General features: G+C 47.8%; 39 protein-coding genes (2 of these 39 cut by a window edge). 13 read left to right on the plus strand and 26 right to left on the minus strand.

Going from position 1 to position 57,671, the window contains the following annotated elements; all coding sequences use genetic code 11:
• The 3 genes from GGU45_RS03590 to GGU45_RS03600 all read right to left on the minus strand — a co-directional run.
• A protein-coding gene (locus tag GGU45_RS03590) for a SusC/RagA family TonB-linked outer membrane protein (protein WP_435222098.1) crosses the window boundary here: on the minus strand, positions 1-2,830 show its 5' portion. It extends 395 nt beyond the left edge of the window; 2,830 of the gene's 3,225 nt are visible here — the first part of the coding sequence; the start codon lies at positions 2,828-2,830; its stop codon lies off the left edge, out of view.
• A 40-nt stretch (positions 2,831-2,870) separates the two neighbouring features.
• Positions 2,871-3,053, minus strand: a complete 183-nt coding sequence (locus GGU45_RS03595) for a hypothetical protein (RefSeq protein ID WP_435222100.1) — start codon at positions 3,051-3,053, stop codon at positions 2,871-2,873.
• A gap of 127 nt (positions 3,054-3,180) precedes the next feature.
• Positions 3,181-3,861, minus strand: a complete 681-nt coding sequence (locus GGU45_RS03600; RefSeq protein WP_435222102.1) for a FadR/GntR family transcriptional regulator — start codon at positions 3,859-3,861, stop codon at positions 3,181-3,183.
• Positions 3,862-4,525: 664 nt separating this feature from the next.
• Between GGU45_RS03600 and gltB the strand changes: the two genes are divergently transcribed.
• Together gltB and GGU45_RS03610 are read left to right on the plus strand one after the other, a co-directional pair.
• A complete protein-coding gene (gene gltB / locus GGU45_RS03605; RefSeq protein ID WP_435222104.1) occupies positions 4,526-9,040 on the plus strand; it encodes a glutamate synthase large subunit in 4,515 nt (1,504 codons plus the stop codon).
• 36 nt (positions 9,041-9,076) lie between these two features.
• Positions 9,077-10,582, plus strand: coding sequence for a glutamate synthase subunit beta (locus GGU45_RS03610; RefSeq protein WP_435222106.1), 1,506 nt, complete (start codon positions 9,077-9,079; stop codon positions 10,580-10,582).
• Positions 10,583-10,871: 289 nt separating this feature from the next.
• Here GGU45_RS03610 and GGU45_RS03615 read toward each other — a convergent pair whose 3' ends face one another.
• Positions 10,872-12,512 (minus strand): OmpA family protein, encoded by a 1,641-nt coding sequence (locus GGU45_RS03615; RefSeq protein WP_435222108.1) that lies wholly within the window; start codon positions 12,510-12,512, stop codon positions 10,872-10,874.
• A 200-nt stretch (positions 12,513-12,712) separates the two neighbouring features.
• On the opposite strand from GGU45_RS03615, the gene GGU45_RS03620 reads away from it, so the two are divergent.
• The 7 genes from GGU45_RS03620 to rbp all read left to right on the plus strand — a co-directional run bounded on the left by GGU45_RS03620 (position 12,713) and on the right by rbp (position 18,175).
• Entirely contained in the window at positions 12,713-13,675 is a 963-nt protein-coding gene (locus tag GGU45_RS03620) for a polyprenyl synthetase family protein (RefSeq protein WP_435222110.1), read from the plus strand.
• 57 nt (positions 13,676-13,732) lie between these two features.
• Positions 13,733-15,409 carry a single-stranded-DNA-specific exonuclease RecJ gene (gene recJ / locus GGU45_RS03625; RefSeq protein ID WP_435222112.1) on the plus strand — a complete coding sequence of 559 codons (1,677 nt, stop codon included), beginning with the start codon at positions 13,733-13,735 and terminating at the stop codon, positions 15,407-15,409.
• 84 nt (positions 15,410-15,493) lie between these two features.
• Positions 15,494-16,051, plus strand: coding sequence for an REP-associated tyrosine transposase (locus GGU45_RS03630; RefSeq protein ID WP_435222113.1), 558 nt, complete (start codon positions 15,494-15,496; stop codon positions 16,049-16,051).
• A 322-nt stretch (positions 16,052-16,373) separates the two neighbouring features.
• Positions 16,374-16,730, plus strand: a complete 357-nt coding sequence (gene rpsF / locus GGU45_RS03635; protein WP_435222115.1) for a 30S ribosomal protein S6 — start codon at positions 16,374-16,376, stop codon at positions 16,728-16,730.
• A 3-nt stretch (positions 16,731-16,733) separates the two neighbouring features.
• Positions 16,734-16,997, plus strand: coding sequence for a 30S ribosomal protein S18 (gene rpsR, locus GGU45_RS03640; protein WP_435222117.1), 264 nt, complete (start codon positions 16,734-16,736; stop codon positions 16,995-16,997).
• A gap of 180 nt (positions 16,998-17,177) precedes the next feature.
• Positions 17,178-17,624 (plus strand): 50S ribosomal protein L9, encoded by a 447-nt coding sequence (rplI, locus tag GGU45_RS03645; RefSeq protein WP_435222118.1) that lies wholly within the window; start codon positions 17,178-17,180, stop codon positions 17,622-17,624.
• A 206-nt stretch (positions 17,625-17,830) separates the two neighbouring features.
• Positions 17,831-18,175: an RNA-binding regulator gene (gene rbp / locus GGU45_RS03650; protein WP_435222120.1), complete on the plus strand. Its 345-nt coding sequence runs from the start codon at positions 17,831-17,833 to the stop codon at positions 18,173-18,175.
• Positions 18,176-18,353: 178 nt separating this feature from the next.
• Here the strand turns inward: rbp and GGU45_RS03655 are convergent, their stop codons facing one another.
• Genes GGU45_RS03655 through GGU45_RS03670 form a run of 4 tightly spaced genes read right to left on the minus strand, consistent with a single transcriptional unit; the run spans position 18,354 to position 25,264 of the window.
• Complete coding sequence (locus GGU45_RS03655) at positions 18,354-21,983, minus strand: efflux RND transporter permease subunit (RefSeq protein WP_435222122.1); 3,630 nt, start codon at positions 21,981-21,983, stop codon at positions 18,354-18,356.
• 43 nt (positions 21,984-22,026) lie between these two features.
• The gene (locus tag GGU45_RS03660) at positions 22,027-23,232 is read right to left on the minus strand and encodes an efflux RND transporter periplasmic adaptor subunit (protein ID WP_435222124.1); all 1,206 of its coding nucleotides are present in this window, start codon (positions 23,230-23,232) and stop codon (positions 22,027-22,029) included.
• A gap of 27 nt (positions 23,233-23,259) precedes the next feature.
• Positions 23,260-24,633 (minus strand): TolC family protein, encoded by a 1,374-nt coding sequence (locus GGU45_RS03665; RefSeq protein WP_435222126.1) that lies wholly within the window; start codon positions 24,631-24,633, stop codon positions 23,260-23,262.
• Complete coding sequence (locus GGU45_RS03670) at positions 24,620-25,264, minus strand: TetR/AcrR family transcriptional regulator (protein WP_435222128.1); 645 nt, start codon at positions 25,262-25,264, stop codon at positions 24,620-24,622. Before GGU45_RS03670 ends, GGU45_RS03665 begins: the two co-directional genes overlap by 14 nt.
• Before the next feature lie 204 nt (positions 25,265-25,468).
• On the opposite strand from GGU45_RS03670, the gene GGU45_RS03675 reads away from it, so the two are divergent.
• From GGU45_RS03675 to GGU45_RS03690, 4 genes are all read left to right on the plus strand, one after another.
• On the plus strand, positions 25,469-26,089 hold the full coding sequence (locus GGU45_RS03675; RefSeq protein WP_435222130.1) for a DUF502 domain-containing protein: 621 nt from the start codon (positions 25,469-25,471) through the stop codon (positions 26,087-26,089).
• Between the two features lie 21 nt (positions 26,090-26,110).
• Positions 26,111-27,331, plus strand: coding sequence for a DUF1015 domain-containing protein (locus tag GGU45_RS03680; protein WP_435222132.1), 1,221 nt, complete (start codon positions 26,111-26,113; stop codon positions 27,329-27,331).
• 846 nt (positions 27,332-28,177) lie between these two features.
• Positions 28,178-29,194, plus strand: a complete 1,017-nt coding sequence (locus GGU45_RS03685) for a tetratricopeptide repeat protein (RefSeq protein ID WP_435222134.1) — start codon at positions 28,178-28,180, stop codon at positions 29,192-29,194.
• 409 nt (positions 29,195-29,603) lie between these two features.
• Positions 29,604-31,382 (plus strand): AMP-dependent synthetase/ligase, encoded by a 1,779-nt coding sequence (locus GGU45_RS03690; protein WP_435222135.1) that lies wholly within the window; start codon positions 29,604-29,606, stop codon positions 31,380-31,382.
• 556 nt (positions 31,383-31,938) lie between these two features.
• On the opposite strand, the gene GGU45_RS03695 is transcribed toward GGU45_RS03690, so the two are convergent.
• From GGU45_RS03695 to GGU45_RS03780, 18 genes are all read right to left on the minus strand, one after another.
• Positions 31,939-33,303: an MFS transporter gene (locus GGU45_RS03695; RefSeq protein WP_435222137.1), complete on the minus strand. Its 1,365-nt coding sequence runs from the start codon at positions 33,301-33,303 to the stop codon at positions 31,939-31,941.
• 6 nt (positions 33,304-33,309) lie between these two features.
• The gene (locus GGU45_RS03700; RefSeq protein WP_435222139.1) at positions 33,310-33,972 is read right to left on the minus strand and encodes a bifunctional 4-hydroxy-2-oxoglutarate aldolase/2-dehydro-3-deoxy-phosphogluconate aldolase; all 663 of its coding nucleotides are present in this window, start codon (positions 33,970-33,972) and stop codon (positions 33,310-33,312) included.
• 2 nt (positions 33,973-33,974) lie between these two features.
• The gene (locus tag GGU45_RS03705) at positions 33,975-34,427 is read right to left on the minus strand and encodes a NanQ anomerase/TabA/YiaL family protein (RefSeq protein ID WP_435222141.1); all 453 of its coding nucleotides are present in this window, start codon (positions 34,425-34,427) and stop codon (positions 33,975-33,977) included.
• Positions 34,428-34,484: 57 nt separating this feature from the next.
• Entirely contained in the window at positions 34,485-35,510 is a 1,026-nt protein-coding gene (locus tag GGU45_RS03710) for a PfkB family carbohydrate kinase (protein ID WP_435222143.1), read from the minus strand.
• Between the two features lie 84 nt (positions 35,511-35,594).
• Positions 35,595-36,425, minus strand: coding sequence for a 5-dehydro-4-deoxy-D-glucuronate isomerase (gene kduI / locus GGU45_RS03715; RefSeq protein ID WP_435222145.1), 831 nt, complete (start codon positions 36,423-36,425; stop codon positions 35,595-35,597).
• 49 nt (positions 36,426-36,474) lie between these two features.
• Complete coding sequence (locus tag GGU45_RS03720; protein WP_435222147.1) at positions 36,475-37,227, minus strand: SDR family NAD(P)-dependent oxidoreductase; 753 nt, start codon at positions 37,225-37,227, stop codon at positions 36,475-36,477.
• Between the two features lie 290 nt (positions 37,228-37,517).
• The gene (gene uxaC / locus GGU45_RS03725) at positions 37,518-38,927 is read right to left on the minus strand and encodes a glucuronate isomerase (RefSeq protein ID WP_435222149.1); all 1,410 of its coding nucleotides are present in this window, start codon (positions 38,925-38,927) and stop codon (positions 37,518-37,520) included.
• 35 nt (positions 38,928-38,962) lie between these two features.
• Positions 38,963-40,612, minus strand: coding sequence for a UxaA family hydrolase (locus GGU45_RS03730; RefSeq protein ID WP_435222151.1), 1,650 nt, complete (start codon positions 40,610-40,612; stop codon positions 38,963-38,965).
• A gap of 3 nt (positions 40,613-40,615) precedes the next feature.
• Positions 40,616-42,130, minus strand: coding sequence for a tagaturonate reductase (locus GGU45_RS03735; RefSeq protein ID WP_435222153.1), 1,515 nt, complete (start codon positions 42,128-42,130; stop codon positions 40,616-40,618).
• Positions 42,131-42,138: 8 nt separating this feature from the next.
• Positions 42,139-44,052, minus strand: coding sequence for a glycoside hydrolase family 88 protein (locus tag GGU45_RS03740; protein ID WP_435222155.1), 1,914 nt, complete (start codon positions 44,050-44,052; stop codon positions 42,139-42,141).
• 20 nt (positions 44,053-44,072) lie between these two features.
• Positions 44,073-45,716, minus strand: a complete 1,644-nt coding sequence (locus tag GGU45_RS03745; RefSeq protein ID WP_435222157.1) for a glycoside hydrolase family 28 protein — start codon at positions 45,714-45,716, stop codon at positions 44,073-44,075.
• A gap of 110 nt (positions 45,717-45,826) precedes the next feature.
• Positions 45,827-47,452, minus strand: a complete 1,626-nt coding sequence (locus GGU45_RS03750) for a glycoside hydrolase family 43 protein (protein WP_435222158.1) — start codon at positions 47,450-47,452, stop codon at positions 45,827-45,829.
• Between the two features lie 18 nt (positions 47,453-47,470).
• Positions 47,471-48,466 carry a pectinesterase family protein gene (locus tag GGU45_RS03755; protein WP_435222160.1) on the minus strand — a complete coding sequence of 332 codons (996 nt, stop codon included), beginning with the start codon at positions 48,464-48,466 and terminating at the stop codon, positions 47,471-47,473.
• Positions 48,451-49,485, minus strand: a complete 1,035-nt coding sequence (locus GGU45_RS03760) for a pectinesterase family protein (protein WP_435222162.1) — start codon at positions 49,483-49,485, stop codon at positions 48,451-48,453. The genes GGU45_RS03755 and GGU45_RS03760 overlap by 16 nt, the downstream gene beginning before the upstream one ends.
• 53 nt (positions 49,486-49,538) lie before the next feature.
• Positions 49,539-51,305: a pectate lyase gene (locus GGU45_RS03765; RefSeq protein ID WP_435222164.1), complete on the minus strand. Its 1,767-nt coding sequence runs from the start codon at positions 51,303-51,305 to the stop codon at positions 49,539-49,541.
• Between the two features lie 56 nt (positions 51,306-51,361).
• A complete protein-coding gene (locus GGU45_RS03770; protein WP_435222165.1) occupies positions 51,362-52,987 on the minus strand; it encodes a DUF4957 domain-containing protein in 1,626 nt (541 codons plus the stop codon).
• 17 nt (positions 52,988-53,004) lie between these two features.
• The gene (locus GGU45_RS03775) at positions 53,005-54,846 is read right to left on the minus strand and encodes a RagB/SusD family nutrient uptake outer membrane protein (protein WP_435222167.1); all 1,842 of its coding nucleotides are present in this window, start codon (positions 54,844-54,846) and stop codon (positions 53,005-53,007) included.
• Between the two features lie 8 nt (positions 54,847-54,854).
• On the minus strand, positions 54,855-57,671 hold the 3' portion of the coding sequence (locus GGU45_RS03780; RefSeq protein ID WP_435222169.1) for a SusC/RagA family TonB-linked outer membrane protein. Its footprint extends 420 nt past the window's final position; only the last 2,817 of its 3,237 coding nucleotides appear in the window; its start codon lies beyond the right edge, outside the window; it ends in the stop codon at positions 54,855-54,857.

The raw sequence follows: 57,671 nt of genomic DNA on the forward strand, positions 1-57,671 counted from the left end.
AATTATTATTGCGGGCACTTCCCATAATATCTGCCTTGAATTTATTGTCTATAACATGGCCCGTAGCCCAGTCGCCCACAAGACGCAATGAAAGACTTTTGTAAGTAACCGTATTTACGAAGCCGCCCATTTTATCCGGACGTATATAACCCATAAAGATCATGTCATTATTATCAATGATCCCGTTCCCATCCAGGTCGTCCCAGATGGCATCCCCGCCCAGTTTTACACGACCGCTGGCATTCAGGTCGCGGGGAGCGTTGGCGGCATCTTCATCAGTAGCATACGCCCCCAGCAAGTGGTAGGCCCATCGTTGACCAAAACGCTCGCCCTCGGCAAATCCGCCTACTTTCCTGTAGGAACCAGAGGCCACGTCATAAACATAGTTTCCGCCGATCCTGTTTTTATCTTCTCCATTTGCAGGTTGTTTTACAACTACTCCTTTATTGTAGGAGAAGGTAGCATTCACCTTCCAGGAGAAGTCGTTGATCTGCACGGGGAGGGCCTCCAGCTCAATTTCAAATCCGCTGTTGCGAATAGATCCGTAGTTGCTTTTGATAGAAGAGAAGCCCGTTGTGGCATCCAGCGGTTTATCAAAAATCCGGTTGGATGTTATTTTATTATAGTAATCCAGGATCAGCGTTACCCGGTTATTCAGAAAACCGATATCAGCCCCGGCATCAAATGATGCCGTTTTTTCCCAAACCAGTATATCGTTCTTAAGCACCGTATTAATAATACCCGCTTGCCCGTCATAGTTGTAACCTGTTGCATACTGGCCATAAGCATCGTAGGCACCAATATCGTTATTACCTACCATACCAAAGCTGGAACGCAGTTTTAACGAACTGATCGTTTTTAGTGCCGGTTCCCAGAACTTTTCTTTATGCACGTTCCACCCTGCAGACAGGCCGGGGAAGAACGCCTGCCGCTTTTTCTCCGCAAAACGTGAGGAGCCATCCATTCTCAGGCTGGCCGACAGCATGTACCGGGATTTATAGTCATAATCGGCCCGGCCAAAATAGCTCAACATCGCCTCCGAAGATTTGGTGGAGGAGGTCCGCTGCGTTTCCGGTACGGTAGCATTCAGGGTTACCACATAATCCGTGGGAGCGCCCCGGCCGCTGCCACTTAAGCGATACGCGTAGTTATTAATATAGCTGGCACCCACCACAGTATTAAGATGATGCCCCTCCCCGATTTTTTTGTCATAAGATAAAAGTCCGTCAATTTGTGTTTGCCGGTCAAGATTATGATTGGCAGAAGCATTCCTGTTTTTGTATACGGAGCTAAATGCCTCATAGCGGTTTTCAACACCCTCTGTTGTAAAATAATAGAAGGTGGGTGTAAACTTCAGTCCCGGCAAAATATCCCAGTTGGCGCCCACTTTAGAGGTATAGCGGTACACTCTTATATCCGTGTATTTTTCTTTATAATACACCTCGTAAAGCCGTGGCAAAAAGGAGGAAATACCCTCGCCCGGCGCCGGTGTGCCGTCCTCAAAAAGGAGGCGGTAAGTGGGAGGCGTTTTAACGGAACGACTTACAACATTGTTATAATTGTTGGGTGCATTGGCATTCCGCATCTGGAAGCTGAAGCTGGTATTTACGCTCCATTTATTGCTCAGTTTCATTGTTCCGTTAAACAACCCGTTGTACCCTTTATAATAGGTGCCGTACACAATCCCGTCCTGGTTATTATGTCCCAGGCCCAGGTAATAGGTATACTTATCAGACCCGCCGCTTACGCTGGCATCCACATCAAGCCGGTTGGCGTTCTGATAGGTCACATCCTCAAAATTGGTATTCTTAAAGATCAGTTTTTTTCCGGTGGCAGGGTCTTCCATCGTTTCCCAACCCTGATTATTGATCAGGTCTGCTACATAATCTTCGCCATAATCCTTTATATAAACGTCCAGGAATTCGAGTGTATTCTTTGAATTGCGGGGATTGCCCGTAGACATTCCGTATGTACCGCCACTCAGATATAATTGCGGGTTGGAGGTATTGTATGCCGCTATATTTTTACGGGTCACATAGATATAATCCCGGGCGTTCAAAAAACTATACTTTTTTGCCTGCCGGTCCTGCCCGGTCGAAAACTTAAGACTGACCTTTGGTTTACCGGCAGCCCCTCTTTTGGTAGTAACCATGATAACGCCGTTTGCGGCTCGTGCTCCGTAAAGGGCGGTGGAGGCGGCGTCCTTTAGTATTTCCATCGATTCGATGTCATCCGGGTTCAGGTCACTGATGTTGCGCATTTGCCCAACAATACCATCCACAATGAGTAATGGCGCATCACTTTCCGGGCTAGTAGAACTTCCGCCCCTGATAAATATCTGCGGATTGGCGCCGGGCTGGCCGTCTGATAACTGGATGGATACACCTGCCACTTTCCCCTGCAGCTGCGCCAGGGGGTTTACCCCCGGGGCATTCTTAAATTCCGCGCTGCCCACTTTTGAAACGGAGGTGGTCAGGGTTGTACGGGCCTGCTTTCCATAGGCAATGACAACGACCTCGTTCAGGGGATCTGACCGTGGATCCAGCGTTATGGTAATATGCAATTCCTTACCGGGCGTTATTTCCCGGTCTTTATAACCAATAGCACTCACCACCAGTACCGCAGACTGTGGTACCTGGATGGTAAATACACCGGTGGTATCCGTTGTGGTTCCCTGGGAAGTGCCTTTCACCAAAACACTGGCCGCCGCCACAGGTTGCAGATCCTCACTTACCACGGTACCGGTTACAAGGCGGGATGTTTGGGCATGCAGCACGGCTGATCCCCAAAAACAAAAACTCAAAAAACAAAATAATGCAATCGACTTCATAGCGATAGTTTGTATGATCTTAAACTTTTTTTATTCGGGATTATTTTCCAGGATCCAGGCAAGGTTGAATTTGTGAAATTCTATGGAGGGCCATCATGGTGACCGATAACGATGCGGTTCCTCTATCCGGGGTCATACCCCCTGCGGCTTTTATACAGCCGCCGGAAAATAACGGCAGCGCCATCAGCCATAGCCAGCAGTGCGTAAATGTTACTTTTTTCATTGGCAAATCGTTTTAGTAGTTATGTTCTACATAACAAACATACAACATAACTATTTAACGGCAAAATATTCGATAAAAAAAGCTTGCGCTAAAACGGAGAAAGCTATTATTCCTTATGTAAATGCAGTTAGCGGTGTGCTTTGAGCCGGTCGTAATGGGGCTGCAGGTGCGCCAGCATTCCTTTTTTAAAGGCTTCTTTGTCGCCCTTACGCAGGAGCTTTACCAGATCTTTATGTGAAATCTTTCCGGATACCTGTTTTTCCTTTTCCAGCTTTACCACGTATCCGAAGATGGGCAGCAGCAATCGCTGAAAATTTTTGAGCGTTTCATTCCCGGTCATTTCATAGAGCTTGCCATGAAAGGCGATCTCATTATTGATGCGAAAAAAATCCCCCCTGGTCTCATTGGCAACAATGGCTTCCAGTTCGGCTATATCTGCATCGGTTTTACGGATAAACAAGAGGTCGGCAATACCTACCTCCAATGCCAGCCGCAGCTCAAACAGGTCCTGCAATGTAGCGGTATCCATGATGGTGGGGTTCAGCACTTTTTCAAAAGTGCCCACGATGTCCGGGTTCGAGATGATCATGCCCACCTTTTTCTTCGATTCTATAATACCCAGCATCTTAAACCGGCTGAGCGCTTCCCGTACCACATTCCGGCTTACGCCCAATGCGGCGGCCAGCTCCAGCTCAGTGGGGAGTGCATCCCCCGGCTTAAAAGCTTGCCTGGTAAAATACTCACGCAGGCTCAGCTCTACCTGCTCTGCCATTGATTTGGCCCCAATCGGCTTAATGCCTGTTACCATAGAACGAATTTTGTTTTGTACTACAATTGAACAAAATTACACATTTACCGAAACAAGTACCGTTTTTTTTACTTTTTGAGAACCCGTTTAAAAACAATCCTCCAAAAGTAGTGACAACCATTTCCTGGCTGGTTACATTGAGTCAGGCAGAAACAGAGGCTTTAGATTTGCGTCCCGGTAGTAAGCCTATCGTGTGGGTGCATTTCCCGAGGTTAAACGATTATCACGATCAAAGCTCCCGCTATTTCATGTTATTTCGGCGGATGTGTAAATATTTTGAAAGCATAGCACCCTTGCAGCTTTATGATGCACGCCCCCCTATTCCGGCGCCTGTTTGCATTTTTTTTAAGGAAATATGGGGTTAAAAATCAGCACAGATGTAGCTATATTATTGATACACAACAGGGACCCGGGGCAGCCTGGTTTGCCTCCATTAAATACCTGAGGAACGATTCCGCCAATACGATAATTCGATTTTAAAGATGCACTTTTTTCATTAAAAAATATCAACAAAAACAAGCATATTGTTTGATTTTTTCAATTTTTTTGTCGTTTAGTGTGGCTATTGTCTAAATAAGCAGATTTTTTATTAATTTACACAGCTCGATTGCCCACTCTGTATTGAAAAGCCAAACTTATTTATTAAAAATCGTTATTTAGAAAAATGACAGAAAAAAAAGGATTATACGACCCTTCGTTTGAACGTGATGCATGTGGGATCGGTTTTGTTGCCAATATCAAGGGCAATAAAAATCATCAGACTATTTCGGACGCCCTTACGGTTTTGGAAAACATGGATCACCGGGGTGCCTGTGGTTACGAGCCCAACACGGGTGATGGCGCAGGCATTATGATTCAGATTCCGCATGAGCTTTTTTATGACGAATGTCTGCAGATGGGTATTTCACTTCCGGCAGTCGAAGAGTATGCCGTTGGTATGATCTTCTTTCCAAAGGAAGTAAAGGCCCGGGAAGAATGTCGCGACATTTTTACCCGCGCTGCAGAAAAAATGCAGATGAAAGTGATCCGCTGGCGCAATGTGCCGGTGAATCCCGAAGGTATCGGCTCCTCCGCCCTTTCGGTAGAGCCGGATATTGAACAGGTTTTTCTTCAACGTCCCGATAGCATTAAAACAGCCGAGGAGTTTGAACGCAAACTTTTTGTATTGCGTAAATATGCCACCCACCTGACCACCAATGCGGTAAAAAAAGACGCGATCGGTTTTTATATCAGCTCGCTGTCCTGCAGAACCGTTATTTATAAAGGACAGTTTACCAGTTTCCAGGTGCGCACCTATTATAAAGATCTGACGGACAACCGGACAGTCAGCGCATTCGGGTTGGTACATTCCCGCTTTGCTACCAATACGTTCCCTTCCTGGCGGTTGGCCCAACCCTTCCGCTTTATTGCACACAACGGGGAAATCAATACGCTGCAGGGCAACCTGAACTGGCTGCGTTCCAGCGAAAACAGTTTTGAATCGCCCTTGTTTACTCAGGAGGAGATGGACATGCTGGTGCCGATCGTAAGCAATGACCAAAGCGATTCGGCCTGCCTGGATAATATGATTGAACTGCTGGCTCTTACCGGCCGCTCCCTGCCTCATGTAATGATGATGCTGATCCCCGAAGCCTGGGACGGCAACGAGGATATGGATCCTGTCAAAAAGGCCTTTTACGAATTTCATGCCTGCCTGATGGAACCCTGGGACGGGCCTGCATCGATCTCCTTTACAGATGGAAAGATCATCGGCGCCACCCTCGACCGCAACGGACTACGCCCCTCGCGCTACTGTGTAACCAGTGATGGGCGGGTGATTATGGCCTCCGAAACCGGGGCGCTGCCGGTAGATCAAAGTTTGGTCATTGAAAAAGGCCGCCTGCAACCCGGAAAAATGTTTGTAGTAGATATGGAGCAGGGCCGCATCATCAGCGATGAAGAACTGAAAAAAGATATCTGCTCACAAAAACCCTATGGCGACTGGCTCAACAAACATAAGATCCGCCTGAATGAACTGCCCGAACCAAGGGTCATGTTCACCAACCTGAGTGAAGACCAGATCTTCCGCTATCAGAAATCTTTTGGATATACTTCAGAAGATGTTGAAAATATCATCTCGCCCATGGCTATCACCGGCAAAGAGCCCATTGGTGCCATGGGTGTAGATACGCCGCTGGCCGTGCTGAGCGATCAGCCCCAGCATTTAAGCTCCTACTTTAAGCAATTGTTTGCCCAGGTTACCAACCCGCCCATCGACCCCATCCGGGAACGCATGGTTATGTCGCTGGCCACCTTTGTGGGCGATAACGGAAGCCTCCTGATTGAGGATGAAATGGATTGCCATGTGGTAGCCTTAAAGCAACCCGTACTGACCAACTTTGAACTGGAAACCCTGCGTAGCATTGATACCGGCACCTTCCAGGCCAAAACCCTGCAATGCTATTTCAGGGCGGATGGAAAACCGGGCTCCCTGGGAAAAGGGCTTGACCGCATCTGCGCCTATGCCGAAGATGCCGTAAATGACGGGTTTGAGGTACTGGTACTCCAGGATCGCGCTGTTGACAGCCAGCACGCGCCCATCCCCTCACTCCTGGCTGTATCCGCTGTACATCATCACCTGATCCGGAGAGGACTGCGCGGAAAAGTGGGCATCGTTGTAGAAGCCGGCGATGTTTGGGAAGTACATCACTTCGCCTGCCTGCTGGGTTTTGGCGCTACAGCCATCAACCCCTACCTGGCCTTTTCAACCATTCATAACCTGAAGGAAACGGGTAAAATAAAAACAGCGCTGTCGACCGAGGAACTCTATAAAAATTATATCAAAGCGGTAAGTGACGGTCTGCTGAAAGTATTCTCCAAAATGGGGATCTCTACCCTGCAATCCTACCAGGGCGCGCAGATCTTCGAGATCATCGGGCTCAACCAGGCCGTAGTGCGGAAGTACTTTACAGGAACCACGTCCCGCATTGAGGGGATGGGACTGGACGAAATTGCACGCGAAGCTGTAACCAAACATCATTTTGGTTTTAGCCAGAAGCCCAGCCCGGTAGACCAGCTGCCCACCGGCGGCTTTTACCAGTGGAAAAGAAAGGGAGAAGCGCACCTCTTCAACCCGCAAACGATCCACCTGTTGCAGTATTCAACAAAAATGAACGACTACAACATCTTCAAAAAATATACTAAACTCGTAAATGACCAAACCTCCAAGGCTATTACGTTAAGAAGCCTGCTCGACTTCAAACGCGCCCGCAAACCCATTTCTATTGATGAGGTAGAGCCGGCCGAAAAAATTTACAGGCGCTTTGCTACCGGAGCTATGAGCTTTGGTTCCATCAGCTGGGAGGCACATACCACCTTAGCCGTTGCTATGAACCGCCTGGGCGGCAAAAGCAACACAGGTGAAGGCGGTGAGGACGAGGCGCGCTATACCCGCCTGGAAAACGGCGACAGCATGCGCAGCGCCATTAAACAGGTGGCCAGCGCCCGCTTTGGTGTAACCAGCCTGTACCTCACGGAAGCCGATGAGTTGCAGATTAAAATGGCACAGGGTGCCAAGCCCGGCGAAGGCGGACAGCTTCCCGGCGATAAAGTGGACGACTGGATTGGTAAAACCCGCCATGCCACGCCGGGTGTGGGATTGATCTCTCCTCCCCCGCACCATGATATTTATTCGATTGAAGACCTGGCGCAATTGATCTTCGACCTGAAAAATGCCAACCGCCACGCCCGCATCAACGTAAAACTGGTGAGCAAGGCAGGCGTGGGCACCATTGCAGCAGGGGTTACCAAGGCCAAGGCCGATGTGGTGCTCATTGCAGGTCATGACGGCGGAACCGGGGCATCGCCCATCAGCTCGATCCGTCATGCAGGATTACCCTGGGAACTGGGTGTGGCAGAAGCACAGCAAACCCTGGTTAAAAACAAATTAAGAAGCCGGGTGGTATTGCAAACGGATGGTCAGATGCGCACAGGCCGCGATATTGTTATTGCAGCCATGCTGGGCGCCGAAGAATGGGGCGTAGCTACAGCAGCGCTGATCGTAGAAGGCTGTATCATGATGCGCAAATGTCATCTGAATACCTGCCCCGTGGGCGTAGCCACCCAGGATCCGGAATTGAGAAAACGCTTTACCGGCAACCCCGACCATGTAGTGAACTTTTTCAAATTCCTGACAGAAGATATGCGGGAGGTAATGGCCGAACTGGGCTACCGGACCGTAGAAGAAATGATTGGCCAATCGAACGACCTTAAAGTACGGGAAGGCATTACCCACTGGAAATATAAGAATCTGGATCTGTCGCCCATACTTTACCGCCAACAGGAAGAAGCGGGTATTGGTCTTTACAATTCTGAAGAGCAGGATCATGGCATTAAATCCGTACTGGACTGGAAATTTGTGGAAGCCGCAAAACCGGCGATTGAGAACGGAACGGCGGTAAAAGCAGCGTTTGATATCGTAAATACCGACCGGGCCGCCGGAACCATCCTCTCGCACGAGATTACCAAAAAATACCGCTCGGAAGGATTGCCGGAAGATACCGTACATCTGAAACTGAAAGGAACCGCAGGCCAGAGCTTTGGTGCTTTTTGTAACAAGGGTATTACGCTGGAGCTGGAAGGCGATGCCAATGACTACTTTGGTAAAGGGCTGAGTGGCGCCAAACTGATCACCTACCCGGACGCCAAAGCTGGTTTTGTAGCGGAGGAAAACAGCATCATCGGCAACGTAGCCTTTTATGGCGCCACCAGCGGTGAAGGCTTTATCCGCGGTAAAGCCGGCGAGCGTTTTGCCGTGCGCAACTCCGGTGCCACCGTTGTAGTGGAGGGCGTTGGCGACCATGGTTGTGAATATATGACCGGCGGCAAAGCCATTATCCTTGGAAATACCGGCCGAAATTTTGCCGCAGGTATGAGTGGGGGTATCGCCTTTGTATATGATGCCAGCCAGAAATTTGCCGATAACTGTAATAAAGAAATGGTGGAACTGGATCCGGTAAATGATGCAGATGCACAATTCCTGAACCAATACATCACTAAACATTACCAGTATACCAACAGCCCGGTGGCCAAATTCATTCTTGATGATTTTGAAAACCAGCTGAAGAACTTTGTAAAAGTATTCCCTTCCGAATACAAGAAGGTATTAAAGGCAAAAGAAGAACAAAAACAATTGGCATAAATCAGCAATTAGAAATCAGAAATTAGAAATTAACAAATGGGTAAACCAACAGGATTTTTAGAGTTTTCAAGAGAAACTCCCCAAAAGAAAGCAGTAACAGAACGTGTACAACACTATAAAGAATTCGTAGCATTATTTCCGGAAGATAAGCTGAATAACCAGGCCGCCAGGTGTATGGACTGTGGCGTTCCTTTTTGTCATAGTGGCTGTCCGCTGGGCAATGTGATCCCCGAGTTTAATGACGCAATCTACCGCAAAGAGTACAAAGAAGCCTACGACATTCTGACTTCTACCAACAACTTCCCCGAATTTACCGGAAGGATCTGCCCCGCCCCCTGCGAATCCGCTTGCGTACTGGGTATTAATCAGCCCCCGGTAGCCATCGAAGAGATCGAGAAACATATTATCGAAATCGCCTTCGAGCGGGGCTTTGTTTCAAAAAAAGGCCCCAATATCCGTACCGGGAAAAAAGTAGCGGTAATAGGCAGCGGCCCTTCCGGCCTGGCTGCTGCAGCCCAGCTCAACTATGCAGGACATTCCGTAGCTGTTTTTGAGCGGGATGAAAAGCCGGGAGGATTGTTGCGGTATGGAATTCCGGATTTTAAGCTGGAGAAATGGGTAGTTGATCGTCGCATTGAAGTAATGCAGGAAGAAGGTGTGGAATTCCGCTGCCATGCCAATGTAGGCCAGAACATCAGTATCCATGACCTGCTGCGGAGCTATGATGCGGTTGTACTGTGTGGAGGCAGCACCGTTCCGCGCAACCTGCCAATACCCGGACGGGAACTGAACGGCGTTCATTTTGCGATGGACTTCCTGAAACAAAACAACAAGCGGGTGGATGGGAAGGATTTCCTGGCACATAAAGACATTGAAAGCAATATCTTAACCGAAGCCGTACTGGCCACTGGCAAAAATGTGGTGGTGATCGGCGGTGGGGATACCGGAAGCGACTGTGTAGGTACCAGCAACCGGCATAAAGCCACATCTGTAACACAGTTTGAGTTACTGCCCATGCCGCCGAAAGAACGGACAGAGGCGATGCCCTGGCCTTCTTACCCCATGCTGTTAAAGACCACAACCAGCCACGAAGAGGGAGCCAACCGGCACTGGTCCATTGCTACTAAAGAATTCCGGGGCGACGGGAACGGCAACCTGAAATCATTGGTGGTGGTTGACCTGGAGTGGAAAACCCCCGAGCCAGGGAAGCCTGCCCAGTTTACGGAAGTACCTGGTTCCGAGCGGGAGATGCCCTGTGAGCTGGCATTGCTGGCGATGGGCTTTGTGCATCCGCAGCATAAAGGCCTGCTGGAAGAACTGGATGTGGAACTGGACAACCGGGGCAACATAAAAGCCTCTGAACAGGCCTACAAAACCAATATTCCAAAGGTGTTTACCGCAGGTGACATGCGCCGGGGCCAGAGCCTTGTAGTATGGGCCATCAGCGAGGGACGTGAATGTGCCCGGAAAGTGGATGAGTTCCTCATGGGCCATTCCATACTGGAAGCAAAAGAACAATCCGTACTGATGTCCTTCGAGTAAGCAGACCGGGTCAACGTTAAAGAAACAAAAATCAGTAAAGCTGTCTCATTAAATTGAGGCAGCTTTTTTATGGCCGCTGAGGCACAGAATGCTCTTGTGTTTGCGACAGGGCCGCTGAGCACAGGACGTCAGAACGTTGAATTCAGGCGGACGAGATCTTAAATCAGTGAGATCCTTTATCGGGAGGAACATAATAAAAACTTCTGTGTTTCGGTGCCTCAGTGGCAAACCCAAATACAAAAAACCCTTCCCAAATGGGAAGGGTTATATTTGTTATAGCAAAAAGTTACTATTTTTTGCGAAGATTGGGATGCGGAGGAGCAACTGTGTTCGGTCCGTCTTCACCCGGTGCAGCAGCACGGATGTCTACGGTATTGCAATCTCCACCTTCCTGACCGGAAGAGAAGATGAAACGATCACCGCTGATACCTTCTTTTTCCTGTAAGTGAGTAATCACTTTATTTACGTGATCCCAGCTTAACTGCTGCTGACGTTTTGTAGCTGCGCAATAGCCTACTACAACCACTTTACAGTTGGGGTTCGCTCTCAGTTTAGAAGCTACAGTAGCTAAAGAAGCAGCAGCATCAGAAGAAAGCGTATTAGAGTTTGCTTTGAAAGTTACGCTTGGTAAAGCACCCAGTAAAGCTGCACAATCGTCAACTTTTTGAGTTACACAACCTTCGGGGCAAGGGCATTTACCAACACCATCAGCGTCAACCGGCTGGCAATAAGTTGGAGTTACCAGTTCTTTATCTTTACAATCAGGAACGCCGTCACCATCTGTATCGCGGCTTACACCGTGTGTATCAACCGGGCAACCTGCAGGAGTTTGCTCCTGGTCAAACTGATCGGTAACACCATCACCGTCTGCATCAGGCAGTACGATTTCTGGAACACGACGCAGTTCGCCATAGGCATAGTTCAGCGGGTTCAGCCAGTACAGGGGCTCAACTCTTCTGGATTTGTTACCCAGGTTAAAGTTCAGACCAACAGTCAGGTAGTTAAAGAAATCTTTATCAGGAGTCAGCGAAGGCTGCTCAGCCCAACGATCACCGTCTAACAGGTCAGAAGCGTTCATGTTGTAAATAACACGATCTTCAATGGCCAGATTAACACGGGGAGAAAGTCTGAAAGCAACACCAGCACCTGCAGTAGCAGAAGGAGTGATATAGCCGGCAAACATTTTGCTCCATTTTACACTTGGGTCTCTTTCAGCAGGAGATTCGTAAGAATCATCCAGCATATCTTTAGCCGCCTTCATAGCGTCTTTACGATCTACATTATCCTGAGATCCGGGTGCAGGGAATGTGTATGGGCTGGAACCATTCAGGGCATTCACAGACGTACGGAAAGTGTTTACACCAAGACCCGCCAGGGCATAAATGGTAGCACCGGTTTGTGCTTTATAAAAACGGATGTTTCCGATATTAAATAAGGCCTGTAAAGACAGATCCTGAGCGGTTGTTTTGTAATTGTAGTTAACACCAGCGCCATTATAACCAGCCCAAGGAGTATTGCTACCAGCGTTTGTATAACCAGAAGAAGGTCTCCAGTTCAGCCCTTTAGCAGAACCATAAACATACTCCAGTCTCAACGACATAACGTGACCTAAAGATTTGCGGATATGACCGCCAAATCCAAAAGAATTACCAAAGCGGGAGTTTACATCACCAATAACAGTGAACGATCCACCTTTGATACCGAGTTCCCACATGTCTTTCGGTTTAGCGGGATAATCGCTTGTACCAACCATAAAATCATTATGCTGTTGCAGTTTTTTGCCAGAATAATAATTAGAGTCAGTAACAGAATAAGTACCGTACAGCGGATGAGGCGCTGTGTACGGATGCGAGGGGCTTACTTGGGCAAACCCTGTAGACGCAATCAGGCAGCCTAAACCTGCCAATAATGTGTACTTTTTGCTTGTCATAACTAAGGATTAAGATTTAAAAACGATTTCCTAAAATGAATAGCAAATTTAGAGCCATTTCTTAAATAAACAAATTTTTAACCAAAAAAAATAATAAATTTTTACCGCTTTCTTGCTTATTTTCAATTAAAAATGAGTGTTTTAAATCATGCTGATTTGAAGGATTTAGCCTTATTTTGCCCATAATTTACGTATTGACAATGAAGCTTCCCACGTCCCTAATAAAAGTTGAATTAGCCAATTTTGAACAGCGGTTTAATGAAGCGGTAAAAAGCAATACCCCGCTTTTGGACCGTATTATGCGGTATATTGTTAAACGCAAGGGTAAACAATTGCGGCCCATGTTTGTTTTCCTCTCCGCCCGGGTATTTGGCCCTACCACAGAGGCCACCTACAGGGCCGCTTCCCTGGTGGAGATACTGCATACCGGCTCCCTTGTACACGATGACGTTGTAGACGACTCCTTTGAGCGGCGGGGTTTTTTCTCCACCTACGCCCTTTGGAAAAATAAAGCCTCCGTGCTGGTGGGTGACTATCTTTTTGCCACCGGTCTCCTGCTTTCCCTCGAACATGGCGATTACCGCATGCTGAAGATTATGTCCGATGCCATACAAAAAATGGCCGAAGGCGAGCTTCTCCAGCTCGAAAAGGCGCGCTCCCTGAACCTGAAAGAAAGCATTTACTACGAAATCATCAAAAATAAAACAGCGTCTCTCCTGGCTTCTGCCTGTAGTGCCGGAGCCTGGTCTGTAACTGAAAATGAATCAATTACTGAAAAAATCCGGCTTTTTGGTGAAAAAACAGGAATCGCCTTCCAGATTAAGGACGATCTTTTTGACTATGCCAGCGAAGACGTTGGAAAGCCTACCGGCAATGATATAAAAGAAAAAAAAATGACCCTCCCCCTGATCTATACCCTTAACAATACCGATAAGGCCACCCGGCAAAAAATCATTAATATTGTAAAAAACAATAATAACGACCGGCAAAAAGTGCAATGGGTATTGAATGTGGTAAAAGAAACCGGGGGAATTAGCTACGCACAGGAAAAAATGTATGCCTACAAAACAGAAGCATTAGAAATATTGGCAACCTGCCCCGCCAATGAATACCGCCAGGGCCTGGTTGACCTTGTTAACTATGTAACCGAAAGAAAATACTAAAAGCACCCGCCGGCACTGATGGCGCACCATACTGTAATGAATAAACGTTGGAACATATTGCAGCCAAACCATGAAGACGTCAATGCACTATACAATACATTGAAAATCAATCCGGAAATTTGCAAAATCCTGGTACAGCGCGGTATCCGGACTTTTGAAAATGCAAAAGATTTTTTTCGTCCTCAAATCAACCAGCTCCATAGTCCCTGGCTCATGAAAGATATGGACAAAGCCGTGGAACGGGTGTCCAGGGCTTTCCGGAACCAGGAAAGGATATTGGTATTCGGCGACTATGATGTAGACGGTACCACATCGGTGGCCCTGATGTACCGGTTTTTAAAAACACAGTATGAAAATGTAGATTTCTATATCCCGCACCGGTACCGGGAAGGATATGGCGTTAGCAAGGCGGGAATCGATTTTGCAAAAGAAAACGGTTTTTCGCTCATTGTTGCCCTGGATTGTGGTATTAAGTCGGTAGACCTGGTTGGCTATGCCAATACGCTGGCGATCGATTTTGTTATCTGCGATCACCACCTTCCGGATGAAGTGATTCCTGATGCCATAGCAATACTGAACCCCAAACAAAAGGACTGTCCATATCCCTACAAGGAGCTTTGCGGTTGCGGAGTGGGCTATAAACTGGTTGCCGCGCTCTGCGAAAAACTCGGGCTGCCGGATACCTTTCCCCACCAGTACCTGGATCTGGTGGCCACCGCCATTGCGGCCGACATTGTACCCATTACCGGTGAAAACAGGATCCTGGCCTTTTACGGGCTGCAGCGGGTTAACGAAGCCCCCAACCCGGGTATCAGAGCCCTCGCATTCCTGAGTGGCACCCGGCTTCCGATGCATATACAAAACCTGGTGTTCATGATTGCCCCCCGGGTAAATGCCGCCGGCAGGATGGATGATGCCCGGAAGGCTGTTCAGCTTTTTGTAGCACCTTCCTATGAGGAAGCCCTTACCTATGCGGAACTGCTGCACAATGATAATAGTGAGCGCAAAGAGGCCGATGCCAGCATAACCGGGGAAGCATTGGAAATCATTGCAGCAAACGCAGCCTGGAGCACCCGCAAATCAACCGTTGTTTACCAACCGCACTGGCATAAAGGAGTAGTAGGCATTGTGGCATCCCGGCTCATTGAGCACCATTACCGCCCTACCGTAGTACTTACAGAAAACGGCAATTATGCCACTGGTAGCGCCCGCAGCGTGCCCGGGTTTAATTTGTATGAAGCCATCCATGCCTGCCGGGAGCTCCTCGTTAATTACGGAGGACATTTTGCTGCTGCTGGTCTTACTTTAAATAAGGATCACATTGAACTGTTTCGCGAAAAATTTGAGCAGGTAGTGGCTGCCAGCATTTCTGAAGCATTGCTGGTTCCGGAGATCCTGGTGGATGCGGAAATTTCCTTTGCCGACATCACTCCGGCCTTTTATAATATCCTACGCCAGATGGAGCCCTTTGGCCCGGGGAATATGACCCCGGTTTTTATAGCGCGCAATGTAACCGATACCGGCTTTAGCCGGATTGTAAAAGAGCAGCACCTCAGGTTTGCAGTACAGCAACAAGGGCTCCAATTGACGGGGATCGGGTTTAATATGGCATCCAAATTTTCTATAGTATCCGGAGGCCGGCCCTTTGACCTGGTGTTCAAAATTGATGAAAACGAATGGCAGGGCCGCAAAAGCCTGCAGATGAGGGTAGAAGATATCAGAGCCGCCAGCTAATGATGTTCTTCGAGACTTGAAGTCTCGAAGAACATATAATATTGCCTCCGGCAATAATTTAAATAACCTTTAAAAACCTACACCATGAGCTATGAATTCGCTGAAGGCTACAAGATCCGGGATCAGGGAGCCACACATTTTTTAACTTTTACGATTATGGGATGGATTGACATTTTTACCCGGCAACGCTACCGCGATATGATGCTGGAAAGTATGCAATTTTGCAGAAAAAATAAAGGGCTTCAGGTGGGCGCCTATGTAATCATGTCGAACCATCTTCATCTTATGTGGACTGCTCGCGAAAATAATCTGAGCGATATCATCAGGGATTTTAAAACACACACAAGCAAAGCCATTACCCGCTCAATTGAAGAAGAACCCGAAAGTCGCCGCAACTGGCTATTGCACATGTTTGGCTTTTATGCCAACCGGACCAATGCCAATGACTATTTTAAGGTCTGGACCGGCAACAATCACCCAGAAGAGCTCTATTCAGAACATTTTCTACGCAGCAAACTCAATTATATTCATCAAAACCCCGTAAAAGCGGGGCTGGTTCGGGAGCCGGCGCATTACCTGTATAGTAGTGCTGCCGACTATGCGGGCGGGAAGGGGATTATGGACATTGATCTATTGTTTTGATTTTTTATCGCCGGAGGCGATAGAATAACACTTCGAGACTTCAAGTCTCGAAGAACGTATCGAAGAACTGCGCCATATAAATAATTCATATTCAATGCTGAAGGGCTGCCCTGCTGAGCCGGAAATCCTTTGCCGCAGCTGGAAAACGAGCGCGGCGCAAAGATTGCAGGCGGGCAGGGAACCAGGGCCGATGGCTGTACCACAGCTTACAGCCCCAAAAAATAAGCAACCAGAAACAACAAATCGGAAATTAAGCCTATCTTTGCAGCCCCTTAGGATTACCTAAGGTCCTTTTATTTATTTTTTAAAAACAATTTGGGTAATGAACAATTATGAATTGATGGTGATTTTTACCCCGGTTTTAAGCGAAGACGAGTTTAAAGCTGCTCAGAAAAAGTTTGCCGGTCTGGTAACTGAAGCAGGTGGCTCTATCGTACACGAAAAACCCTGGGGACTGAAATCACTGGCGTACCCCATCCAGAAAAAAACCACTGGTTTGTACTGGGTGTTGGAATACACTGCGCCATCCGACTTCAATGAGAAGCTGAAAATACAGCTTCTGCGTGACGAATCTGTGCTTCGTCACCTCTGCACTAAACTCGATAAATTCGCCGTTGAGTATAATGCAAAAAAGAATAGTGGCGTTAAAACAGGAACCGAAAAAGCAGTGGAGGCTTAAGTTATGGCAAAGAATGAAATCAAATACCTGACCGCCATTAAAACCGACAAGCGTATTAAGAAGTTTTGTCGCTTTAAGAAATATGGCATCCGCTACGTTGATTATAAAGACGTAGAGTTCCTGAAAAAATTCCTGAACGAACAAGGCAAATTACTGCCCCGCCGTTTGACCGGCAACAGCCTGAAATTTCAGCGCCGGGTTTCCGATGCGGTAAAAAAAGCCCGCCAGATGGCTTTGTTGCCTTACGTAACAGATCTTTTAAAATAGATTGGATAGCAAGTAGTTAGTAGTAAATAGCAAGTAGGCCAGTCCTTCTACCTGTTTCCCCACTTCCTACTCACTAAAATTAGTAACCCTCCCTAATGGCGCTGCGGCGCCAGACAGTCACAATCACCGATTGGGCTCCGGGAACTAAAACCCGCTTGCGGTTTGCAGGCAACAAATACAATGGAAATAATTCTGATCCAGGATGTAGACAATTTAGGCGCTGCCAATGAAGTGGTAAGCGTAAAGAATGGATACGCCCGTAACTTCCTGATTCCCCGTAAATTAGCTGTCGAAAACAGCATCAGCAACAAAAAACAGCTGGAAGAGCGTTTGAAACAGGCCCGCAAGAAAGAAGCGGCCATGCTGGCTGAAATCAACAGCGTTATTGCGAAACTGAATGCAGCTCCTTTAAAACTGGGCGCTAAAACAGGAACCAGCGGCAAGATCTTTGGAAGCGTTACCAACCTGCAGCTGAGCCGGGCTATCCGCGAGCAAAAAGGTTATGAAATTGACCGCAAAAAGATCCATATCGTTGATGATATCAAAGAACTGGGAACTTATAAAGCTACCATCGATTTTGGCGGAGGTCATAGCACTGAAGTTGAATTTGAAGTGGTTGCCGAATAATACCATCTTTCCAAAATTTCTAAAAAACACACCCCTGGTGTGTTTTTTTTGTTATTTCCTCTAAAAAAAATTGGGCAGCCAAGAAATTAGCCTATATTTGATGTAGATTACAGTGTTCTTTCAGTAAAAAAGTTTCGGAATATTTTTAATGTTCATTGAATTTGGTACTGTTTTAGCACTCTTTTATTTTTTAAAATTCAAACAAAATGAACATTTACGTAGGAAACCTTAGCTGGAACCTGAAGGACCAGGATCTTCAAAACTTATTTGCTCCTTATGGGGAAGTAACATCTGCCAAGATCGTATCGGACAAATTCACAAACCGCAGCAAAGGCTTTGGTTTTGTAGAAATGGCGAATGATGACGAAGCCAAAGCGGCTATTGATGCTTTAAACGGCACAGAAGTTGACAACAGGAACATTGTTGTAAACGAAAGCCGTCCTAAAGAAGGTGGCGCCGGCGGTGGCGGTGGCTACAAAAAAAGAAGCTTTGGCCAGGGCGGCGGCGGATACAACAAAGGCGGCGGCGGCGGATACCGCGATCGTTATTAATTTTATTCCACAACGGATATAAAAAAAGCTCCTTTTGAAAGGAGCTTTTTTTATTGAGCTATGCGAGACTTTAAGTCTCGCATAGCATCCCTAAAGTCCCGCATAGCAAAAAAAATATACAACAAACGGCGACCTTTTGAGTCGCCGTTTGTACTTTATTGAAAGGTTTATGGGTTCTTTAGAACCAACTCCCGATATAGGCTTCGTTTACCGTATCCTTTTGCCCTGCCAGCCTGTTTCTCCTGCGGGCTACTTTCCTTTTTTGCCGGAACATGGTAAGCAGCATCAGGGGAATAAATAAAAATATGGCCGGTGGAATACCCAGGAAGGAAATCCATTTTCCCCCGTATTGCCGGCGCATGGGCCGCTTCAACCTTTCTGCAATCAGGTACATGCTGGGTACCATTACCAGCGTCATAAAGAATGCAAAAGCCAGTCCAAAGATAATGGTCCAGGACAGGGGTTTCCAGAACATCACATTGTCGCCGCCAAAGAAGATCTTTGGATTGAGCTCGGAAAACATCGTCACAAAGTTGATATTAAATCCAACCGCCAGCGGTATCAGCGCCATAATGGCTGCCAGTGCCGTCAGCAGTACGGGAATGATCCGTGTTTTACCGGCCTGTATCACGGCTTCGCGGGTCTTTAGTCCACGCCCCCGCAGCTCATCGGCAAACTCAATCACAAGGATACCGTTCTTAATAACAATACCCGCCAGTCCCAGGATTCCCACACCGGTCATTACTACCGAAACCGCCATGCCGGTAAACGTAAAGCCCAGCAGCACCCCAATAATACTGAATATGATCTCTGTTAAGATAATCACCGACTTACTCATGGAGTTAAACTGCGTCACCAGGATGAGCAGGATGAGCCCCAGGGCGATCATCAGCGCTCTTCCCAGGAAGGCGCCTGTTTCTGCCTGCTGTTCTCCCTCTCCTGTCTGCTTAATAGTAACATCATCGCCGGCGGCATGAAAATTATCAATGGCAGATTTGATCTGGGCATTTACCGCAGTGGGCGTATACCCTTCTGCCTCCAACACATTACTGCGCAGGGTAATCATCCGCTTCTGGTTTTTGCGCTGTACGCTTCCCAGCGTATTGGTATAATCCACATCTACCACGGAGCTAATGGGTACGCTTTTTACTTTTCCGGTGGCCATATCGCGGAATACCACGTTCATATTGAGCAGATCGGTAAGGTTCTTGCGCTGCACCTCGGTATTTCTTACGTAGATCTTATACTCATCCTTGCCATTTTTGATCTTGCTGGCTTCGTTTCCAAACAACGCGGTGCGGATCTGCATGCCGATTTGGCCCGAAGACACACCCTCGCTCAGCGCCCTTTCCCGGTTCACTTTAAGTGTTACCTCCGGACTGCTCAGGTCTACATCCATTTTCAGCTCTTCCACACCCGGGATCTGCAAGCTATCCAGGTAATTCTTTAAGCCCACTGCCGTAGGAATGAGGTTATCAAATTCCTCACTGGCCACTTCAATATTGATGGGCGGGTCTGTGGGCGGACCATTTTTTTCCTGTTCCACCGAGATCTCTGCACCCGGAATATTCTTGATGGCCTGGCGCACTTTGGTCAGGTAAGGCGCCGTGCTTACCCCATGTCGTTTTTCAAATTCCACAAAGGAAACCTGTATGCGCCCCAGGTTACTGCGGGTACTTCTGTCTCCACTGTTGGGATCTGCCGCGCCAACGGCTACGTTGGCGATCACACTCTCCACCACCGGGTTCTTTTTGCCTTTGGCCGGATCCATATCCAGCGCCTGATTTACCTTGGATTCCAGAGTGCGGGTAATAGAATCCGTGTATTTTACATCGGTACCACTGGGCAGCTTCAGGTATACGTAAATAAAGTTGGGATCGGATGACGGAAAGAAAACCACCTTGGTTCTTCCGGCTCCCGCAGAGGCGCCAAACATCATAAAGGAGACGATTAGCAAACCAAAAGCGCCCAGCAGCAGCCCAACCGGCCGCCAGCCTTTGAGTGCCCACTTCAGCAGGTCCTCATAGTGGCCCATGATCCAGGGCAACGCCTTATTTTGAAATTTATGGATCCAGTCGTCAAAAAAGTAAACATATAATACGGTAAGAAGCGCGAGGAAGAGCGACAGGTTCCCGATGAAGAAGGCAATGCTCCCCTTACCCATGGGTATGCCCACCAGGTCAAAGAGCACCCCAATTACGATCATCGTGATGAAGGACCGTGAGCGGAACACATCAGATTTCTTTTTATGTTCCGGGCTATCGGGATGATTCATAAAATCCACTGCAAATACCGGGTTCATAAGGAAGGCTACCACCAGCGAAGCAGCCAGTGTAAAGATCAACATCAGCGGCAGATAGATCATAAACTTACCAATGATCCCCGGCCAGAACAGCAGCGGAAAAAACGGCGCCAATGTGGTCAATGTTCCTGCAAGAACCGGCAACCATACTTCACCGGCGGCCAGCATAGAGGCCTGTTGCGCATTCACTTTCCCCTTTCCTTCTGTAAAAATGCGGTGCGTATTCTCAATAACCACAATGGCATCGTCCACAATAATCCCCAATCCAAACAACAGCGCAAAAAGCACCATAAAATTGAGCGTGATATTGGTGCCAATAAATGCTTCCCCAACGGGTATGAACATAAAGGCTACAAACATACTCAGCGGCACACTTAAGGCCACAAAGAAGGCATTGGTAAGCCCCATAAAGAACATCAGGATGATCAGCACCAATATAAACCCGATCACAATGGAATTGACCAGGTCATTGAACGAGGTACGGGTAGAAATGCTCTGGTCCCCGGTAACGGTCACATTCAGGTTTTGAGGAAACACCGTTTTCTTCATGTCCTCGCTGATCGTCTTTACCGCATCACTGGTTTCAATAAGGTTTTCGCCACTGCGTTTTACAATATTTAAGGTGAGCACGGTTTTGCCATCCAGCCGGGCATAGCTGTCTGTTTCCTTAATAGTATCTTTTATGGTGGCAATATTTTTCAGGTAAATGGGATTGCCGGTGTTGTTGCGCACAATCACTTCTTCAATATCCCTTGCGGTCTTAAACTGGCCTTTCAGCTGCAGATTGCGCCGCATATTGCCCACTTCCAGCAATCCGCCGGAAATATCCCTGTTTTCTGCCCTTACCGCACCGGCAATATCATCAAAAGTGATACCTGCGGCCTGCATTTTGGCATTATCCACGTTGATCTGAAACTCCCGTTCCGGCGCTCCCACCAGGTCTACCCGGGTGATCTGCGGCAGCTCTTCAATACGGTCCTTCATTTTATCGGCATACTCCTTTAACCGCACCCGGTCAATGTCGCCACTCAGGTTCACATACATGATGGGCATCTCCGACATACTTACTTCCAGCGCCGTTGGCTCCTGGGTAAGGTCGGTAGGCAGGTCCTGCCGTGCCTTATCGATCGCATCCTTTACTTTCTGCAGGGCCACTTCCACCTTTTCATCCGAACCAAATTCCACCATGATGGAGGAGTAATCCTGGAAGGAGCTGCTGGTCACCTTGGTAACCTTAACCCCCGTCATGCCCTTCAATTGCTTTTCGATGGGCTGTGTTACCAGATTTTCTATATCCTTTGGTGAATTTCCCACGTAGATGGTGGATATGTACACATTGGGGATCACCACATCCGGAAAACTTTCCTTGGGCGTGGAGATGAATTTGTATACCCCAAACAGGGAAACCATCAGTATAATCAAATAAAGTGTTGTACGGTTCTTTACCGCCCAATCCGTAGGTTTAAATCGCTTGCTCTTCTCTAAAAAATCTTCTAAAATACTCATATGTAAATTATTTGCAGTAAGATATGTTTAGTGCCTGCTCCGTTTATTTTGCACCCTGGGTGGTTACCACCTGCCCGTCGTACAAACTCTGAAATCCTTCTGTGATCAGCTGATCGCCATCTGCCAGCCCGGATTTAATCTCCAGCTGATCGCGATACAGCTCGCCTACCACTACTCTCTTTTTGCGGGCCACCAGGTTATTCCCTTCTTTCACCGCTACCAATACAAATTTTCCTTCGTCGTCCGATTGCAGGGTGTTTACCGGTACGGTAATAGCATCTCCGGAACTATAATCCTGGATCTGTACTTTTGCCAGCTGGTTGGCGCGGATGGCAGGATCCGATGGTACGGCAGCCTCTACATAAAAGGAACGGGTGGTGGGGTCTATCAGCTTGCTGACCACACTTGCTTTTGCAGCAATTTCCTTATTGCCGGCATCCGGCAGGGTAATCTTTAAAGGAGTACCCGCTTTGATCCGGTCGATATAGGTTTCCGGAACATTCACCACCAGTTTTAAATTGGATGTGTTTACGATTGAAATTTGCGGCGTTGTGCCCGCCACGCCGGAGAACAGTTCACCCACTCTTACATTTACCTGGTCAATTACCCCGCTGATATCTGCTCTTACATTGGTAAAAGCCAGCTGTTCTTTTGCGGCCTGTATCTGCGCCTCTGCGGCGCGTAGCTGAGATGTAAGGGCGTCTACATTGGTTTTTGCCTGTATTACCTGAATTTCCGCGCCAATATTATTGGCCCAAAGGTTTTTATACCGCTCGTAAGTTGTTTGGGCCAGCTTTAACTGTGCTTTAATTTGTCCTGTTTGCTGCTGGTATCCAATTAACTGCTGCTGCTGCAGGGCATCTTCCAGCTTGGCCAGAACTTGTCCCTTACTCACATGGTCCCCTTGCTTTACATAAATGGCCCTTACCACCCCCGGTTGTCCTTTGGGCGCCACATAAGCGCTGTTTTTCGCATCAATCCTGCCCTGTAGGTCGATGTAGTGATTGAAGGCATTGCTTCCAATAGCCTGGATGGTTACAAATTTCGCTTTAATGGTACCGGGCTCCAGCTTTGCCAGTTCTGTTTCTAACTGGGTCAGTTCATCATTGTTCTTCTTCTGCTCGGCTTTCAGTTTTTCAATTTTGGCTTTAAGATCGCCAGCCTTTCCCTTCTCCTTTCCGCCTCCGCAAGAGTAAAGCACCAATGCAAAAGCAGTAATCGTCAATGTGGTTTTTAAAACGCTGTGCATAAAATATAGTATTAAATAGTTTGGATGTTAAAATTTACCAATGGCCTTTAGGAAGTCCACTTTTGCCACAACGGCATTGTACAGGGCATTGTAATAGTTTGTTTGAGCCGATTGCAGCTGTACCCGGGCATTATCGATCTCGATCTGGCTGCCGGTACCCATTTCATATTTCTTTTTGGTTTGCTGATATACATTTTCCGCCAGCTTCATGTTCTGCTTTTGATAGTCCATATCGGTGATGGCCGATTTAAAGGTATTCACCGAAGACTCCCGTTCCTGGTTGATGGATAATTTAAGAGCTTCAATCTGATTCTGGGTTTGCTGTAACTTAATTTTAGCCTGGGCGATGCGGGCATTGGTAGCAAACCCGTTAAAAATAGGTATATTAATGTTCAGTGAAATGGAACTAACAGGGTACCACTCCGCCGTTCCGTTAAACATTTTGGTCATTTTATTGGTTTGCGTCATATAATCCCATGAGCCGCTCAATCCTACACTGGGAATTTTACTGTATTGATACCGCTGCAGGTCCAGCTTCCCCAGTTTTTCGCCCAACAATGCCGCCTGAAAATCTTTCCGCTGGCTATAATCAGATTCCGAAACCGCTTCGATCACACCCTCCTTCAGCTGTTCATCCGTAAGCGCATCGGTAAGCACCAGTTGGTCTTTCATGGGCATTCCCATTAACACTTTTAACCCCAGGTACCCGTTGCTAACAGAATTCAGCACCTGATTTTTTTGAGAGCCCAGGTTTGCCAGTTGTACGTCCAGCTTATCAATGTCCAGCTTTTCGGCAAAGCCGTTATCATACATAATTTTGGTATCGTTCCTGTTTTTCTGCACCAGCGCTATGTTTGAATCTATGAGCGCGATCTGCGTTTTGCTCAACACCAGCTGGTAATAAATTTTGGCAATGTTGAGCCGTATTTGCTCAAAGGTTACTTCTGATGCCTTCTTCTTGTAATCGATCAACGTTTTTCGCGCCTGAAGGCCGGTAAATACCTGCCCGTCAAAAAGAAGCTGCGACAAAGAAACGCCGGCCATGCCGCTCCAGGGTGCGGAAAAAAGGTTAGGGATATACGTATCTTCCGCTAAAGGAGGAGCATCTTTGTCACCAAAAAAATTATCCATCCCTTTTGGAAAAAACAGTTTGGGGAGCTTCAGGTTATCGGTAACCCCCGCCCTTCCATTAATCTGCGGGTAAGCCGTTCCCGTTACCTCACGGTTTACCTGCTGTTGCAAATTAATATCCAGCAATGCATTTTTTGCCTGCACATTGTGCTGTTGTCCATATTCCAGCGCCTGCTGTAAAGTAAAATAATGAGTGCTGTCCTGCGCCTTGCCGCTGCCCGCCATCATCAGCCCCACGGTGGCCATTATCATTAACCTAATCTTTTGCATCTGAACTATTTTTTGGTTTGTGTTTTTTGTACTTTTCGATTAATTTCTGCCCTTTTGGCGTTGCCATCCCGTGAAGAAAAAAATAAAATATTTCCAGCTGTGCGTGGAACAATCCTTCCTTTAGCCGGCCATAAAATTCCGGCATAAAAAGAATGTCGATACTACCTACCCGGAACTGTGCAATGATGTCGATATTAAAATCATCGCGGTACAGGCCTTCCCCAATGCCCCGCCTGATATTTTCCACAATGATTTCATAAATAAATTCATTCTTGTAGTCCACAAATTTTTTGTAAACCCTGGGATGGTATTTTTTAAGATCATTTATCAATACGGGGTTCATATTCCTGAACAGTTCAGAGGTTTGTCCGATGGCCAGGAACCCTTCATGTACCGCGTTATCAGAGATCTGGTGAAAGGTCCGGCACTGCGTGCCATTGTCGGCCAGGATCTGTTCAATGGCGTCCCCCACCAGGTGATCCTTATCCGTATAGTACTGGTAGATCGTTTTTTTACTGCTGCCAACGGCCGATGCAATATCATCCATGCTCACGCTGCGGGCCCCGTATTGCATAAAGAGCTGTAATGCCTGGTTGCGGATATGAATCTTATGTTCGTTTTCGTCTTCCATTTTGCCGGACGAAACTATGGAAACTTTTTGAACTATTAAAGTTTCCTACGTTTTTTTGAAAAAAACTTAACCGAAGTTATTATTACCCGGCGTTTGGGCACCATCATTACCGGCGAACGGGTCTTTTTTACCGGTGAACGGAGTATATCCGCTTCTTATTACAGACTTCTTTTGCAGTAAGATTTTGTTACTTTTGCCGGAATCATGGCTACCGTACCTCATAAGAAAAAAGATGGTCTGGCAAGGCAATTATTCCGCTATTTCATCCAGGGCCTCATCATCCTGGCCCCCATTACCATTACCATCTACATCCTGTACCAGCTTTTCAATTGGGTCGACAACCTGCTGCGCCCCATCCTCATCATACCCGGGCTGGGCTTTTTAACCATTATCCTGTTTGTGCTGTTTATAGGCTGGGTAAGCTCATCACTGATCATGGAAGCCGTAATCAGCTTTTTTGACCACTGGCTTGAGCGCACGCCCGGTATTAAATTACTTTATACCTCCATCAAGGATTTTTTTCGCGCCTTCACCGGCGATAAAAAAAAGTTCACCAAGCCGGTGGTGGCCAACATCTTCGACCGCGATATCTGGATCGTTGGCTTTATAACGGATGAGGAAATGACCAAATTTAACCTGGGCGCCAACATGGTGGGCGTTTATGTACCCCAGGCCTACAACTTTGCCGGACAACTTTATATTTTACCGCGCAACCGGGTGCAGCTGATTGATACCATAACGCCCGGCGATGCGATGAAGTATACCGTAACCGGCGGCGTTGTCGAAATGGAACAGCCTTCAGAAACACATCCAGAAAAACCATAAACCCAATTTTAAACAGGCCCTATGTCAATTATAAAACCTTTTGCCGCCCTGCGGCCTCAAAAAGCCATCGCCGCCCGGCTGGCCTCCCGCCCCTATGATGTACTGAACAGCGATGAAGCCCGGGAAGCTGTTAACAATAACCCTTACTCATTTTTGCATATTACAAAGGCCGAGGTGGACCTGCCGCCCGGTACCGATATCCACAGCCCGGCAGTATATGAAAAGGCAAAGGCCAACCTGCTTTCTTTCCGGGAAACCGGTGCCCTCTTCCAGGAAACAACCGCCTGCTATTATATTTACCAGCTCATCATGAACGGGCGCAGCCAAACGGGACTGGTGGCCGCATCTTCGGTGGCAGACTATGAAAACAACCTTATAAAAAAACACGAATTCACACGTCCTGAAAAAGAGCAGGACCGCATCGATCATATAAAGGCTACCGGGGCGCAAACAGGCAAAGTATTTCTTGCATATAATAATGTAGCCGAAATGGATGCGCTTATCCGCAACTGGAAAAACGACCACCAGCCGGAATATGATTTTATAGCCGGTGATGGCATCCGGCATACCGTTTGGATCGTGAACGGGGAAGCCACCATTAACCAGATCACCCGGCTGTTTGCAGAAAAAGTACCGGCCACCTATATTGCCGATGGACATCACCGCGCCGCCTCGGCAGCAAAACTGCACCAGGCCCTGCCCCATAACGATGAGGCCGCTTATTTTCTGACGGTTATCTTTCCGGCTGACGAACTTTCCATCCTGGACTATAATCGCGTAGTAACCGACCTCAACGGCCATAGCTCCGGGGAATTTATCGCGGCCCTTCACGAAGACTTCGAGGTTACCGCCTCCCGCGATCCTGTAAAACCAGCGCACCTGCACGAGTTTGGGATGTACTTAGATGGCAGCTGGTACCTGCTCCGGAGCCGGCCCGATACATATACGGAGGACCCGGTGGGTCTGCTGGATGTCTCGATCCTTTCGGAAAATGTGCTGGACAAATTATTAGGTATTAAAGACCAGCGTACCGACAAACGCATCGATTTTGTGGGCGGCATCCGGGGTATGGAAGCGCTGGAAAAGCGCGTAAACAGCGGCGAAATGAAACTGGCCTTCAGCCTTTACCCGGTTACCATTCAGCAACTGTTCGACATTGCGGACAGCGGCCAGGTAATGCCACCCAAGAGTACCTGGTTTGAACCCAAATTGCGGGATGGCCTGCTAACGCATTTGTTGTAGCCAATAGCTGTTTCAGGTTCGGTACTAAACGGATATTCATACTAATTTGAAGATTTGGAAATGTGGAAATGTGGAAATAAGAGCCGGGTATTGACGGAGTCTTCGGTTTTTTATTTGAGGTTTGACGTTTGAGGTTCGGTATTAACCGGGTTGTTTATCTTAATGTGGAAATGTGCTGATTTGAAAATTTGAAAATGGGAGTTTCTTTTGTTAACGCGGTCTTCGTATCTCAGAAGGTTCATCAGAAATCAGAAATTCCCACATTTTCAGATAAAGATCGCATCTTTTAATGGCAAACAGGCGCAGCGCGCCGTTGACCCTTATAACGATGAGCACCCAAAACCTCCCGTAGCCGCAGCGCGGCGGTAATTTCCTGTGCACTGCTTGTACAAACCGCAATGATTACCGGTGCGCTGCACCTTTATTACCTGTATTGTCGTTTACTAACAGGATCAGCGCTGCGCTGCAGCTCCCGGGGCAAAAATTAACCTGACGCGCATGCGATGGCTATAACCTGCTGATCAACCCCTATCATAAGGATTTTAAAAAAATAAAAATTATCAGCGCTGAGGCGTTCCCATTTGACAGGCGGATTTTCAGGTAGCGCAGAAAGTACACCAACAATCAATCCCAGTCTCAGTGCCAGTGCATGCACAGGGCGCTGGTGCTTTGGCCGTCTTCATATCCGCACGCAACACCAGCAATGGCCAAAAAAATTAAAATTGTGCTGCTACCACCCTTTGCGCTATTTTTACGTCTTTGTTGGAACAGTTTCGGCTTATTTTTTGATAGATAAGCCTGAAAACAGTTAACTATACTGTTAATCAGTTATTTAAAATTTAGAAAATGAAGCAAATCTTTACCGCGGGTCTTTTTTTAATGGGATCCGTTGTGGCATTCGGACAGGATCAAATTGCGCTCATGCGCGAAAATGCGCGAAAATTTATGATGTCCGGTGATATCGAAAACGCCGTTTTGGTATTGAACAAGGCCGCGCAAACCGACAAGAATAATATTGATGTTCAAAAAGACCTTGCCCTGGCTTACTATTATAAAAAGGACTATGTAAAAGGCCTGGAAATTGTAAAACCCCTGCTGGCTTCCGAAAAAGCCGATGTGGCTACTTACCAGCTTGCCGGCACCCTGTACCGGGGCACCGATAACGGAAAGGAAGCAGAAAAGATCTATAAAACCGCCATTGAAAAATTTCCGAAACAGGGCCCGCTGTACAGCGAATATGGCGAAGTGCTGGAAGTAATGAAAAACGGAGCTGCTGCCATTAATATGTGGGAAAAAGGTATGGAAGTAGCCCCTTCCTATAGCGGCAACTATTACAATGCCGCCATTTACTACTTTAAACAGCCCGAAGGAAAAATATGGGCAATCCTGTATGGAGAAATCTACGCCAATATGGAAAGCCTGAACCCTAAATCGGGCAATATTAAAAACATGGTGCTGGATGCTTACAAAGACCTATTCTCCGGCAATCTTTCACAAACGGCCGCCAATACAAAGAATGAATTTGCAAAGGCCGTACTGGAAACCTTTGCACGCCAGTCGGGCATCACAGCCCAGGGCCTTACACCGGAAACACTTGCCATGATCCGGACACGTTTTGTGCTGGACTGGATCAACAACTATAATAAAAAATTGCCTTACCGGTTATTTGAATATCACCAGCAACTGATGCGGGATGGCATGTTTGACGCCTATAATCAATGGATGTTTGGGCCGGCCAGTAACCAGGCCGCTTTTGAAAAATGGGCAGAAGCTAACAAGGCCGCTTACGACAAGTTTACGGAATTTCACAAATCAAGGGTCTTCAAAATGCCGGCAGGGCAGGTTTATTCGAACAAGAAATAAAAAATATCCCCTTTTTACCCGCCCGTACCGGATAAAAAGGGGTAGTTGTTTTAGACAGGAGTTTGTTTCTATCAGCTTCAATAAAGAGTGGTAGGCCCGCTATCGCGGACGCCCAACTTCAGCATATTTATGCTTGAGTTGCTACAATCTTCTTCTTTTTTTGGCAGATGATCATTTCGAATACGCAAAAGAAACGGTTATTGGCTCGCAATGAGGCAGTCAAAAGTCGCTTTACAGCATGATGTCGTTCTGAAGATGCCATCCCGGGCCCGAAGATGTCATCCCGGGCTTGACCCGGGATCTATTCCTGCTTCAGCATCTATTGCCGAACAATCATCTTACTTAAAACAGCGGCCCTTATTTAGCAGATTTTCATTAATTTGTAGGTTAGATCTTAAAACGACAATATATGAGTTTTCCTGCTTACAGATTGTTTGATGCCATTGCCCACCAGCTGCAGCATTTTCCAAAACCAGATATGCTCAACGCAAAAACAGATGGCGCCTGGAAGTCTTTTTCCACGGAGGAAGTGGGCCATACCGTAAACCAGTTGTCCCTTGGACTGATCGGCAGGGGCATCAGCGGCAGCGACCAGTCTGCTGAAGCGAGCGATAAGATTGCCATCATCAGCCAGAACCGGCCGGAGTGGGTGTTTACCGATCTTGCAGTACAGCAAACGGGGGCTATTCTTATCCCCATTTACCCTACCACCAATCCAAACGAACTGGAGTTTATCCTGAATGAGTCGCAGGCAAAATTCATCTTCGTAAGCAACCGGGAGCTGCTGGAAAAAGTACAATCCATAAAAACGGAATACCTGCAGGGGATCTATACCTTTGACCGGATTGAGGGTACCCCTCACTACTCCGAACTTTTTATGCCGCTCACTGAAGTTTCCGAGGTGCAGCTAAACGCTGTTAAAGCAACGATTACTCCCCGTCACACGGCTACGATCATTTATACCTCCGGCACCACCGGAACCCCCAAGGGCGTGATGCTAAGCCATGAGAACATCGTAAGCAATGTCTATTTTTCAAAGGCCAGCTTCCCGTTTGAAGATCAGCCACAGACGAAGACACTCAGTTTTTTACCGCTCAATCATATTTTTGAAAAAACGATCACTTATATCTATCTCTTCAGCGGCATTGGCATTTACTACGCCGAAAGTATGGAAACCATTGCCGATAATTTAAGAGAGATTCAACCCGATGGATTTACCACGGTGCCGCGACTACTGGAAAAGGTATATGAAAAAATCATGCTGAAGGGTAAGGAACTAAAGGGCATTAAAAAAGCCCTGTTTTACTGGAGCGTGAATCTGGGCGCCCAATATAACAACCGTATTGACCGGGGCGCCTTTTATAACTGGAAGCTCAATATGGCGCGAAAGCTGGTGTTCAGCAAATGGCGGGAGGCCCTGGGAGGCCATATTAAATTTATTATTACCGGCGGCGCCGCGGCCCCCGAAAGACTGCTGCGCATTTTTAATGCGGCGGGCATCCCTGTTTTTGAAGGGTACGGCCCCACGGAGCACAGCCCCGTGATCTGCGTAAACCGGAAGGAAGATAATTATATGGGAACCGTAGGCCCGGCATTAGAGGGCGTAGAGGTAAAGCTTGCAGAAGACGGTGAAATACTGGCCAAAAGCGTTTGCATCATGCAGGGGTATTATAAGCGCCCGGAGTTAACCGCCGATGTAATTAAGGATGGATGGCTTTGTACCGGTGATATTGGCGAATGGATTGATGGTCGCTACCTGAAAATTACCGACCGCAAAAAGGAACTGTTCAAAACCAGCGGCGGAAAATATGTGGCTCCGCAGCCGATCGAAAACAAAATGAAGGAAAGCAAGTTTATAGAGCAGATCATGGTGGTGGGCAATGATAAAAAATTTGTAAGCGCCCTCATTGTCCCCTCCTTCCATGCGGTAAAGGACTGGATGCAGGAACAGAAAATTGAAATGGGCAGCAACGAGGAAATCGTAAAAAACCCAAAAGTGCACGATCTGTTCCGTTCGGTTATCGATCATCATAATACCCAGTTCAACCACATTGAACAGATCAAAAAATTTGTACTGCTGCCGCGGGAATGGAGCGTAGACACGGGTGAAATGACGCCCAAACTGAGCCTGAAACGAAAAGTGATCCTGGAAAAGTTCAGGAAGGAAATTGATGAGATCTATAGTTAAACAGAAAACCTCCTGGTGGGGCCGTCTCAAAAGTCGCTTTACAGCATGATTTCGTTCTGAAGATGTCATCCCGGGCCTAACCCGGGATCTATTCTCGTTTCAGCATCTATTGACGAACCATCATCTTTAGATGCCGAAACAATCCCGATCGCCATCGCATGTGCGTCAGGTTAAGAACAGATCATGTTGCCATGAAATGTAGTACGAGTAAGCCTTTCGCGCCAAAAAGATCGCATCTTTTAATGGCAAACAGGCGCAGCGCGCCGTTGACCCTTATAACGATGAGCGCCCAACACCTCCCGTAGCCGCAGCGCGGCGGTAATTTCCTGTGCACGGCTTGTACAAACCGCAATGATTACCGGTGCGCTGCACCTTTATTACCCGTATTGTCGTTTACTAACAGGATCAGCGCTGCGCTGCAGCTCCCGGGGCAAAAATTAACTTGACGCGCATGCGATGGCCATCGGGACGGCATGACAAAATGGAGACTTTTGACACTGCCCCCGGCGCGGTCACTTTAATAAAAAGATACCGGCCTGTTAATACTTCTTATATCTTAAAGATCGGTAATGGGTTTGTATTTTGGAACCAGCGATTTCATAATCAACCAGGCCACCAGGTAAGCCAGGGCGCAAATGGCGAACATGATCGTATACCCCGTTTCTATATGACCCAATGCCTCATATTTATCAAACAAAAACCCTCCGAGCTTATTAATAACCACGCCGCCCAATCCGCCGGCCATACCGCCAATACCTACTACGGAACCTACCGCCTTTTTGGGAAACATATCGGACACAGTGGTAAAAATATTAGCGCTCCAGGCCTGGTGCGCTGATGCGCCAATACCAATAAGCAATACCGGTATCCAGTAACTGATATGCCCCAGGGGCTGCGCCAGCAATACTACCATGGGAAAAAGCGCTATGATAAACATGGCAATCATACGGCCATTGTAAGCCTTGTGGCCTCTTTTAATAAAATACATCGGAAACCAGCCGCCGGTAATGCTGCCAACCATGGTGAGACTGTAAATAACCATGATGGGGATACTGATATCGTTTTTCTCCATACCGTATTGCGCCTTTAAATAGGCGGGCAACCAAAACAGGAAAAACCACCAAACCCCATCTGTCATAAACTTTCCCACAGCAAAAGACCAGGTTTGTTTATAGCCCAACAACTTCCACCACGATGTTTTTTCTTTTTCTTCGGTTACAGGTTTTACATCTTCGCCTTCTTCAACCTGTTGTATATATTGTAACTCCTGTGCCGAAAGTCTTTTTTGCTTTTCGGGCTGCTCATAAAACATACGCCAGAAGATCAGCCACAGAAAGCCCAGTGCTCCCACGACAATAAAAGCGCCCTGCCAATGCCATTTGTCCACTATAAAATATACGAGCGGCGCCGCTACTACCGCGCCGATATTGGCCCCCGAATTAAAAATTCCGGTAGCCAGCGACCGTTCTTTCTTGGGGAAATACTCGGCTGTGGTTTTAATGGCAGCCGGAAAGTTTCCCGATTCGCCAAAAGCAAGTACCGCCCTCGAAATCATAAATCCGACCACGGAGGCCGAAGCAACGGTAATGCCCACCGCAGAAAAAGCAGGACCAAAAACATGCCCGATCGGAATGGCAAATGCATGTAAAATGGCGCCAAGGGACCAGACAATAATCGCCCACATAAATCCTTTTTTGGTGCCCAGTTTATCAATAATCGGTCCGGCAAACAACATTGAAATCGCATACACGAACGTAAACACCACGTTGATGTTGGCATAGTCGCTGTTTGTCCAGCCATACTCTGCTGCCAAAGTGGGTTGCAAAAGACTTAAAACCTGCCGGTCAATGTAGTTAATGGTTGTAGCAAAAAAAAGTAAAGCACAAATCGTCCATCTGTATTTTCCTATGGCTTGTTGCATATCGTTTTATTTTGTTTTTATTGACTGAATAAGAGCAAACACTTCTTTTGTTTTTGCCTCAATGGTGGCGTAGTCCCGTGCTGCCATCAGCTCCTTGCTTACCAGTTTGCTGCCCATGCCCACGGCACAAACCCCGGCTTTGAACCAGCTGGCGATACTTTCTTCAGTTGTATCTACCCCGCCGGTAGGCATAAACAACAGTTTTGGAAAAACAGCTTTAATGGTGCCCAGGTATTTTGCACCCAGCATATCGCCCGGGAACAATTTAATAAACCGCACCCCTGCATTTTCGGCTGCAATAATTTCGGTGGGCGTCATACAGCCCGGCGCATAAAAAACTGTTTTTTCAGCTGCAAACGCTGCTACTTCCGGAACAAATCCCGGGCTTACAAAAAAATCGGCCCCTGCTTCCAGGTAGTCCTTTGCATCCTGCAGGTTTTTTACGGTGCCAATACCCAGCAGCAACCCTTCCATTTCCTGGTTACGGATGGCTACCAGTTTTTTAAAGTTATTTAATGCCGCCGCTCCCCGGTTAGTATATTCAACGGCTTTAACCCCCGCTTTATACAAGGCCCGCAACACCTCTACACTTACGGTTTCATCTGCATTAAAATACAAAGGCAGCATCCCCTGCTCAATGATCGTGTCTATCGTTTGTTGTACGGCCATTCCTATAATTTTATTTTCATTACTAATTTCTTAATGACACCTTCTCCAATCATGGGCGCGTGCACATCTTCCGGAAAGAAGATCACAAACTGCCCGGCGGCTAATTTAAAAAACAGGTCCGGCGCGTCGTTGTAAAACTGCACATCTTTTTCTGCGTTATATTCCCCATTGGGCGCAACGCAGTCCTGGCGCGGCTTCCAGCCTATTTGTTCCAGGCCGCTGATTACATACTGGATATCGATAAACTGGTTATGACATTCAAATTTTTCCAGCGCTGTTTCCGCCTTTTTACCGGGCGCCTCTGAAACGATCGCCTTTACCGCATCTTCTTCAACAATATACGTACCGGCGGCCGCAGCGGCCAGATCGGTTTGCCGGATATAATCAAATGCTTTTTTAAACAGGGGATGCAGCTGCCCGTAGCGCCCTGCATTATTTATTGTATCAATTACCATCGGAAATTTAAAATAAGAAATAATAAATACACTTCGTCTTTACTCAGTACAAACCCGTTACCGCTGTACCCGGCCGCTGGCATCGCCCTTCATCAGCGTTTTTACATCGCTCAATGTAGCATGGTTGAGGTCGCCCGGGATGGTATGTTTTAACGCCGAAGCGGCCACGCCAAACTCTGCAGCATCGGCCATGCTCATACCGGTTACCAGGCCGTAGATCAGGCCGCTGGCAAAGCTGTCGCCGCTTCCCACCCGATCTACAATGCGTACATCGTATTTGCGGGTATGATAAAACTCGGTACCGTCACTTACCAATGCGCTCCAGCCATTGTCGCTGGCGCTGTAGCTTTCCCGAAGGGATGAGGCAATGTATTTAAAATTAAATTTTGCCTTCATCTGGCGGATCACATCTTTATATCCCTCGAGGTTCAGCTCTCCTTTTGTAATATCCGTATCCGCGGCTTTAAAGCCCAATGTGGTTTCGGCATCTTCTTCATTACCGATACAAACATCCACATATTTGCACAGCTCGCTCATTACTTCACGGGCTTTTTCTTTGCTCCACAGTTTTTTGCGGTAATTTAAATCGATGCTGGTGGTAATACCCCGGGCCTTTGCCGCCTTCAGCGCTGCCTCTGTTAAAGCCGCTGCTTTATCGCTTAACGCGGGCGTAATGCCGGTTGTATGAAACCAATCGGCGCCATCCAGTATTTTATCAAAATCAAATTCACCGGCATCGGCATCGGCAATAGCAGCACCGGCGCGATCATAGATCACCTGCGATGCCCGCATAGAAGCTCCTGTTTCCAGGAAATAAATTCCCAGGCGGTCGCCGCCACGCGCAACGAAGTCGGTATTAACACCATACCGGCGCAGGTGGTTAATGGCCGACTGGCCGATGGCATTATCGGGCACCTTTGAAACAAAGGAACCATTCAAACCGTAATTGGAAAGCGCCACCGCTACGTTGGCCTCGCCGCCGCCATAGGTAACATCAAAAGAATCTGCCTGAACAAAACGTTCGAAACCCGGAGTGGATAAGCGCAACATGATTTCGCCCAGTGTAACAATTTTTTTGGACATACTATTATTTCTGATTTGAGATTTCTAATTTGAGATTTGAGACCACATCATTCACTATTGCCTATTGACTACTCACTCCAATGACTACAACAACGTAGGCACGGGCGCCGGATCCATATCCGTGTACTGTTTGTTTTCACCGGCCATACCCCATATAAACCCGTAGTTGGAGGTACCGCAGCCAAAGTGCATGCTCCAGGGCGGAGAAATAACAGCATCCTGGTTTTGCATAATGATATGCCGGGTTTGCTGCGGCTCACCCATCATATGAAATAAACGCTGGCCGGCCGGCAGGTCAAAATAAAAATAGATTTCGGTGCGGCGCGTATGTGTGTGCGGGGGAACAGAGTTCCATACGCTTCCTGTTTCCAGCACCGTAAGTCCCATTACCAGCTGACAGCTTTGAATACCGTCCTCATGAATGTATTTGTATACGGTACGTTTATTGGATGTGGTTACATCGCCCAATGCTACAGGTGCTGCCTGTTCCTTGGTATATTTTGTAGTGGGATAATCATGATGCGCCGGCGCCGATAAAATATAAAATACAGCGGGATCTTTTTTTCCATTGCTGCCAAAGCTTACTTTTTTAGATCCGCGCCCGATGTAAAGGCAGTCCAGTTTATCCAATGAAAACTTTTTGCCATCAACGGTAATGGATCCTTTACCACCCACATTAATAACGCCCATTTCGCGGCGCTGGAGAAAAAACCCTGCTTTGAGTTCTTCTTCATTTTTGAGCTGTACCGCTTTTGCCACCGGCTTTACGCCACCTACGATCAGGCGATCATAGAAGCTGTAAACCAACGTCAATTTATCGGTCTTCATCAAATCTTCTACAAGAAAACTTTCGCGCAGCTGTTCTGTGGTCATTCCTTTTGTTTCCTGCGGACTGTGCTCGTACCTGATTTCCATTTCTAATTTTTTATTTGATATTTCCTGATTTGTAATTTTTATTCCTGCGCTACCGGCCCATCCAGCCACCATCTACGGTGAGGATGGTTCCGTGTACATAACTTCCGGCATCGGATGCCAAAAAAACAGCGGGCCCGGCAAAGTCTTCCGGCGTACCCCAGCGGGCTGCAGGTATCCGGTCCAGAATGGATTTACTGCGGTCGGCATCCTCCCGCAGTGCCTGGGTATTATCGGTTGCGATATAACCGGGAGCAATGCCGTTTACATTCACACCTTTTGAAGCCCATTCATTAGCCAGGGCTTTTACCAGGCTGTTGAGCGCGCCCTTGCTGGCGGCATAGCCGGGCACATTGATTCCCCCCTGGAAACTTAAGAGGGAGCAGGTGAAGATGATTTTGCCCGATCCCCTCCCAATCATATGCTTTCCAAACTCACGTGCCAGTATAAAGGGCGTATCCAGGTTGATGGTTAATACATTATCCCAGTATTCATCCGGGTGCTCCGCTGCCGGCTTTCGCATAATGGTGCCGGCGTTGTTTACAAGTATATCAATCTGTTCATTTTCTGCCAGCACCTGCTTTACAAATGCATAAACATTATCCCTATCTGCCGCATCCAGTTTGTAATGCTTAAAATTGCGGCCAAGCTGCCTTACCTCCGCCTCTACTTCAGAGCCGGCTTCAACAGAGCGTGCGGCCACAATAATGTTGGCGCCGGCCTTTGCCAGTCCGATGGCCATGCCTTTTCCGATTCCTTTATTGCCACCTGTTATTAAGGCTGTTTTGCCTGAAAGATCAAACATATACTGATTTGATATTTGATACTTGATATTTTGATACTTAATGTTATGTTTCCAACCCGCCATTCCCTGCTCGCTATTCAATGTCGTTTCCTTAGCGATTTTTATGGTTGCCGCAGAAACACTGTTCCGAACGTTCGGAACACTGATTTGTTGTGTTATGACTGTTACGGCAGCCACTGACAGCGCCTGCGGCACCGTCTCTGAGATATTTTTGACCACCGTTAAACCACCTCCAGATCTGTGCCTCAATGGCTTTAAGAAAACGGCATTGATTCACTATTGCCTATTCCCTATTCTGCTCCAAACCCAAAATATTTATTTGCATTGTTAAAACAAATATCCTGAATGACCTGACCCACCCAATTGGTGTCGGCGGGAAGTTCGCCATTTTCAATATCGTTTCCAAACAAATTGCAGAGTATTCTGCGGAAATACTCATGCCGGGGAAAGGAGAGAAAACTTCTCGAATCGGTCAGCATTCCTATAAAGCGACTGATGAGTCCCATATTGGAAAGGGTGTTCAACTGCTCAATCATTCCGTTTTTCTGATCAAGAAACCACCAGCCCGAGCCCCATTGTACTTTTCCTGCTACCGTTCCATCATTGAAATTACCGGTCATGGTAGCAAAGAGCTCATTATCGGAAGGATTCAGGTTGTAGAGGATCGTTTTTGCCAGGCGGTCGTTCTTATCCAGTCCGTTCAGAAATTTGGATAATGCCCTGCCCTGGGAGAAATCACCAATCGAATCCCAGCCTGTATCCGGCCCCAGTTTTTGCAGCAGGCGTGAATTGTTATTACGCAATGCACCGAGGTGATACTGCTGTACCCAACCTTTTTCATGATCCCATTCGGCCAGCCAAACAAGCATGGCGGAGCGGAACTGTTCCTGCTCTTCCAACGAAAGTTCCTTTCCCGCCCGGATTTTATCAAAGGAAGCGCTTACTGCGGCCTCCGTATAATCCGCTGCCTGAATGCATTCCAATCCATGATCCGATACGGAACAGCCCATTTCGGCAAAGAAATCATGCCGGCTCTTTAGTGCCTGGAGGTAGGCATCCAGATTCGTAATTTCTATATTGGATACGGCTTCCAGCCGGGCTATATATGCGCCAAAGGCTCCCGGGTTGGAAACATTCATGGCATTATCTGGCCGGAAAGCAGGATATACGGGTATTTCAAAACCGGCCGCTTTAATTTCCTGGTGAAACTCCAGCGTATCTGCCGGGTCATCGGTGGTACAAACCACTTTTACATTCATTTTGCGCAGCAGATTTTTTACGCTGTATTCGGCACTGCTGATTTTTGCAGAGGCGGCATCATAAACTTTTTTTCCGTTGCCCGCGCTCAGTATTTCCCCGATATCAAAATAGCGCTGCAGCTCCAGGTGCGTCCAGTGATACAGGGGGTTGCGCATGGTATAGGGAACGGTTTCGGCCCATTTCAGAAATTTTGCTTCATCCGAAGCATTTCCGGTAATGAAGGCTTCATTAACTCCATTGGTGCGCATGGCCCGCCATTTATAGTGATCGCCATACAACCATGCCTGTGTAATATTTTTGAACGGTACATCTTCCGCAATTTGCTGTGGAGGAAGGTGACAATGATAGTCTATGATAGGCATTTGCTTTGCGTAATCATGGTAAAGCCGTTCCGCCGTTTTTGTTTCCAGCAAAAAATTATCGTCTAAAAACTGTTTCACTTTTTGATTGGTTAATTTTTAATTGTTATTGTCATTTACAAGCTCACTCCGCGTTTCCAGGGGATAAAATCATCCTGGTTGAGCTGTACCGCCTTGGGAACTACTTCACCGCTGGCCGCTTTGATACAATACTCCAGTATTTCTGCGCCCATTTCTTCGATGGTCTTTTCTCCGTCAATAATGCCGCCGGTATTGATATCGATAATATCGCTCATCCGGTTGGCCAGCGATGTGTTGGTGGCCAGTTTAATGGTGGGGCAAACCGGGTTACCGGTTGGGGTTCCCAATCCTGTTGTAAAAAGGATGAGCGTAGCGCCGGATGCCGCTTTTCCGGTGGTTGCTTCCACATCATTGCCGGGCGTGCATACGAGGCTCAGGCCTGGCTTGGTGGCGGGTTCTGTATAGTCCAGCACGTCCACTACGGGAGATGTGCCGCCTTTTTTTGCAGCGCCCGTGCTCTTAATAGCATCGGTGATAAGGCCATCTTTTATATTACCCGGGGATGGGTTCATAAAGAAGCCCGAACCCACGCTAAGCGCCTGGTCGTTGTAGGTGGTCATGAGGTGAATAAATTTCCGGGCGGCCGCCTCATCAATGGTGCGGTCGATCAGCTGCTGTTCGGCCCCGCAGAGTTCGGGAAATTCTGCCAGCAGGATTTTTGCACCCAGTGCGGCCAGCAGATCACTGGTATAGCCTACGGCCGGATTGGCGCTGATGCCGCTGAAACCATCGCTGCCTCCACATTTTACGCCCACCGTTAGTGCCGTAAGAGGTGCGGGGGCGCGCTCGATCCTGTTGGCTTCGATCAGCCCTTCAAAGGTTTTCTTTATCGCCTCAGCTACCAATTGCTCTTCGCTTAATGACTGTTGTTGCTCAAAAACGAGGATGGGCTTATCAAAAGAAGGATTTCTTAATTTAATATCTTCCAGCAGCTGTTTGGTTTGCAGGTTCTGGCAACCCAGGCTCAGGATGGTGATGCCCGCTACGTTTGGATGATCGGCATAGGCTGCCAGCAGTTTGCTTAATGTGCCGGCATCCTGTCGGGTACCGCCACAACCTCCCTGGTGATTCAGGAACTTTATACCATCCACGTTTTTGAAAAGCCGGTCGGTGTTGCCGCTTCCGCCGGCAGGCAATGCGTTCAGACTCAGGTCTGAAATGTCTTCGTTGTTCTTAAACGCCTCCACGAGGTGGTGCGCGTACTTCTTGTATTTGTCGGTTACAGCGTAGCCCAACTCATTATGCAAGGCTTCGCGGATCACATCCAGGTTGCGGTTTTCGCAGAATACAGTGGGCATAAACAGCCAGTAGTTGGCGGTACCTACCCTGCCATCACTGCGATGATACCCATTAAACGTGCGGTCTTTGAACTTTGAAACATCCGGCGCCGTCCAGTGATACTGGTACGGGCGGTATTCAAAGGGATCTGCTGCATGCCTGGTATTACCGGTGGTCATTAAGCCGCCCCGGGGAATGAATTGCTGGGCCTTTCCCACCAATACACCATACATAATAATTTCATCACCTTGCTGAAGGTCATGTGTAAAAAATTTGTGCTTTGCTGTAATGGCATCCTGCAATATAAAATCCTCGCCCCCGTAACTCACCACCTGCCCCTTCTCCAGGTTTTTGAGGGCAACGATCACATTATCTTTCGGATGTACTTTTAAAACAATCTCGGCCATGTTTTACTCCTTTGTTATATTTTGTAAAGCAGCTTGTGCGCCGCTTCCTGTTAAAAATCGCAACTGTTGTTTTACCGCTTCTGCAAAACCAGGAACGAGGGTAAGATCTTCGTTCCACAGGGTGGTATCCGCCAGTACGGCGTCCACCAGTTTATCCGTTTCCGGATGCTCCGCCCATTTTTGAGAAAGAATGCCGGCCTTGTCATCATTGAGCGTATAGGCTTTTCCATTGGCTGTTCCTACGTATTGATCGCCCTCCTTCCTGCTTTTCATAAACAGCAGGTAGGCTGCAAAGCCAAGGGCAATAGCAGTGGGGCCTTTTCTTTCTTCCTTGTAAAAATCTTCGATCAGCGGTATATCCCGCGTCAGCATTTTTGAGGTATAGGCAAAACTGATGCTGAGCCATTTATGATCTAAAAAAGGATTTTTGAACCGCTCCAATACGGAATCTGCAAATTTGCAGGCTTCCTCATAGGTGATCTGGCTGCTTACAACTGCTGTGGCCAGTTCATCTTTGGAGAGCCGGGCAACAAATGCCTCAAAAGCGGGGTTGGCCATGGCCTCCTTTACGGTTTCGAAGCCGGCCAGGTAGGCCAGTCCGCAGGAAAGCGTATGCGTGCCATTGAGCAAGCGCAGCTTTAGTTCCCTGAAGCGTTCAATATCCGGTGCAATCACCACGCCGGAGTCTACCCGGGCAAAAGATAGTACCTGTTGTACTTTCGGATCAGCCGCCTCAATGGCCCAAAGCCGGAATACCTCGCTCATAATCATCAGGTCGTCCCGGTAACCCAGCCACTCGCGGGTTTGTTCCAGATCGTTCCCCGCCAGCTTGCCCGGCACAATCCGGTCAACCAGGGAGCTGCAAAAATGATTGGCATTATGGATCCAGCTGATAAATTCGGATTCCAGTCCGTTCTGTTCCGCCAGCCGGATAATGATCTCTTTTAACTGCCGCCCGTTGTCAATAATCAGCTCAGTAGGGATAATCACCAGGCCGCGTTCCGCCGCCCCGTTAAACGTTTTAAACCGCTCGTACAATACAGCAAGCAGCTTACCGGGAAAGGAGGCTGGAGGTGCATCGGTAACCAGATCGCTGCTCATAACAATTCCCATTTCCGTAGTATTGGAGATCACTACTTCAAGCTCCGGGCTCCGGGCCACATCCAGGATCTGCTCCCATTGCCCCCGGGCCGCAAGCACGCGGCTGATAGCGCTGTTTACAATATATTCGTTTACCTCCCTGCCCTCTTCAATTCCTCTTACACAGATGGTATAAAGACCGTCCTGGGTATCAAAGGCATCGGCGCCGCCGGTATTTGTAGATTTCACCACCACTACCCGGCCGTTGAAAATATTTTGTTTATTGGCCTTATCAATAAAATAATCGGGCAAGCCTCTCAGCAGCACGCCCGTACCAAATTGCAGTACTTTTTCAGGAAGTTCGAGCTGTGCTTCCGCAGGCACCGAAACTGCCAGATCTTTTTTAACGGATGTTAATATCGCCTTGGATAATTGCATTACTGTTCTTATTTTTTTTGATTCGTTGTTGCTGTTTTTAAAAGCCAGTTCACCCAGTCTTTGGCAGCCTGCAGGTTCTCATACTTCAGCGGTAATTTTCTGCCATCTACGTATTCATTGTAGATCCAGGGATCGCCTAAAGCGAAAATAACACCTTTCCCATACCGGGCAACGGCCATAATTGCTACATCGTTTGATTTTAACACGGGAACAGCTTTTTTGTAAAGGTTCAAAGAACTTATTTCTTTTAGATAAACATTTTTGGCATTTTTGAAAATTATATTACCCCGGGGGATATTTACCCGCCCCATCTCATAATTATTATTCTTCACCATGAGTAAATTATCCTCATTAAACCGGATGCCGAAACGATCTGCGAGGATATCGAGGTGTTTGATATCGCAGTTGCCGGCATCGTTGGCCAGCATTACCAATACCCCGCCTTTTTGTACCCAACCGGCTATCTGCGCAGCGTTGTCTTCGTTTATATAATGGGGGGCGGAGGTTTCCTTTTCGGTATCCGGATCCACAATTATATAAACGGCCGCATCTTTTAAATTGCCGGCGTTGGGAGCCTCCGGAAGCGACCGGAGGGTTGCCCCCTGCTGCTCAAACAGGCCGCCCAGGAAGGAATAACCGCCATTGGAGCGATCGTTCCAGGTATAGTGCCAGCGCTCTTGCTGCCCGCCGGCCCCTTTTCTCCATTCATTGTTAAAATAATTATCCAGCAACACGGTTTTACCGGCGCCCACCGCCAGATTGGGCAGCATTTCGATTTCATTGGCGGCGAGGATGAACGCCCCCATGCCCTTTGGATCGTTTTGTACCACTTTTTCTTTCATATAGTATTCAAAACTTCCATCACGATAGGGCTTGCCGCCCAAACCGGATACAGAAACCGTTCCCTCAAGGTTAGTATACCCGTTACTTTGCGAAAGCTTGTATTTTACCAGCCCTGCAAATGCCTTTTTTGCATTTGTCTGGTACAACCGGGCAATATACCCTTTACGGGCTCCTTTGGCCAGTGTGTAAGCCAGCATGGCTGTAGCCGATGATTCTGTATAATTGGGTTTCCTTTGCGGGAGGTTCACAATATCATACCACATGCCGGTTTTGGCATCCTGAACTTTAACCACGGCGGCAGCCAGGCGGTTCAGGATGGCAATAAGTTCTTTTTTACCCGGATGCTGATCGGGAAAATAATCCAGGGCATCTACCAACGCCATGCCATACCAGCCCAGGGCCCGTCCCCAAAAATGCGGAGAGCGCCCGGTTTGTTTATTGGCCCATTGCTGCTGCCTGGATTCATCGTACCCGTGATACAGCAAGCCGGTTTTAGCATCGCGGGCGTTTTTTTCCATCAGCACAAACTGCCGGGTCACATCGTTAAAAACCGAATCTTCGCCAAACACCTGTGCGTATTCTGCATAAAAAGGCTGCCCCATGTAAAGGCCATCGAGCCACATCTGATAGGGGTATACTTTCTTGTGCCAAAACCCACCCTCATGCGTACGGGGGTGGGTACGTAATTGTTCCCTTAATTTTAATATGGCTTTTTTATACTTTTCCTTTCCTGTTACCCGGTAGAGCGTTAATAATAGTTTACCGTTATTTACATGATCAATATTATGGCTGTCTGCATCATAATCCTTAATGCTTCCGTCATCTCTCACAAAATAGTCCATACTGTGCTGTATGTAGTTAAACCATTTGGGGTCGCCGGTTGCCAGCCATACACCTTCGATTCCTTTTAAGATAACCCCCTGGTCGTAGCTCCACCGAGCAGGCTTACCCGGCGTTACGGAAAATGAATCGGGCCAGCGATGCATGGCGGTCAATGCCATTTTTTGCGAGAGTGGCTGCGCCTGTACCGCGCCGCTCAATAAAAAAAAGAAGAGAAAAAACAGGATATATCGTTGCATGTCAAAACTGTTATTTGTCGTTATTTAAAGGAAACCGCGGCGCTGGTTGCTCCCAGGGAGGCTTCCAGTTTTTTAACCGCTTTGCTGTAGTCAGTACGTTCAAACCGGATGGAGCGGCTATTTTCACCAGCCACCCTTATCAGCAGCTTCGATAGGGGAGCATAGTCCAGCCCCTCAAACCGGATGTCCTTCCCGTTAATCACATCGATCACCGGCCCGGTTTGGGAAGCAAAAACTTTCACATTTTTAAATTGAATATTTGCAGCTTCCTGGATGTCGACACCCTTTTGCGATTGAAATACGGCATTGCTGATACGGATGTCCTTTACCGGCATTTCGGGTAAACCTCTTAAAAAAACAGCTTTTCCAGCCCCGTTTACAAACACATTGCTGATTTCGATATTCCGGAACCGGGGCGTTGTTTCATCTACCGGCCGCTGTTCTATTTTGGGAAGTTCTCTTTTTTCTCCGGTCAATGGCACCGGATCTTTGGCCATATAATACATATCAAACAGGATCGCATCCCCGGGAATATCCTTCATAAAAATATCTTTAATAAAAATATTCTCCACAATACCGCCGCGCCCCCTCGTGGTTTTAAAACGCAGTCCGATGTCGGAGCCAATAAAGGTACAATTGCTTACATATACATTGTTAACGCCACCGCTCATTTCGCTGCCTACCACAAATCCTCCATGGGAGGCGTATACGGTACAGTTCCGGATGATAACATCCTTTGTGGGCATTGCCCGCTGGCGCCCATCGGCATCCCGGCCACTCTTCATACACAGCGCATCATCGCCCACATCGAACACACTGTTTTCGATGAGCACATTGCTGCAGCTTTCCAGGTCCAGGCCATCGCCGTTCTGGGCATACCAGGGGTTTTTTACAAAAACATTCCTTACGGTAATATTCCGGCTCATGAGCGGGTGCAGGCACCAGGCGGGGGAGTTCTGGAAAGTAACCCCCTCCAGCAACACCCGGTTGCAGGAGGTCAGTACCAGTAAATTGGGCCGGAAAAAGTCTTTTACCGACTCATAAAAAGCAGCATCTTTATCGGGTGAAATACGACCCGGATCCTTTAACTGATCGCCCCGGGCATAACTTTCGGAGGGCATCCAGATGCGTCCGTCTTTATTGAGCACTCCGCCGGAGGCTACCAGCTTCTTCCATTGAGACTCCGTGAGCTTATCTTTTTTTACCGCGCGCCATGCATCGCCGTTGCCATCGATGATGCCTTTTCCTGTAACGGCAATATTAGTGGCATTTTCTGCCGAGATGGGCGATTGATTCCGCATTTGCACAAAACCCTCCCAGTTGGCTTTTACCAATGGGTACTGCGATTTGTCTTTTGTAAACAATAAGGTGGCGCCGGCCGCAAGATTCAGGTTTACATTGGACTTTAATACAATGGGCCCGGTAAGCCAAAGCCCTGCGGGCACCTGCACCGTGCCTCCTCCGTTTTGCGTACACGCATCAATAGCGGCCTGTATACTTCTGGTGTTCAAAAAATATCCGTCCGGAACGGCTCCATACCGGGATATCACATATTGGGTTTTACCAAACTGCGGTTCCTCCACGCGGGGGAGCTTCCATACTGACTGGGCGCTTAGCTGAAGGCTGATCAGCACCAGAACAAAAAATAAGTTGTTTTTTATCATCCGGCAATACTGTTTTCTATATAAATATGGCCTCGCTGAGGCGCCAAGTTAAGCCTAATTGGGGCGGTGCAAAAGCGATTCTGAGTTTTTATTTACGCAAACGTTATCAATTAGGGGCTTACCCGAAACCAATCCACATCCATAAAACCGGCATCATTGGTTTTTTGTACGCTGGTGGCAAACAACCCGGCCTTGATGCCGATCCATTTTCCCGGCACAGCGTTTACCTTACCCGCCGTTTTAAAATGGCGGCCATCCAGGCTGTAGCTGAATACGCAAACTTTATCCGCCTTTATTTGCATACGAAACCAGATGTCCTGTTGCTGTATCTTTTCCAGTTCCTGTTCGGTTTCTGACGTTCCTTTATCCGCATTTTCACAGCTGGTAAATACCACATAAACACCGTCTTTTTTTGTCGTCAAAGCAAGGTTGCCATAACTCATGGCCATCGTGGTAAGCCCGGCTTTTTCACCGGTTATTTTCGGGTTGGGGCCAAACCGCAGCTTAGTGGTTATGGTGAACATATCAGCAGGGAATTTTTGCAGCAATACATTGGGCACTTCCCATAAATTACGGGCATCCGGAGCCAGCGGCCGGGTAAACAAACGGAGCACTCCTTTTCCCGGGTACATAAAACCCCAGTTGGCTTCGGGGTTGGCCTGCCACTGCCATTGCAGCCCTGGTTCCGGGCCGTTAAACTCGTCCGTTTCCTGTGGGTTATGCACCGGAACACCGCCTCCTGTAACCGGCTTTTTATAGGTTAGTACCGGCGTTCCTATGCCATCCCGGTCTTCATCCGTACCAATAACCGGCCAGTCTTGCTCCCATTTCATGGGTTGCAGGTGTACCACCCGGCCAATAGCTCCTTTGTCCTGGAAATGCAGGAACCAGCTGGCCCCGGCCTTCGTATCGACCCAGGCCCCCTGGTGCGGACCATTAACCGGCGATTTGCCCTGATCCATCACTACTTTTCTTTCGTAGGGGCCATATATATTACGGCTACGCAACACCAGCTGCCACCCGGTGGCCACACCGCCGGCAGGCGCAAAAATATAGTAATAGCCATTGCGTTTATAAAACTTAGGGCCCTCCAGCGTAGGGTCCTCTTCGTGCCCGTCAAACACGATCCTTCCCGCTGTGACCGTTTGCGTTCCGGCGGCATTCATTTCCTTTACCACCAGGATGCTTTTTATACCAGCCCTGCTGCCGGCATAGGCGTGCACCAGGTACAGTTTACCATCAGTATCCCAAAGCGGACAGGGATCAATAAGTCCGCGGCCGGCCTCTACCAGCACCGGATTGCTCCAGGGGCCGGTAATGGATTTTGCCTTTACCATATAGATACCAAAATCCGGATCGGGATAATAGATATAAAATTCATTTTTATGATACCGGATCGAAGGGGCCCATACCCCGTTGCCATGCTGCGTTTTGGAAAAAACATCGTAAGGCGGCTGGCGTTTTAATGCATGACCAATGATGCTCCAATTGACCAGGTCTCTGGAATGCAGGATGGGCAACCCCGGAACCGCATCAAAACTGGAAGCCACCAGATAAAAATCATCTCCCACGCGGATGGCGTCAGGGTCCGAATAATCAGCGTTGATAACCGGGTTGGTGTAAGTGCCGTCACCATTATCCGGGCGCCACACCTGCGATACATAGGGTTGCGATTGTGCTTTTGCCAGGGCTGCTGTCATACAAAAGACCATCGCCATTATTACTTTGTTTGTCATAACTAAAACTATTAAACGCTACTTCACCTGCCAGCCATTAAAAATCTGCTCCGGGGTATAGGCAGCGGCCTGTTCCGGGGTAAGCTGGTGCGACCAACCCCTGCGTTTTGTTTTATGGGCGCCCTTCCCTGCGGATTGATATTCACCGTAAAAAGTCGTTTGCTCATTAGAAACTTTTCCCCAGTTATTCCAGCCTTCGGGCTTCACCACCTCGTTCATAGCGCAATCTATATACACGGTTTTGGCGTAAGGGCGCCAGGGACGGCCCAGGTAAAACGATGCCGGTGGTGCGTCTCCCTCTATGCTGCATTTTATAAACACATAACCATACTTTGCGGTATCGGGGGTGCTGGCAGCTGTAAAATACCCGCCGCTTTTTCCATATATGCGGCACGCATCAAAGACCGCCGTGGAGGAACCAAAAATAAAATCCACGGTACCTTCGATATAACAATTTTTATAGTATTGCCGGCTGGCGGCCCCGTTCCCATAGGTATACAGGGTATCCTGAAATCCCCGGAATCTGCAGTTGATGAATTTTACACGGTCCGATGCCACCCTTACGGCTACGGCTTGCCCAACGGGTCCGGCGCTGTTTTCAAAAGTTATATTCTCCGCAGTAAAGTCATCGGCATATATAAAAAAAGAGGCACTGCCGCTAGTACCGATATCCTCCCCAAACCTGTTTTTTTTGCCGGCATAATCATCATAGGTCAGGACTACTTTGTTTACATCCTGCCCCACCAGTTTTATGTTGGTTTTGGTAGGCGGCAGTGTCAGCTTTTCTTTGTACACCCCATTTTTTATATAAATGACCGTTTGCACTTTCCGCAGATCGGGGACGGCGTTGATGGCTTCCTGTACGGTTTTAAAATTGCCGCTGCCATCGGCCGCAACAACAAAATGGTACGGTGAAGCAAACGTAATTGCAGTCAGCAAGAGGCCCGGAGCCAGGAAGAGCAATCGTAGCAAGATCTTGCTGAAACGATGGGAGGTTATTATTTTCCCGGCCATAAAAAGGGTTTCAACTTGGTTTGCTTAAACCAATCTTTTTCGCCGGGAATACCGGCATTTCTTGCAGCAAAGATCTGGTCTATGGTATATTGCTCTGCTTCCTTATCCGTCAGCTGCCGGCTCCAGGCTGCACGTGCGGCGGGCCGGGCGCCCCCTCCCATATTTTTGTACTCGGCATACAAAACCGTCTTTTCATTCTCTATATTTCCCCAATTATTCCAGCCTGCTGCAACAATCTGTTCCGGCAGCTCACAGCGCAGCAATACGGTTTTTGCATGCGCCCGCCAGGGACGGCCCAGGTACACTTTTGCGGCTTCCGGCGCAGCTTTGATCTTACAATCCAAAAACACAAACCCAAACCGTTTACCCGGCGTTGTGCTGGCCGCAGTAATATAGGACGCTGATTTTTCAAGGATGGTGCAACGCAGAAAAACGGCGGTGGCCGGGCCAAAGATAAAATCCGTTGTACCTTCGATATAACAATCCACAAAGAGCTGCCGGGCTGTTTCTCCGGCTGCAAAAATGGTATCCTGATCGCCCAGGAACTTACAATTCTTAAATACGGCTTTATCGGCATCTATATAAAGAGCCACCGCTTGTCCTACCCTGCCGGCGCTATTGGCAAAAGTGATATTTTGCGCATAAAAGCGGTTACCGGAAATTTTTGCCGTAAAGGAGGTAAAGGTTGTTAACCTTCCGCGGCCGGAGTAATCATTGAATGTAATGATGGTGCTATCTGCATTTTCACCTATAAAATTGACATCTGTATTATTTGCCGGCAGTTCGATCTTTTCATTATAAACCCCGTTCTTGATATACAGGGTGATGGGCGCCAGCGGATATACCCGCATAGCATCGATGGCATCCTGTATGTATTTAAAATCGCCGCTGCCATCTTTGGCCACCGTAAACGTATACTTGTACTGATGCGGATTAGATGTTTGCGCCGCAACATGCTGCACCACCATTACAAGCAATACCCATATACAACTATGGATGCTCTTCCTATACCTTTTCATCTGTTTATTTTTTATGGCTCATTTCATATCCAGTTCATTCTACGCTGTGCAAATTATTTTACCTGGTTTTCTGTAGTGCTTTTAACAAGGCTGTTCATATAAACCTCAATGTTATCATAGACAGCGCTCAGGTTCCGGCCGCTGGCGTTGAAGGTTTTGGGGTCCAGCCCGTTGGCAGTTTCCCAGGTATCGGGCATTCCGTCTCCATCTGTATCAGCGGGCGCCGCCAGTGTATTGAGCATGGGCCAGCCGCCTACATCTTTTTGTGTATCAATAATGCCGGGCAACCCCGAAACCGATCCTTTATAAGTGGCTGTTCCCGTTCGTACCTCATTGGCAATCCTGGCGTCTACAGCGTCCCTTTTTAAGGAAGCGCCTCCGTAATTCAATACCGCATCGTAAGCCTGCAGCGCAGTATGCTGCGGCATTTCATTACCGGCAAAAGGTGTGTTTTTGCGCACCATGGTTTCTGTGATGCCGGAATCATAATCTACTCCGCCATTCCAGTTGCTGGCGGTAACGGTGGCGTTACCATCCACATAATTTCCATCAATATAAAAACTGCCATACCCCACGCCATAAACCAGGGGATCAGGAGCGCCGGTGGCATTATCCTTTGATACCTGCATGATCCGCCTGTTTACTTTTGACGGAGTAGCCGGGCCCGGCTTATAATAGTTGTTTACAATATTATACGCACCGTTTTCACCACCATAGGCGCTATTGCCGCTCCAGTTATAAATCACGTTGTTCCTATAGTCTATTTTATCCGGTCCAAAAGCACCCACGCCCGTGCCACTGCCATTGCTGTAGCGCAGACCGCCATCAAACCGGGGATTGCGGTTGGTATGATGCGCTATCAGGTTGTGATGAAAGCTTGCCGGCGATCCGCCCCATATACCACCATAGCCATGCGCACCTTTGGAATGCCCGGAGTTATTCATACTTTCCGTAACCATACACCATTGCAGGGTGAAATTTTTATTGTGATAAAAAGAGGCCGTTTCATCAATCGACCAGCTCATAGAACAATGGTCAATCATGATATTTTCAAGATCCCGGCCCCAGAAGGCATCGCTTTCAATGGTGGCCACATTGGTATCGCCCAGCCGGAACCGCATATAGCGCACCACCACATTATTGGCGGCTATATTCATTTCATAGTCCTGAATACAGATGCCATCTCCCGGGGCGGTTTGACCGGCGATCGTTACATCGCCGTTCTTAATCTGCAGCCTTGATTTCAATTTTATATTGCCCGATACCTCAAAAACAATGATCCGCTTGCCAGACTGTTCGATAGCGGCACGGAAACTGCCGGCGCCCGCATCGTTTAAGTTGGTCACCTTTATAATTTTACCGCCGCGCCCCCCGGTGGTATATTTTCCCGCGCCCTCTGCACCGGGAAAAGCCAGCGCTTCTTCCGGTATTTCCGGGGCCGCCGTTGTAAAGTTCTTATACAATCCTTTGGAGGTGAAGGAAGGGTTTATTTTGCTAATGGCTTTCAGCCGGATTATATAGCCGGTTTTCGGATCAAGACCCCGCACTTCTGTTTCGGTAACAGAAAGCGTATCGCTCTTGTAAAATGGGTTTGCAAAAGCTGTACCCCTGGCCACTTCCACCATATATCCCCCGGCGCCCTCAACCGCAGACCAGGTTAATTGAACGGAAGTTGAGCGGGGTAGCAGCTGCAACCCGGCAGGCAGGGGCAACTCCAGCCCTCCCCTGGTTACAGGATCTTCTTTTTTAGCACAGGACCCCGCCAAAAAAAAGAAGCCAATCATCAACCCTACCATACTCCCATACCTGCTATACTTCATAAACATTGTTCTAACGCATCGTTTTAAAAAATCACCTTTTGTTCAACACTTTTGTATTAAAGCCGCCAGCGCGGATCGCCGGCCGTTTCTTTACCCGGGAATCCATTGTCCTTTATGATGAAGATGCCGTTGTCCGGACTTAAAAATATATCGGTACTACTTTTTGTATAGGTTGTATAACCGGGCAATATGGCCGATGCATCGCTTCTCCATACAAAATCCGAGGCGGTAAAATTATTGCCCGATGTTATTACAACCGCCGGATTGGCCCGGATACCCCTGATATCATATACCGGAGGTGTAGCATTGGTTCCCCTTGCCCTGCCTAAAACAATATTATTAAAATCAATTCCACCTGCAGGATATAAAGTGGTACCGTTAAAATCAATAATATAGTTGGGCGACAAGATGGCATTATAAAAAGTGCTGTTGCTAACCACTATCTTACCGGCCATATTGTTCTTGCTGGTAAACAACTTGTCGGCATTATACAGCGTTGAATTATTAAACGTAAAATTCGTCACTTTTGCGGTTGCGTCATCAATCGTTACAACTCCATAGCCGCCTACATTGTACACGATAGAGTTCTCGATGCTGTATTGTCCTATTGTGATGGCGCCCCTGAAGCGGGTTACCCCCCGCAGGTCATGAATAATACAATTATCGAACAGCAGCTCATCAATATTAATAGTGGCCCCGCTGGGATTGAACAGATATTTTCCGCTTGCATCGTTTGTATACAACTCAAGATCTAAAAATGCCGCTTTAGCAATATTGGATCCTCCCGGAATACTAAAGTTACTGGTGCCGGTAATGGCAATTTTTGCCTTTTCCGATACCAGCGGATCCGCACCGCTCATGATCGTTACCGATTTCGAAATATTCAGTGCAGCCGTAATTTCATACACAGCACCACGCTTTAAAATAATCGTTGTACCGGCCACTGCCGATTCTACAACGGTTGATAAATTAACCGTTGCCGGATCTATACTTTGCAGATCCACTACCTCCCCTGTTATTTCCTCGCGGGTGGTATAATCGTTGCTGCCCCTGAACTTGGTGCCGCTGTACAATTCAACGCGATAAGCTGTTGCTGCCTTCAGCCCTTCAATCAGTACATACGCGTTGGTAATATCTGCGGATGCAAGCGTTATTTGCTTAACGGTAGTATTATCGTCCGTTTTTATAACTTTTACCAATGTTACGGCATCGCCTTCGTTTCTCCATTTAAACAGGATGGTTGTCCAGCCGGCATCGGACGACACAGGGTTTTGCACAATGGTTGGGAAACGCGGGGTTTTTATTGCCCCGAAATCAGCCGGGTATGAATTTCTTGAAGCAACTGCCGGATCCAGGGCCGTTACCCTTACCTGGTACAGCTGCTCCCACAAAAGATCTTCGATGGTAACAGTAGTAGTGTCCGACACTTCCTGTGTTTTTACAACCGTTTTAAACGAATCGATACTCAGCTCCACCTTATATTGATTCGTTTCAATGCTTTTTTGCCAGGCCACATCAATATAGTTACCCGGCGCATTGAGACTGCCTTTTATAACCGGTCTGAACAGGCGGGGTGCATCGCCATCCAGTTCTGCCTTCCATTCCTTTTTGCAGGAGCTGACCACCACAGCAGCAACCGCGGTAAGCAGGAATAAATATTTGATAACTGATCTATTGCTCATTTCATTCGATTTTAGGATTAGAAGTAGTAGCCTTCATTTTTTAAGGTTCCCAGGCTGCTGCTGACAACCGAGCTGTGTAGCGGCAGAATATAGGGCGCCGGGGCGCTGCCGGTTTCATCCTTATATCCCCTCCAGGAGCGCAAAATATAATCTGCCGGCCCCTTTGTGGTACTGTTATATAAAGCAGACATCCATGAGGCTCTGGTATACCCGTTGGGATTATCGCCCTTGGACGGGCTGTCTTTCAGCGGGGGCATGACGGTATTTTTTCTAAAAATACTCCCAAACCATTCGATTGTTTTATCTGTTTTTATCCTGTAAAAAAGATTATCGGGCAAATAGTCGTATGGGCCTGCTCCATTAACGCTGTTCTCTCCCATCTGAGCCAGTTTTGCTTTTGCTTCCGCTATTTTCTTTCCAAAAAGATTCCAGCGAATAAGGTCATAATGCCGGATGCACTCGCCCCCAAGCTCCCAGGCCCTTTCATTCACCAGGGCATTAAAGAAAGCCTCCTTGCCGTTGGCAACAGCAGCCACGTAGGCATCAACTTTTGCGGCCCAGTTGTCACTGCTAAACGCTCTTTTTCTTACTGTTTTAAGCATCGCAATGGCATCGCCGGTGGGACCATTATTCAGTTCATTTTCGGCTTCTGCATACATCAGCATTACATCCGAAAGCCGCATAATAGGCCAGTTGATGCCGGTTCCTTTTGCAGAGGTTGGCCCCGAGGGTGTAGGCATCAGCAGCCGGCTCCAGTTACCTATACCCAGGCTGGTAACGGCGATGGGCGCCTGCGTTAATGTTTTATCGTATTTAATAAAGGCTACCGTTTTCGCCAACCTTGTATCTAATGTATCAAAACTGTATGCATAAGAGGGCGTCAACGGCTTGTAGGTAGATCCCGAACCATAATTATGATCTCCGGCATCTACCGCCATCCCAATATTCCAGCCCACGTCGCCAAAACCGGGTTGAAAAGCCACTTCATATAATACATCCGATTTACTGTCTACGATCCATTTGCTCTCATTGTCAAATACCGCTGCAAAGGATGGGTTTAATATACGGCCCCAATCATAGATCACCTTATGTGCATAGTCCCTGGCAATTTGATAATAATCCTTATAGTCCTCTTTGCGGCGCATGGCCATATCCGGGTACAGCCAATACCCCCCGCGGCATAGTGCCAGCCGGGCAATAAGGCCCTGCACAAATTCGCGGTTCACCCGTTCCACGCCGTATTCCACATCCGCTGCGGATTTCATACCGGGCTCCACACTCATCAGGTCCTGAATCAGCGTGCTTAAGATAACGCCCCTGTCTGTACGGCCCAGATAAAGCGAATCGCCCCCGCGCGTGGGTTTTAGTTTAAAAGGCACATCGCCCCAATAATTGATGAGCCAGTAGTACCACAAAGCGCGTAAGGCTTTTGCTTCGCCCAACAATTGTTTCATACTGGCATCTGCTGCTTTGGGCGACTGTTCAATGCCCTCAACAGCGATATTGGCCATATTGATGGCTTTATAGGCATTCTCCCAAACCGTACGCAGATCGCCATTGGCATCAGTAGCTTCCATGGACCAGATGTCCCGCCGGGAATTATCGGGCGCGGCCCCTACGCCACCCACTTCCACATCCGTATTGGGGATAAAGGAATCCGATAAGCGGGAGGTAAATGCGTCCTGGTTGAAGAGGGCATAAATACTATACACCCCTTTAACGGCTTCATTGGAATTGGCATAGATATACTCCTGCGTAAAGTTGGAAGGAGAATCCGTATCTAAAAATTTCTTGCAGGAAGTTGCTGCCACTGCAAAGCAAAAAGCCGCATATATATATAGGGATAACTTATTTCTCATAACCGCTTTTATTTAAAGTTTACATTTAAACCGAACGTAAAGGACCGGCTCTTGGGGTAGGCCGAATAATCGACCCCCGGCGTTAATGCCGCATAGGCGCTGCTGCGCGTGGTAGACACTTCAGGATCATAACCCGAATAATTTGTAATCACAAAAGCATTGTAGATGGTTCCAAATACGCGGAGCGATGCGATGCCTGCCTTAGACGTAAGCCTGCGCGGCAGGGTGTACCCAACTGTAAAAAAACTCATCCGTAAAAAAGAACCATCTTCAATAGCATCTGAAGTAATCACCGGCGAAGCAGTACCCATCGAAAAGGGCGACCAAACCGTGGCATTTTTATTCAGCGCCGCCAGGTCCTCAAGTGCCGTTACCAGCTGGCCCTGGTCATTTACATATTTGTAGCGGTTGGCCGAATTCATCCGGTCTGAGATATTTCCAAAAGTGGTCCGGTACAGCATATTGTACTGTATGCGTCCGGTATTATAAATATCATTGCCATATACCCAGTTAAAAAAGGTGCTCACATCAAAATTTTTGATGCGGCTATTTAAGCCAAATCCTCCGGAATGATCCGGGATGGCATTACCGATTACCTGGCGGTCTTTGTCGGCCGTAATCCTCCCGTCTCCATCCAGGTCCTTCAACTTCATTGTGCCCGGGCGAACGCCAATGGCGCCACCCAATATACCTGCATCAGAAGCGATACCTTCTTTCAGAATATACTGCCTGCTGGTAGTATTATACGATTCAAAATCATCGGTGGTATAAAAGCCATCGGCTACATAGCCGTAGATCTGGCCAATGGTGCCGCCGGTTTGCAGCAGGTAGTCATCCTGGGTCTTCAAATCCGTTCCGGCCCAGTTCGACTGAAACATTCTTGTATTGTTGCCATCAAGCTTATCAATCCTTGGTATATTACGGCCAATATTAAAGGAGGCGCTCAGGCTAAAATCTTTCTTTTCAATAATCGGCGCACTCAACCCGATTTCGAAGCCCTGGTTAGAGGTTTGCCCCAGGTTAACCAATTGGGTTTTGAAACCGGTATAAGGCGGGATTGCATTATCGATAATCAATCCTTTTATCGTATTCTTATACAAATCGATGGCTCCATTGAGTTTGTTTTTAAACAGTGAAAAGTCGATTCCGAAGTTCCGGGATACCGTGGTCTCCCATTGCAATTCAGGGTTGGGCAACGAATTGTTTACCAGATTGTAATATACCTGCGATACATCACCCGCGCCATAACTCCTGTTTTGACTGGGGGCAAATAAAAACCGCCAGCTGTCATTAGCAATACGGTTATTGCCCGATTCTCCATAGCTTAATCGCAGTTTCAGATCGTTTACAAAATCAACATTCTGCAGGAACTTTTCTTCTTTTATTTTCCAGGCAACGGCCGCTGATGGAAAATACCCCCACCGGTTGCCCGGCGCAAATTTGCTGGATCCATCGGCACGCAGGGTCGCGTTCAGGATATACTTATCCATAAAGGTATAATTGATACGGGTAAAACCCGACACCATGTCCTCCCCCCTTAGCTCCGCGCTTTCTACAAGATAGGGGGTACCCAGCTGCATGTTGGCAAACAAGACTTGGGGAGCAGTGCCCTCTTCAAATTTGATCGACTTGTTAAGCGCCGAACGCCCGCTGGCAAAACTGAGCTCATGGCCTAACAGCAAACTCAGGTTATGCTTTGCGTTGCTGAGGATATGGAAGTTGGCGGTATTCACCAGACGGTACCCATTGGTAGCCATGGTGCTTATTTCTCCAAGCGGCTGGGCGTTACCAATATTGCGCGACTCGCCGGTGAGCGGTCCCCAATAGCGGAGATTACGCCCGGTGCGCAGGGTAACCGCCAGTTCCGAACGCAGGCTTAACAGCTTTGAAGGCGTAAAGGAAAGTGCAGCCCCCAGGCTAAGATCCCGGGTACTGCGCTGCCGGTAGTCCTGTTTGGCCAGATCAACGGGGTTAATCATGCTTTTCAGAAAAACATCGTAGTCGTCTTCTCCGTCCAGGACATCTACGGGATCTATTTCAATATGATCGGCCAACCCGTTGATCGGCCTTGTCTGAATCCCATCTGAAATACGCACGCTGGAGCTGCCTGATGTGCCCGCGCCATCAATAACATTGTTGGTATAACGTGCTGAAAGATCCAGTTTCAGATTTTTATACAGCTCATGATTTAACTTGAAATTGAAATAAAAACGCTTCTGGCCGGAGTTGAGCATCAACCCTTCATCATTGTTATAGGTAGCACCAAAGCTTAACTTGGTTTTGTCGGTGCCGCCCGAAACGGAAAGATTGTGTTGGGAAGATCGTATAGCCCCACCAAACAACGCATCCTGCCAGTTGGTGCCTGCCTGATATTTATAAAGCTCCAGGTCATCATAGTCTCCAAAATATTTTTTAAAGTTGGTATACTCGCCGGATGTGGTGCCCCTTATTAAACCATATTCGTAATGCAGCAGTGCAAATTCGTAAGGCGATAATACCTTCAGCTCTTTGGGCATGTATTTGTACTGGAAAAAGTTGTTATAATTAACGGTGGTTTTGCCGGCTTTTGGCTTTTTGGTGGTTACAATAATTACTCCGTTGGCGCCGCGCGATCCGTATATAGCGGTAGCGGAAGCATCTTTAAGCACATCAACGGTTTCAACATCTGATGATGATATGTCATTGAGGTTATCTACAATGAAGCCATCCACCACATACAGCGGGGCGTTATCCTGCGTAACGGAACCGCCGCCCCGCACACGGATCACAATTTCCGCCCCGGGTGCTCCATCAACCGTAGTTACCTGCACGCCCGGCAGGCGCCC

Source organism: Niabella hirudinis (assembly GCF_051201075.1).
In the GTDB taxonomy this organism is placed as follows: domain Bacteria; phylum Bacteroidota; class Bacteroidia; order Chitinophagales; family Chitinophagaceae; genus Niabella; species Niabella hirudinis.

Excerpts from the sequence above, each read along its gene's own strand:
- rpsR (WP_435222117.1), top strand. The coding sequence starts at position 16,734 with ATGGCAAAGAATGAAATCAAATACCTGACCGCCATTAAAACCGACAAG.
- GGU45_RS03745 (WP_435222157.1), bottom strand. The coding sequence starts at position 45,716 with ATGATAAAAAACAACTTATTTTTTGTTCTGGTGCTGATCAGCCTTCAG.
- GGU45_RS03680 (WP_435222132.1), top strand. The coding sequence starts at position 26,111 with ATGTCAATTATAAAACCTTTTGCCGCCCTGCGGCCTCAAAAAGCCATC.
- GGU45_RS03685 (WP_435222134.1), top strand. The coding sequence starts at position 28,178 with ATGAAGCAAATCTTTACCGCGGGTCTTTTTTTAATGGGATCCGTTGTG.
- GGU45_RS03630 (WP_435222113.1), top strand. The coding sequence starts at position 15,494 with ATGAGCTATGAATTCGCTGAAGGCTACAAGATCCGGGATCAGGGAGCC.
- GGU45_RS03695 (WP_435222137.1), bottom strand. The coding sequence starts at position 33,303 with ATGCAACAAGCCATAGGAAAATACAGATGGACGATTTGTGCTTTACTT.
- GGU45_RS03750 (WP_435222158.1), bottom strand. The coding sequence starts at position 47,452 with ATGACAAACAAAGTAATAATGGCGATGGTCTTTTGTATGACAGCAGCC.
- GGU45_RS03760 (WP_435222162.1), bottom strand. The coding sequence starts at position 49,485 with ATGAAAAGGTATAGGAAGAGCATCCATAGTTGTATATGGGTATTGCTT.
- GGU45_RS03595 (WP_435222100.1), bottom strand. The coding sequence starts at position 3,053 with ATGAAAAAAGTAACATTTACGCACTGCTGGCTATGGCTGATGGCGCTG.
- GGU45_RS03720 (WP_435222147.1), bottom strand. The coding sequence starts at position 37,227 with ATGTTTGATCTTTCAGGCAAAACAGCCTTAATAACAGGTGGCAATAAA.
- GGU45_RS03775 (WP_435222167.1), bottom strand. The coding sequence starts at position 54,846 with ATGAGAAATAAGTTATCCCTATATATATATGCGGCTTTTTGCTTTGCA.
- GGU45_RS03615 (WP_435222108.1), bottom strand. The coding sequence starts at position 12,512 with ATGACAAGCAAAAAGTACACATTATTGGCAGGTTTAGGCTGCCTGATT.
- GGU45_RS03705 (WP_435222141.1), bottom strand. The coding sequence starts at position 34,427 with ATGGTAATTGATACAATAAATAATGCAGGGCGCTACGGGCAGCTGCAT.
- GGU45_RS03600 (WP_435222102.1), bottom strand. The coding sequence starts at position 3,861 with ATGGTAACAGGCATTAAGCCGATTGGGGCCAAATCAATGGCAGAGCAG.
- rpsF (WP_435222115.1), top strand. The coding sequence starts at position 16,374 with ATGAACAATTATGAATTGATGGTGATTTTTACCCCGGTTTTAAGCGAA.
- GGU45_RS03655 (WP_435222122.1), bottom strand. The coding sequence starts at position 21,983 with ATGAGTATTTTAGAAGATTTTTTAGAGAAGAGCAAGCGATTTAAACCT.
- rbp (WP_435222120.1), top strand. The coding sequence starts at position 17,831 with ATGAACATTTACGTAGGAAACCTTAGCTGGAACCTGAAGGACCAGGAT.
- GGU45_RS03730 (WP_435222151.1), bottom strand. The coding sequence starts at position 40,612 with ATGGCCGAGATTGTTTTAAAAGTACATCCGAAAGATAATGTGATCGTT.
- GGU45_RS03670 (WP_435222128.1), bottom strand. The coding sequence starts at position 25,264 with ATGGAAGACGAAAACGAACATAAGATTCATATCCGCAACCAGGCATTA.
- GGU45_RS03620 (WP_435222110.1), top strand. The coding sequence starts at position 12,713 with ATGAAGCTTCCCACGTCCCTAATAAAAGTTGAATTAGCCAATTTTGAA.
- GGU45_RS03665 (WP_435222126.1), bottom strand. The coding sequence starts at position 24,633 with ATGCAAAAGATTAGGTTAATGATAATGGCCACCGTGGGGCTGATGATG.
- rplI (WP_435222118.1), top strand. The coding sequence starts at position 17,178 with ATGGAAATAATTCTGATCCAGGATGTAGACAATTTAGGCGCTGCCAAT.
- GGU45_RS03770 (WP_435222165.1), bottom strand. The coding sequence starts at position 52,987 with ATGAGCAATAGATCAGTTATCAAATATTTATTCCTGCTTACCGCGGTT.
- GGU45_RS03660 (WP_435222124.1), bottom strand. The coding sequence starts at position 23,232 with ATGCACAGCGTTTTAAAAACCACATTGACGATTACTGCTTTTGCATTG.
- GGU45_RS03610 (WP_435222106.1), top strand. The coding sequence starts at position 9,077 with ATGGGTAAACCAACAGGATTTTTAGAGTTTTCAAGAGAAACTCCCCAA.
- kduI (WP_435222145.1), bottom strand. The coding sequence starts at position 36,425 with ATGGAAATCAGGTACGAGCACAGTCCGCAGGAAACAAAAGGAATGACC.
- GGU45_RS03740 (WP_435222155.1), bottom strand. The coding sequence starts at position 44,052 with ATGCAACGATATATCCTGTTTTTTCTCTTCTTTTTTTTATTGAGCGGC.
- GGU45_RS03690 (WP_435222135.1), top strand. The coding sequence starts at position 29,604 with ATGAGTTTTCCTGCTTACAGATTGTTTGATGCCATTGCCCACCAGCTG.
- gltB (WP_435222104.1), top strand. The coding sequence starts at position 4,526 with ATGACAGAAAAAAAAGGATTATACGACCCTTCGTTTGAACGTGATGCA.
- GGU45_RS03755 (WP_435222160.1), bottom strand. The coding sequence starts at position 48,466 with ATGGCCGGGAAAATAATAACCTCCCATCGTTTCAGCAAGATCTTGCTA.
- GGU45_RS03700 (WP_435222139.1), bottom strand. The coding sequence starts at position 33,972 with ATGGCCGTACAACAAACGATAGACACGATCATTGAGCAGGGGATGCTG.
- GGU45_RS03765 (WP_435222164.1), bottom strand. The coding sequence starts at position 51,305 with ATGAAGTATAGCAGGTATGGGAGTATGGTAGGGTTGATGATTGGCTTC.
- GGU45_RS03675 (WP_435222130.1), top strand. The coding sequence starts at position 25,469 with ATGGCTACCGTACCTCATAAGAAAAAAGATGGTCTGGCAAGGCAATTA.
- GGU45_RS03735 (WP_435222153.1), bottom strand. The coding sequence starts at position 42,130 with ATGCAATTATCCAAGGCGATATTAACATCCGTTAAAAAAGATCTGGCA.
- GGU45_RS03710 (WP_435222143.1), bottom strand. The coding sequence starts at position 35,510 with ATGTCCAAAAAAATTGTTACACTGGGCGAAATCATGTTGCGCTTATCC.